The 55,995-nt window shown below is 29.5% G+C and carries 64 protein-coding genes, 1 tRNA gene and 1 other RNA gene; 40 read left to right on the top strand and 26 right to left on the bottom strand.

Annotation, left to right across the window (positions count from 1 at the left end):
- The 12 genes from L8W68_RS05495 to msrA all read left to right on the top strand — a co-directional run.
- Positions 1-263: DUF2920 family protein (locus L8W68_RS05495; RefSeq protein ID WP_263675300.1), on the top strand; the 263-nt coding region annotated here is incomplete at its 5' end.
- Positions 264-342: 79 nt separating this feature from the next.
- Positions 343-1,659, top strand: a complete 1,317-nt coding sequence (locus L8W68_RS05490; RefSeq protein WP_263675299.1) for an MATE family efflux transporter — start codon at positions 343-345, stop codon at positions 1,657-1,659.
- Positions 1,635-2,300: a M48 family metallopeptidase gene (locus tag L8W68_RS05485; RefSeq protein ID WP_263675298.1), complete on the top strand. Its 666-nt coding sequence runs from the start codon at positions 1,635-1,637 to the stop codon at positions 2,298-2,300. Before L8W68_RS05490 ends, L8W68_RS05485 begins: the two co-directional genes overlap by 25 nt.
- Positions 2,301-2,373: 73 nt before the next feature.
- Positions 2,374-3,195, top strand: a complete 822-nt coding sequence (gene pepE / locus L8W68_RS05480) for a dipeptidase PepE (protein WP_263675297.1) — start codon at positions 2,374-2,376, stop codon at positions 3,193-3,195.
- A 99-nt stretch (positions 3,196-3,294) separates the two neighbouring features.
- A complete protein-coding gene (locus tag L8W68_RS05475; protein WP_263675296.1) occupies positions 3,295-4,809 on the top strand; it encodes a hypothetical protein in 1,515 nt (504 codons plus the stop codon).
- On the top strand, positions 4,790-6,988 hold the full coding sequence (gene hypF / locus L8W68_RS05470; RefSeq protein WP_263675295.1) for a carbamoyltransferase HypF: 2,199 nt from the start codon (positions 4,790-4,792) through the stop codon (positions 6,986-6,988). Before L8W68_RS05475 ends, hypF begins: the two co-directional genes overlap by 20 nt.
- 63 nt (positions 6,989-7,051) lie before the next feature.
- Positions 7,052-7,786: a hydrogenase nickel incorporation protein HypB gene (hypB, locus tag L8W68_RS05465; protein WP_263675294.1), complete on the top strand. Its 735-nt coding sequence runs from the start codon at positions 7,052-7,054 to the stop codon at positions 7,784-7,786.
- Positions 7,786-8,067, top strand: coding sequence for a HypC/HybG/HupF family hydrogenase formation chaperone (locus tag L8W68_RS05460; protein WP_039618343.1), 282 nt, complete (start codon positions 7,786-7,788; stop codon positions 8,065-8,067). The genes hypB and L8W68_RS05460 overlap by 1 nt, the downstream gene beginning before the upstream one ends.
- Positions 8,054-9,145 carry a hydrogenase formation protein HypD gene (hypD, locus tag L8W68_RS05455; protein WP_263675293.1) on the top strand — a complete coding sequence of 364 codons (1,092 nt, stop codon included), beginning with the start codon at positions 8,054-8,056 and terminating at the stop codon, positions 9,143-9,145. The genes L8W68_RS05460 and hypD overlap by 14 nt, the downstream gene beginning before the upstream one ends.
- 1 nt (position 9,146) lies before the next feature.
- Complete coding sequence (hypE, locus tag L8W68_RS05450; RefSeq protein ID WP_263675292.1) at positions 9,147-10,118, top strand: hydrogenase expression/formation protein HypE; 972 nt, start codon at positions 9,147-9,149, stop codon at positions 10,116-10,118.
- On the top strand, positions 10,118-10,483 hold the full coding sequence (locus tag L8W68_RS05445; RefSeq protein WP_263675291.1) for a hydrogenase maturation nickel metallochaperone HypA: 366 nt from the start codon (positions 10,118-10,120) through the stop codon (positions 10,481-10,483). Before hypE ends, L8W68_RS05445 begins: the two co-directional genes overlap by 1 nt.
- Positions 10,473-10,979, top strand: coding sequence for a peptide-methionine (S)-S-oxide reductase MsrA (gene msrA / locus L8W68_RS05440; RefSeq protein WP_263675290.1), 507 nt, complete (start codon positions 10,473-10,475; stop codon positions 10,977-10,979). Before L8W68_RS05445 ends, msrA begins: the two co-directional genes overlap by 11 nt.
- On the opposite strand, the gene L8W68_RS05435 is transcribed toward msrA, so the two are convergent.
- The 7 genes from L8W68_RS05435 to L8W68_RS05405 are packed head-to-tail and all read right to left on the bottom strand — an operon-like array spanning position 10,976 to position 17,836.
- Entirely contained in the window at positions 10,976-11,176 is a 201-nt protein-coding gene (locus L8W68_RS05435; RefSeq protein ID WP_012661495.1) for a DUF2892 domain-containing protein, read from the bottom strand. The two genes, msrA and L8W68_RS05435, sit on opposite strands and share 4 nt — an antisense overlap.
- Positions 11,177-11,233: 57 nt before the next feature.
- Positions 11,234-11,839, bottom strand: a complete 606-nt coding sequence (locus L8W68_RS05430; RefSeq protein ID WP_263675289.1) for a Crp/Fnr family transcriptional regulator — start codon at positions 11,837-11,839, stop codon at positions 11,234-11,236.
- A 39-nt stretch (positions 11,840-11,878) separates the two neighbouring features.
- Positions 11,879-12,403 (bottom strand): thiol peroxidase, encoded by a 525-nt coding sequence (gene tpx, locus L8W68_RS05425; RefSeq protein ID WP_012661493.1) that lies wholly within the window; start codon positions 12,401-12,403, stop codon positions 11,879-11,881.
- Between the two features lie 54 nt (positions 12,404-12,457).
- The gene (locus L8W68_RS05420) at positions 12,458-14,485 is read right to left on the bottom strand and encodes an ATP-dependent helicase (RefSeq protein WP_263675288.1); all 2,028 of its coding nucleotides are present in this window, start codon (positions 14,483-14,485) and stop codon (positions 12,458-12,460) included.
- A gap of 7 nt (positions 14,486-14,492) precedes the next feature.
- Positions 14,493-15,734: an ArsS family sensor histidine kinase gene (locus L8W68_RS05415; protein ID WP_087700579.1), complete on the bottom strand. Its 1,242-nt coding sequence runs from the start codon at positions 15,732-15,734 to the stop codon at positions 14,493-14,495.
- Entirely contained in the window at positions 15,731-16,405 is a 675-nt protein-coding gene (locus L8W68_RS05410) for a response regulator transcription factor (protein ID WP_263675287.1), read from the bottom strand. Before L8W68_RS05410 ends, L8W68_RS05415 begins: the two co-directional genes overlap by 4 nt.
- 12 nt (positions 16,406-16,417) lie before the next feature.
- Positions 16,418-17,836 (bottom strand): DegQ family serine endoprotease, encoded by a 1,419-nt coding sequence (locus L8W68_RS05405; RefSeq protein ID WP_263675286.1) that lies wholly within the window; start codon positions 17,834-17,836, stop codon positions 16,418-16,420.
- Between the two features lie 149 nt (positions 17,837-17,985).
- Between L8W68_RS05405 and L8W68_RS05400 the strand changes: the two genes are divergently transcribed.
- From L8W68_RS05400 to L8W68_RS05320, 17 genes are all read left to right on the top strand, one after another.
- Entirely contained in the window at positions 17,986-18,858 is an 873-nt protein-coding gene (locus L8W68_RS05400) for a J domain-containing protein (protein ID WP_263675285.1), read from the top strand.
- A gap of 12 nt (positions 18,859-18,870) precedes the next feature.
- Positions 18,871-19,245, top strand: coding sequence for a heat shock protein transcriptional repressor HspR (locus L8W68_RS05395; RefSeq protein WP_039618318.1), 375 nt, complete (start codon positions 18,871-18,873; stop codon positions 19,243-19,245).
- A 21-nt stretch (positions 19,246-19,266) separates the two neighbouring features.
- Positions 19,267-20,892 carry a cation:proton antiporter gene (locus L8W68_RS05390; RefSeq protein ID WP_257904265.1) on the top strand — a complete coding sequence of 542 codons (1,626 nt, stop codon included), beginning with the start codon at positions 19,267-19,269 and terminating at the stop codon, positions 20,890-20,892.
- The gene (locus tag L8W68_RS05385) at positions 20,889-21,221 is read left to right on the top strand and encodes a hypothetical protein (RefSeq protein WP_263670817.1); all 333 of its coding nucleotides are present in this window, start codon (positions 20,889-20,891) and stop codon (positions 21,219-21,221) included. The genes L8W68_RS05390 and L8W68_RS05385 overlap by 4 nt, the downstream gene beginning before the upstream one ends.
- The gene (locus L8W68_RS05380; protein ID WP_263675284.1) at positions 21,218-21,844 is read left to right on the top strand and encodes an HAD family hydrolase; all 627 of its coding nucleotides are present in this window, start codon (positions 21,218-21,220) and stop codon (positions 21,842-21,844) included. The genes L8W68_RS05385 and L8W68_RS05380 overlap by 4 nt, the downstream gene beginning before the upstream one ends.
- 3 nt (positions 21,845-21,847) lie before the next feature.
- On the top strand, positions 21,848-22,111 hold the full coding sequence (locus L8W68_RS05375; protein WP_039618310.1) for a DUF2018 family protein: 264 nt from the start codon (positions 21,848-21,850) through the stop codon (positions 22,109-22,111).
- Positions 22,108-22,548: an exporting protein gene (locus L8W68_RS05370; RefSeq protein ID WP_373274189.1), complete on the top strand. Its 441-nt coding sequence runs from the start codon at positions 22,108-22,110 to the stop codon at positions 22,546-22,548. The genes L8W68_RS05375 and L8W68_RS05370 overlap by 4 nt, the downstream gene beginning before the upstream one ends.
- A 47-nt stretch (positions 22,549-22,595) precedes the next feature.
- Positions 22,596-23,489 carry a polyprenyl synthetase family protein gene (locus L8W68_RS05365; RefSeq protein ID WP_214127296.1) on the top strand — a complete coding sequence of 298 codons (894 nt, stop codon included), beginning with the start codon at positions 22,596-22,598 and terminating at the stop codon, positions 23,487-23,489.
- Complete coding sequence (gene hemA, locus L8W68_RS05360; protein WP_039628326.1) at positions 23,489-24,796, top strand: glutamyl-tRNA reductase; 1,308 nt, start codon at positions 23,489-23,491, stop codon at positions 24,794-24,796. The genes L8W68_RS05365 and hemA overlap by 1 nt, the downstream gene beginning before the upstream one ends.
- Positions 24,783-26,483: a proline--tRNA ligase gene (locus L8W68_RS05355; RefSeq protein ID WP_214134972.1), complete on the top strand. Its 1,701-nt coding sequence runs from the start codon at positions 24,783-24,785 to the stop codon at positions 26,481-26,483. The genes hemA and L8W68_RS05355 overlap by 14 nt, the downstream gene beginning before the upstream one ends.
- Positions 26,480-26,878: an FxsA family protein gene (locus L8W68_RS05350; protein ID WP_039626075.1), complete on the top strand. Its 399-nt coding sequence runs from the start codon at positions 26,480-26,482 to the stop codon at positions 26,876-26,878. Before L8W68_RS05355 ends, L8W68_RS05350 begins: the two co-directional genes overlap by 4 nt.
- Positions 26,869-27,795 carry a hydroxymethylbilane synthase gene (hemC, locus tag L8W68_RS05345; RefSeq protein ID WP_263675283.1) on the top strand — a complete coding sequence of 309 codons (927 nt, stop codon included), beginning with the start codon at positions 26,869-26,871 and terminating at the stop codon, positions 27,793-27,795. The genes L8W68_RS05350 and hemC overlap by 10 nt, the downstream gene beginning before the upstream one ends.
- Positions 27,796-29,589 (top strand): menaquinone biosynthesis decarboxylase, encoded by a 1,794-nt coding sequence (locus L8W68_RS05340; RefSeq protein WP_263675282.1) that lies wholly within the window; start codon positions 27,796-27,798, stop codon positions 29,587-29,589.
- A gap of 120 nt (positions 29,590-29,709) precedes the next feature.
- A complete protein-coding gene (locus tag L8W68_RS05335) occupies positions 29,710-30,057 on the top strand; it encodes a FlaG family protein (protein ID WP_263675281.1) in 348 nt (115 codons plus the stop codon).
- A 2-nt stretch (positions 30,058-30,059) separates the two neighbouring features.
- Positions 30,060-32,357, top strand: coding sequence for a flagellar filament capping protein FliD (gene fliD / locus L8W68_RS05330; RefSeq protein WP_263675280.1), 2,298 nt, complete (start codon positions 30,060-30,062; stop codon positions 32,355-32,357).
- A 17-nt stretch (positions 32,358-32,374) separates the two neighbouring features.
- On the top strand, positions 32,375-32,746 hold the full coding sequence (gene fliS / locus L8W68_RS05325; RefSeq protein ID WP_039618295.1) for a flagellar export chaperone FliS: 372 nt from the start codon (positions 32,375-32,377) through the stop codon (positions 32,744-32,746).
- Positions 32,743-32,958, top strand: a complete 216-nt coding sequence (locus L8W68_RS05320) for a hypothetical protein (protein ID WP_133318894.1) — start codon at positions 32,743-32,745, stop codon at positions 32,956-32,958. The genes fliS and L8W68_RS05320 overlap by 4 nt, the downstream gene beginning before the upstream one ends.
- On the opposite strand, the gene rnpB is transcribed toward L8W68_RS05320, so the two are convergent.
- The 8 genes from rnpB to L8W68_RS05280 all read right to left on the bottom strand — a co-directional run bounded on the left by rnpB (position 32,953) and on the right by L8W68_RS05280 (position 39,206).
- Positions 32,953-33,275: RNase P RNA component class A (rnpB, locus tag L8W68_RS05315), an RNA gene on the bottom strand. The genes L8W68_RS05320 and rnpB overlap by 6 nt on opposite strands.
- 26 nt (positions 33,276-33,301) lie before the next feature.
- Positions 33,302-33,841 carry a hypothetical protein gene (locus L8W68_RS05310; RefSeq protein ID WP_263675279.1) on the bottom strand — a complete coding sequence of 180 codons (540 nt, stop codon included), beginning with the start codon at positions 33,839-33,841 and terminating at the stop codon, positions 33,302-33,304.
- Positions 33,804-34,814, bottom strand: a complete 1,011-nt coding sequence (locus L8W68_RS05305) for a hypothetical protein (RefSeq protein WP_263675278.1) — start codon at positions 34,812-34,814, stop codon at positions 33,804-33,806. The genes L8W68_RS05310 and L8W68_RS05305 overlap by 38 nt, the downstream gene beginning before the upstream one ends.
- On the bottom strand, positions 34,804-35,676 hold the full coding sequence (gene era / locus L8W68_RS05300) for a GTPase Era (protein WP_214100655.1): 873 nt from the start codon (positions 35,674-35,676) through the stop codon (positions 34,804-34,806). Before era ends, L8W68_RS05305 begins: the two co-directional genes overlap by 11 nt.
- A complete protein-coding gene (gene hslU / locus L8W68_RS05295) occupies positions 35,673-36,992 on the bottom strand; it encodes an ATP-dependent protease ATPase subunit HslU (protein WP_263675277.1) in 1,320 nt (439 codons plus the stop codon). Before hslU ends, era begins: the two co-directional genes overlap by 4 nt.
- The gene (hslV, locus tag L8W68_RS05290) at positions 36,989-37,531 is read right to left on the bottom strand and encodes an ATP-dependent protease subunit HslV (protein ID WP_120759032.1); all 543 of its coding nucleotides are present in this window, start codon (positions 37,529-37,531) and stop codon (positions 36,989-36,991) included. Before hslV ends, hslU begins: the two co-directional genes overlap by 4 nt.
- Positions 37,531-37,974, bottom strand: coding sequence for a 50S ribosomal protein L9 (gene rplI, locus L8W68_RS05285; RefSeq protein WP_039618280.1), 444 nt, complete (start codon positions 37,972-37,974; stop codon positions 37,531-37,533). Before rplI ends, hslV begins: the two co-directional genes overlap by 1 nt.
- Before the next feature lie 11 nt (positions 37,975-37,985).
- The gene (locus tag L8W68_RS05280) at positions 37,986-39,206 is read right to left on the bottom strand and encodes an argininosuccinate synthase (protein WP_263675276.1); all 1,221 of its coding nucleotides are present in this window, start codon (positions 39,204-39,206) and stop codon (positions 37,986-37,988) included.
- A gap of 114 nt (positions 39,207-39,320) precedes the next feature.
- Between L8W68_RS05280 and L8W68_RS05275 the strand changes: the two genes are divergently transcribed.
- Genes L8W68_RS05275 through L8W68_RS05255 form a run of 5 tightly spaced genes read left to right on the top strand, consistent with a single transcriptional unit; the run spans position 39,321 to position 42,562 of the window.
- Positions 39,321-39,569, top strand: coding sequence for an RNA-binding S4 domain-containing protein (locus tag L8W68_RS05275; protein ID WP_039618276.1), 249 nt, complete (start codon positions 39,321-39,323; stop codon positions 39,567-39,569).
- Positions 39,566-39,973 (top strand): tRNA (adenosine(37)-N6)-threonylcarbamoyltransferase complex ATPase subunit type 1 TsaE, encoded by a 408-nt coding sequence (gene tsaE, locus L8W68_RS05270; protein ID WP_263675275.1) that lies wholly within the window; start codon positions 39,566-39,568, stop codon positions 39,971-39,973. The genes L8W68_RS05275 and tsaE overlap by 4 nt, the downstream gene beginning before the upstream one ends.
- Positions 39,966-40,691: an LPS export ABC transporter ATP-binding protein gene (gene lptB, locus L8W68_RS05265; RefSeq protein WP_039618272.1), complete on the top strand. Its 726-nt coding sequence runs from the start codon at positions 39,966-39,968 to the stop codon at positions 40,689-40,691. The genes tsaE and lptB overlap by 8 nt, the downstream gene beginning before the upstream one ends.
- A complete protein-coding gene (locus L8W68_RS05260; protein ID WP_263675274.1) occupies positions 40,691-41,938 on the top strand; it encodes an RNA polymerase factor sigma-54 in 1,248 nt (415 codons plus the stop codon). The genes lptB and L8W68_RS05260 overlap by 1 nt, the downstream gene beginning before the upstream one ends.
- A 6-nt stretch (positions 41,939-41,944) precedes the next feature.
- Entirely contained in the window at positions 41,945-42,562 is a 618-nt protein-coding gene (locus L8W68_RS05255; protein WP_263675273.1) for a YggS family pyridoxal phosphate-dependent enzyme, read from the top strand.
- Here the strand turns inward: L8W68_RS05255 and murG are convergent.
- From murG to L8W68_RS05210, 9 genes are all read right to left on the bottom strand, one after another.
- Complete coding sequence (murG, locus tag L8W68_RS05250; RefSeq protein ID WP_263675272.1) at positions 42,555-43,586, bottom strand: undecaprenyldiphospho-muramoylpentapeptide beta-N-acetylglucosaminyltransferase; 1,032 nt, start codon at positions 43,584-43,586, stop codon at positions 42,555-42,557. The genes L8W68_RS05255 and murG overlap by 8 nt on opposite strands.
- On the bottom strand, positions 43,583-44,188 hold the full coding sequence (cysE, locus tag L8W68_RS05245) for a serine O-acetyltransferase (RefSeq protein WP_263675271.1): 606 nt from the start codon (positions 44,186-44,188) through the stop codon (positions 43,583-43,585). Before cysE ends, murG begins: the two co-directional genes overlap by 4 nt.
- Positions 44,185-46,014, bottom strand: coding sequence for a biosynthetic arginine decarboxylase (speA, locus tag L8W68_RS05240; RefSeq protein ID WP_263675270.1), 1,830 nt, complete (start codon positions 46,012-46,014; stop codon positions 44,185-44,187). The genes cysE and speA overlap by 4 nt, the downstream gene beginning before the upstream one ends.
- Complete coding sequence (gene hisS, locus L8W68_RS05235) at positions 46,011-47,237, bottom strand: histidine--tRNA ligase (RefSeq protein WP_263675269.1); 1,227 nt, start codon at positions 47,235-47,237, stop codon at positions 46,011-46,013. Before hisS ends, speA begins: the two co-directional genes overlap by 4 nt.
- Positions 47,230-47,814, bottom strand: a complete 585-nt coding sequence (gene tmk, locus L8W68_RS05230) for a dTMP kinase (protein WP_263675268.1) — start codon at positions 47,812-47,814, stop codon at positions 47,230-47,232. Before tmk ends, hisS begins: the two co-directional genes overlap by 8 nt.
- Positions 47,805-48,284: a pantetheine-phosphate adenylyltransferase gene (gene coaD, locus L8W68_RS05225; protein WP_263675267.1), complete on the bottom strand. Its 480-nt coding sequence runs from the start codon at positions 48,282-48,284 to the stop codon at positions 47,805-47,807. Before coaD ends, tmk begins: the two co-directional genes overlap by 10 nt.
- Positions 48,284-48,862 carry a UbiX family flavin prenyltransferase gene (locus L8W68_RS05220; protein WP_263675266.1) on the bottom strand — a complete coding sequence of 193 codons (579 nt, stop codon included), beginning with the start codon at positions 48,860-48,862 and terminating at the stop codon, positions 48,284-48,286. The genes coaD and L8W68_RS05220 overlap by 1 nt, the downstream gene beginning before the upstream one ends.
- Positions 48,859-49,527, bottom strand: coding sequence for a flagellar basal body P-ring formation chaperone FlgA (gene flgA / locus L8W68_RS05215; RefSeq protein ID WP_263675265.1), 669 nt, complete (start codon positions 49,525-49,527; stop codon positions 48,859-48,861). Before flgA ends, L8W68_RS05220 begins: the two co-directional genes overlap by 4 nt.
- Before the next feature lie 71 nt (positions 49,528-49,598).
- Positions 49,599-49,673: transfer RNA gene (locus tag L8W68_RS05210), tRNA-Gly, on the bottom strand.
- Between the two features lie 109 nt (positions 49,674-49,782).
- On the opposite strand from L8W68_RS05210, the gene L8W68_RS05205 reads away from it, so the two are divergent.
- Positions 49,783-50,079: a hypothetical protein gene (locus tag L8W68_RS05205; RefSeq protein WP_263675264.1), complete on the top strand. Its 297-nt coding sequence runs from the start codon at positions 49,783-49,785 to the stop codon at positions 50,077-50,079.
- Between the two features lie 30 nt (positions 50,080-50,109).
- On the opposite strand, the gene L8W68_RS05200 is transcribed toward L8W68_RS05205, so the two are convergent.
- A complete protein-coding gene (locus L8W68_RS05200) occupies positions 50,110-51,270 on the bottom strand; it encodes a molybdopterin molybdotransferase MoeA (protein ID WP_263675263.1) in 1,161 nt (386 codons plus the stop codon).
- Positions 51,267-52,523 (bottom strand): UDP-N-acetylglucosamine 1-carboxyvinyltransferase, encoded by a 1,257-nt coding sequence (gene murA / locus L8W68_RS05195; protein WP_263675262.1) that lies wholly within the window; start codon positions 52,521-52,523, stop codon positions 51,267-51,269. Before murA ends, L8W68_RS05200 begins: the two co-directional genes overlap by 4 nt.
- 86 nt (positions 52,524-52,609) lie before the next feature.
- Between murA and L8W68_RS05190 the strand changes: the two genes are divergently transcribed.
- The 5 genes from L8W68_RS05190 to L8W68_RS05170 all read left to right on the top strand — a co-directional run.
- Positions 52,610-53,467, top strand: coding sequence for a DMT family transporter (locus L8W68_RS05190; protein WP_263675261.1), 858 nt, complete (start codon positions 52,610-52,612; stop codon positions 53,465-53,467).
- Positions 53,468-54,297: 830 nt separating this feature from the next.
- Positions 54,298-54,648 (top strand): hypothetical protein, encoded by a 351-nt coding sequence (locus L8W68_RS05185; RefSeq protein ID WP_214115625.1) that lies wholly within the window; start codon positions 54,298-54,300, stop codon positions 54,646-54,648.
- A gap of 251 nt (positions 54,649-54,899) precedes the next feature.
- Positions 54,900-55,460: an ABC-three component system protein gene (locus L8W68_RS05180; protein ID WP_214115627.1), complete on the top strand. Its 561-nt coding sequence runs from the start codon at positions 54,900-54,902 to the stop codon at positions 55,458-55,460.
- A gap of 3 nt (positions 55,461-55,463) precedes the next feature.
- Positions 55,464-55,691, top strand: a complete 228-nt coding sequence (locus L8W68_RS05175; RefSeq protein WP_214115628.1) for an ABC-three component system middle component 6 — start codon at positions 55,464-55,466, stop codon at positions 55,689-55,691.
- Positions 55,682-55,995: AAA family ATPase (locus L8W68_RS05170; RefSeq protein ID WP_263675260.1), on the top strand; the 314-nt coding region annotated here is incomplete at its 3' end. The genes L8W68_RS05175 and L8W68_RS05170, both read left to right, overlap by 10 nt.

Raw genomic sequence — 55,995 nt, 5'->3', positions numbered from 1 at the left:
TTTTAAATCAATTAGGATTTAATGCTTGCTTATATGAAATTAATTGTGAAAAACAAATAGATGGTAGATTGATTAAAAATTTAAATCACGGATTAGGAATGTCAATAAAAACTTTAGTCAAAAAACACTTACCACAAATTCTACAAGAACCTTTAAAAGATAAAACTTGTAAAAAAGAAATCTCATATAAGTGTGATGATTTAATATATACTTTTAAAGAGGAAAATGAACAGATTGTTTTAAGTATAGTAAATTCAAATTGACATTATTTATTTTATAAAAAGTAATTTTTAAGTAAAATTACTTTTTACTTTCAAAAGATTATTATCAAAAAGAGTATTTATGGCTAGCAAACAACTTTCACTTAAACATCTTAGTATGCCTATATTACTTGAAATGTTTTTAAGATATTTTTCTTTGATTATCAACACCGTGATGGTTTCGCAATATTCTAACTTTTTGGTTGGGGCAATGGGTGCGGGTAATCAAGTAGCAGATTTATTTATCATTATTTTTAGTTTTTTAAGTGTGGGTTGTAGTGTAGTGATCGCTCAAGCTTTAGGAGCTAAAGATTACACTCTAGCAAGAAAAGCAATTCATCAAAGTTTATTTTTAAATGCCTTGCTTGGCTTTGTGTGCGGAAGTTTGATTTTATGGCATGGAGAGTTTTTACTCTATCTTTTGCAAATTCCAAATGAGCTTTTAAAAGATAGTGCGATTTACTTGCACATGCTTGGAATTTGTCTGTTTTTTGACGCTATGGGTATAGTTTTGGCTGCTATTATTAGGGTATATAATATGGCTTATTGGGTTATGTTTACTACCTTATTGATGAATATTGTGATATTTATAGGAAATTTTTATGTATTACATTTTACAAAGTTAGAGCTTTTTGGGGTAGGGCTTAGTAATATACTTGGGCGTTTGGTAGCCTTTAGTATGCTTGTAGCAATACTTAGTTTTAAACTCAAAATTCATCTTAAATTTAAAGAGATGATAAGCCTTGAAAAAGTGGTATTTAAAAAGATTTTTAACATCGGTGGTTTTGCAGCAGGAGAGCATTTGATATGGTTTATACAATACACCATAGCTTTTGCTTTTGTAGCAAGTTTGGGTAAAGAAAATTTAAGCGTTCAAACGATTTATTTTCAAATTTCTTTGCTCATCATGCTAGTAGGGCAAGCTATAAGCGTAGCCAATGAAATTATCATAGGTAAATTAGTTGGCGCAAAATACTTAAATGTGGCCTATAAACATACATGGATAGCTTTATATTTTAGCGTGGTAGCAAGTGCTTTTGTAGCTTTACTTAATTATGTTTTGCAAGATTTTACTATGGGTGTGGTAAAGCTTGAAGAAAGTTTAAAAGAGCTTATGATACCACTTTTTACTCTTTCAATTTTCTTAGAAATCTCAAGAACTTTTAATATAGTCATGGTGAATTCGCTAAGAGCAAGTGGTGATGCGAGATTTCCATTTTTAAGTGGAGTGGTGTTTATGCTTGGGGTTTCTTTACCAGTTGGTTATGTGCTTTGTTTTTATGCTGGACTTGGAATTTTAGGAGTTTGGATAGGTTTTTGTGCAGATGAGTTTTTACGCGGTATTGTAAATTCATATAGATGGAAAAGTAAAAAATGGCAAGGCAAAGCACTAGTATAAAAGGAATTTTAGAATTTAAAGAATTTCGTTTTGCTTTTGAAAAGAAAAAACTTAAATATCTAAGACTTAGGATAGATAGGGATTTAAATTTCAAACTTAGCATACCGCTATATTATGAGCAAAGAGATGTTTTAAGATTTTTAGAAAAAAATGAAAGTTGGATTAGAACCAAAGAAAAAGAACTTTCTTTAAAAAGAGTAGTTTTAGCAAGTGATGAGTTGTATTTTTTAGGTAGAAAATATAAGCTAGTTTTTAATGAAAATCATAAAAAAGTTCTCATAAAAAAAGATAAAATCTTTGCAAAAAATCAAAAAGCCTTAGATCTTTTTTTAAGGCGTAGTGCTAGGGTGATTTTCGAGTATTTTATAAAAAAATGGCAATTTGTCTGCAAGAGAAGGGTGCAAAGAATTTGCATTAAAGAAATGATCTCAAGATGGGGTTCTTGTAATCATCAAAAAGCATACATAAACTTAAATTTAAAACTCATGCAAAAACCTATAAAAGCCATAGAATATGTGATTTTACATGAACTTACACATTTAATCTACCCACATCATCAAAAAGAATTTTATGATTTTTTATATAAATTTATGCCTGATTATAAAGCAAGGGAAATTTTTCTAAAAAGTCTTATTTTTTAACAAGAATTTATTCTAATTTAAAAAAATATTTATTAAAATAAATAGTTTTTAAATATCTTTTAAAGGAAAAACAATGAAAAGAAGAAATTTGTTAAAAGTAGGTGCTCTTGGTTTAGCTGCTATGCTTTTTAGTGGGGTGGCTTTAAATGCTAATGATGTGGTTAATTTCCCAAAAGATAAGCAAAAAGCTTTATTGCTCTCAAGTTCGGGCTATAAAGACACTGGGTATTTAAACCATGCTTTACCTTGGCTTAAAGAATTTGTTGAAAAAAATAACTTAAAAGGTAAAAAAGTAGCATTCATACCTTATGCAGGTGTTAGAAAAACTTATGAACAATATGAAGCACAAGTTGCTAAAGCTTTAGAAAGCTTAGGACTTCAAATAATTAGCGTACATAGAGGTAATGCTGTTGATATTGTTAAAAGTGCTGATGCGATTTTTGTAGGGGGTGGAAATACTTTTGAACTTGTAAATCAACTTTATAATAATAACCTAGTAGAACTCATTGCAAAAAGAGTAAGTGAGGGTGTGCCTTATGTTGGCTGGTCAGCAGGCTCAAACGTAGCAGGTGCAACTATGATGACAACTAATGATATGCCTATAGTTGAACCAAAATCATTCAATACTTTCAATATCTTCCCTCATCAAATCAACCCGCATTTTATCTCAGGTAAACCAGTAGGACATAATGGTGAAAGTCGTGAAGAAAGACTTGAAGAGTTTTTGATTGTTAATCCTAAAGTAGTGGTTTATGCTTTACCTGAAGGTGTTGCATTGTCACTTGATGGTAAAAAAGCAAAAGTTTTAGGTATGGACAAAAATGCTCCACTTTTAAAACTTGAAAACAAAAAAGAAATTCAAAAAATCGCTATCGGTTCTGAATTTAACTACTAAAATAACAAGCTATCTATATTTTAGATAGCTTGTTTAAGCTTTCCTTAGAATTAAAATTGTTATATTTATGCTTTAAAATTTAATTTTAAGGTTTTAAACTTGCTTTTAGAAATTACTTTTGATTATAAATCTAAAAATGATATTTTTGAGTATTTGTTAGCTTATTATGCTAAAGATTATGTGTATAATTATGAGCAAAAAGATGAAAAAATCATCATTAAAATTAAAGGCGAAAAAGATGAAATTCAAGCCTTTTGTTCTAATTTAGAAAATATCAGCCATAGTGTTTTTTTAAACAAATTTGACTTAAAAGTTATAGAAGAAGATTTTACACCTATAAAAAAAGAAAAAACCTTCACCAAAAGAAGTTTTTTAACAAGACTCAATGCAAATGCTTATACTAATGGCGAGCTTTTAGAAAATGAATGGGGTATTTTTATAGAAGAAGAATTTAAAATAGAAGAAGAATTTATAAAAATCACTAAAGAAAATTTCTACAATAATTTAAAAAAAGCATTAGAAAAATTAAAAAACAAAGAAAAAATACATTTTAAAAACTCAAAAGGAATATATGCTTTTGAAATTTTTAATGAAGCATTGGATGATTTTTTAATACCTTGTGACCCAAAACATATCAATGCATTTTTTTCTTGTAATAACGAGCAATTTAAAATCTTAGCAGGGGTTGAAAAGCCTCTAATGAAGCTTAAATTTAATGCTATTTTTAGACAAAATCATCAATTAAATCATGAATATTTTAAAATAAAAATATATGATAATCTTTTCTTGTTTGCTTTATGTTTTGAGCTTGAAAAAGAAGGAATTAAGTTTTTAAATTTTAAAAAGCTAGAACATTTTGAAGATGATTTTGAAGTAGCTTTAATCGAAAATGAACTAGTAGTTTGTAGGGGTTATGATTATATTTTACCTGAATTTAAAAATTTGATTTTTCAAAAAGAGGATAAAAATTTCGCAAGAATTTCTTGTATATTGTCTGATTTTAAAGACAAAAAGCCTTTGCTTTTAGAACTTAGTAAAAAATATGATGATATTATTTTACTTGATAAAGAAATCAATCTTTTAAAACTAAATTTACCAAAAAGCTTTGATGAGTTTTATGAAACTATAAGTCAAGATGATGTTGCTAAGAGATTATTAGCTAATTATGAAAAAGAATTTACCCTAGTGCGAAAAGAACTTAACATGGCTAATAATTTTTTTAATCTTTTTGGCATGGTAGGGATGATTTTAGAGCTTGATGAAGACGAGAAAAAAGCAGCATTAGCGCTTTTGGCCTTAGCAGATGAGAGTAAAATGGCAAAAGGTGTTAGGATAGACTTTAAGCTTAATGAGCAAAAGGAATTTGATTATACTAAGACCTTAAGAAGCGTGATGAGTTTTAAGCTTGCTGGAGTAGAAAATCAAATCATAGCCTTAGGCGTTGTTGAGAGTTTGGCGTATTTTTTAAGAGATTTATTTGATGATTTAAAGGCTAAAGAGCAAGTTGATTGTGCCGTGCTTAGTGGGAGCTTGTTTGAACATAAAAGCCTTAGTAAAAATGTATTTAAACACATACCATTTTTTAAGTTAAGCGATGTCCCACTTTGGATATGAAATTCATATTAAAGGGTTAGTGCAAGGCGTTGGCTTTCGTCCTTTTGTTTTTAATATAGCTAAAGAGCTTAATTTAAAAGGTGAAGTTTATAATAATAGCTTAGGTGTTGTTGTAATCCTTGAGTGTAGTAATGATGAATTAGAAATTTTTAAAGAAAAACTTTTTGCTAATTTACCACCTTTAGCTAGGATAGATGATTTTAATTTTTCTTATAAAAAACTTCAAAAAACTTATAATGAATTTATCATAAGTACTTCACAAGATAGTGAAAAATTTAGTCCGATTCTGAGTGATTTTGCTCTTTGTGAGGATTGCTATAATGAATTTTATGATGAGAAAAATCCACGCTTTAAATACCCTTTCATCACTTGCACAAATTGTGGGCCAAGATTTTCTATTATAAAAAAACTTCCATATGATAGAGTTAATACGACTATGGATAAGTTTAAAATGTGTTCTTTTTGTCAAAGCGAGTATGAAGATCCTATTAATCGTCGCTTTCATGCTCAACCGCTTTCATGCTCAAAATGTAAAATTACTATCTTTTTAAAAGATAAAAATCAAAATATTTTAGCTAAAGATGAAAAAGCTTTTATCTTGCTTGCAAAACTTTTAGAACAAGGTAAAATCATAGCTTTTAAAGGTATGGGTGGGTTTCATTTAATTTGTGATAGCACAAATGAAAATGCTATAAATGAACTTAGAATACGTAAAAATCGCCCTAAAAAGCCTTTTGCTATTATGGTAAAAGATCTTAAAATGGCTCGAGAATTAGCTTTTATTAATAAAGCTGAAGCAAAACTTTTAACTTCAAATTTAAAACCCATAGTTATTTTAAATAGCAAAAATATCCATAAAAGCTTAGCGCCAGATACTAATAAAATAGGTATTATGTTAGCTTATATGGGAACACATTTAATGCTTTTTGAACATTTTAAAAAACCTATCATTGCAACAAGTGCTAATCTAAGCTCACAAAGCATTATTTATGAAGAAACAAAACTTTTAGAGCAACTTAGTAATGTGTTTGATTTTTATCTTGATTATGATAGAGCAATACATAATTCAAGTGATGATAGCATTGCTCAAGTTATTGGTAAAGAAGTAATGTTTTTAAGGACTTCAAGAGGTCTTAACCCACTTTATGTTAACACAGCAGATATTTTTAATGCAAAAGAAAATATTCTAGCTCTAGGAAGTGAGTTAAAAAATGAATTTGCATGTTTTTTTAAAAATCAAATTTTCATTTCTCCTTATATAGGCGATATGAAAAGTTTAGATATACAAGAGAGATTTTTTAAAATTTTAACTTTCTTTCAAAACTCTTATAAACTAAATTTTGATCATATTTTAAGCGATAAACACCCACAATTTAACTACGTAAAAGAATTTAAAGATTATAAAAATTTTCGCGTGCAACATCACTATGCACATTTGTGCGCTTGTTTATTTGAACACAAAAATTACAAAAATGATGTTTTGGCCTTTGTTTTTGATGGAACAGGTTATGGGGATGATGAAAAAATTTGGGGCGGAGAGATTTTTAGAGCGAGTTTAAAAAGCTATGAAAGGCTAAATCATTTTAAAAATTTCAAACTAATCAATGCAGATATTAAAAATATCGCAAATTTAACTTTAGCTTTGATTTTTGATTTTAATTTAGAAAGCAAAGCTAGCGAGTTTTTAGCTAAATTTTCTCAAGTAAAATTAAATAATCTTAAAAAAATTCACACTCAAAGCTCTTTATATACGAGTTCTCTTGGTAGGATTATTGATGCTTTTGGCACTTTTGCTTTTGATATACAAAAGCTTGATTATGAAGCTCAAATTGGACTTTTGATGGAAAAATATTATGATAAAAATCTTGATTATAGTTACAAATTTGACATCCAAGAAAAAGAAATTTGCTTTAAAAATGCTTTTTTACAAGCTTTAAAAGATAAAGATAAGGTTAAAATTAGCACAGGTTTACTTAATGGCATTGCAAATTTAATTATAGAATATTCAAAAGATTTTAAAGAAGAAGTACTTTTGTGTGGCGGGGTATTTCAAAATAAAACCTTGCTTGAAATTTTAGATCGAAAAAAATTCACTTATAAAACTTCTTTACAATTTCCTTGCAATGATAGCTCTATTGCGCTTGGACAACTTGTACATTATTTATCTTTAAAAACTTAATAAAACTCATATTTTTTTAATACTTTTTTATATACAATAAAATAAAAATATAAAGGAAAGATTATGTGTAAAGATTGTGGCTGTTCTATTAATGGACATGAACATCATCATGATCACCATCATGAAAATCCAGCTTTAAAAGATGAAAAAACTATTAATGTTATTAGTAAAATTTTATCAAAAAATGATCATCAAGCAGCTCATAATAGAGAGCATTTCAATGAGTATAATACTCTTTGTATTAATCTAATGAGTTCTCCAGGAAGCGGTAAAACAACACTTTTAGAAGAAACTATAAAAACTTTAAAAGATGATTTAAAAATAGCCGTGGTTGAAGGGGATTTAGAAACTAATAATGATGCAAACCGCATTATCAAAGCAGGAGGCTTAGCTCATCAAATCACCACAGGACAAACTTGTCATTTAGATGCTTTTATGGTGCATGAAGCTTTACATCATTTTAAACTTAGCGAACTTGATATAGTTTTTGTTGAAAATGTGGGAAATTTAGTATGTCCTGCAAGTTATGATTTAGGCGAGCATTTAAATGTGGTTTTACTTTCAGTAACAGAAGGTAGTGATAAGATAGAAAAATATCCAGTGATGTTTAGAAAGGCTGATTTATTAGTCATTACTAAAGCCGATTTAGCTCAGTATTTTGACTTTGATTTCAAAGCGGCTTCTATGGCTGCTAAAAGGCTAAATCCTAAAATAGATATTATGATTTTAGATAGCAAAACAAAAACAGGGTTTGATCTTTGGATAAATTATCTAAAAATGAAAAAGGAGCTTAACTAATGTGTCTTTCTATACCTTCTAAAATTTTAGAAATTGATGAGCTAAATTCAGCCATAGTAGAAACTTTAGGGGTTAAAAGAAGAGTGAGTTTAGACTTGATAAGCGAACCTTTAAAAGTAGGTGATTATGTGCTTATACATGTGGGTTTTGCTATGGAAAAAATTGACACTCAAGCTGCACAAGAGAGTTTAAAAATTTATACAGATATAGCAGAGAAGATGCAAAATGGACAAATTGATGAAAATGAAGGCGATATGGGGCTAAAAAATGGATTTAATTAATGATTTTAGAGATAAAGAAAGAATTTTAACCCTAAAAGAACTTATTGCTTCTAAAATTACTAAGCCTATTAATATCATGGAAATTTGTGGTGGACATACGCATAGTATTATGAAATTTGGTTTACCTGATTTATTGCCAAAAGAAATTAATTTTGTTCACGGCCCAGGCTGTCCTGTATGTGTTATGCCAAGAGAGCGTATTGATGTGGCTTTAAAGCTTGCAAGTATGCCAAATACTATCTTTTGTGTATTAGGCGATATGCTTAAAGTGCCAGGAAGCTATGAAAGCTTAATTGATCTTAGAGCTAAAGGAGCTGATGTTAGAGCGCTTTATACACCTTTGGATGTGATAGATATAGCTTTAAAAAACCCTGAGAAAAATATAATCTTTTTTACCATAGGTTTTGAGACAACTACACCTATGAGTGGGGTGATTATAGAAAAAAGTATAGCCTTAAATTTAAAAAATTTATTTTTTCATATTAATCATGTATTAGTTCCACCCGCAGTAGAAGCTATCATGCAAGATGAAAATGTAAAAATTGATGCCTTTTTAGGACCTTCTCACGTAAGCGTTATCACAGGATCAAATATTTATGAACCTATTGCTAAAAAATACAAAACTCCTATAGCAGTGAGTGGTTTTGAGCCAGTTGATATAATGCTTAGTGTGTTAAATATAGTAGAGCAAATGAATGCAAATACTTTTGAAGTTTATAATGAATATCACAGAGTAGTTAGCAAAGAGGGAAATTTAAAAGCTAAGGCTTTAGTAGAAAAATACTTTAAACCTTGTGATTTTGAATTTAGAGGTCTTGGAGTGATTGTAAATGGTGGGCTTTGTTTAAAAGATGAATTTGCACACTTAGATGCTAGCAAAGTGTTTGATTGTAAAGTGCAAAGTAAAGATGAAAGCAAGGCTTGTATTTGTGGTCAAATTTTAAGAGGCTTAGTTAAGCCTTATGATTGTAAGGTGTTTGCAAAAGCTTGTACTCCAAAAAATCCCATAGGTAGCTGTATGGTTTCTAGTGAAGGAGCTTGTGCGGCTTATTATAAATACTATCAAGATAAGGCATAAAATGAAACAAATTACTCTAGCCCACGGTGGTGGTGGCGAAGAAATGAATGCTTTAATAAGTGAAATTTTTTCTATTTTTGAAAATGATGTTTTAAAAGAAGCAAATGACGCTGCTATTTTAGATGATTTGGCTTTTAGTACTGATTCTTTTGTATTAAATCCTATCTTTTTAAAAGATATAAATATAGGAAAATTAGCAGTTTGTGGTAGCGTAAATGATGTATTAATGGTAGGAGCAAAACCGCTATATTTATCACTAGCTTTGATTTTAGAAGAGGGTTTTGAGATAGAAAAGTTAAAAATTATACTAAAATCTATAAAAGAAGAATGCGATAAAGCGGGAGTAAAGCTAGTTTGCGGGGATACTAAAGTTGTTCCTAAAAATAAAGGCGATGAAATATACATTAATACTTCATGTATAGGTAAAAATATACAAAAAATCAATACCAAAGACTTAAAAAGTGATTGTAGCATCTTAGTTTCAAGGGATATTGGAGCTCATGGTTGTGCGGTTTTGGTTAAAAGAAATAATTTAGAGGCAAATATCCAAAGTGATTGCAAAAGCTTAAAAGATGAAGTTTTAGCACTTTTAAATGCAGATATTTCCATAAAAGCAATGCGTGATGCTACGCGTGGTGGACTTAGTGCGGTTTTAAATGAATGGGCTAAATTAAGTAATTTAGAGCTTTTAATATATGAAGAAAAAATCCCAGTTTGCGATGAAGTTTTAGGGGTTTGTGAGCTTTTTGGGTATGAGCCTTATGAGCTTGCAAATGAAGGAACTTTTATTGTTTGCGTAGATAAAAAAGATGAGCAAAAAGTATTAGAAATTTTAAAACAATTTAATGCTAATGCAGCCATTATAGGTGAAATCACAGCTAATGAAAAAGCAAGAGTGGTTTTAGAAAATGCTTATGGAGCAAAACGCATTTTAGAAGCTCCAAAAGGCGAACTTTTACCAAGAATTTGCTAATGCATGAGTTAAGCATTACAGAATCATTACTAGAGCTTTGTGAAGAATATGCTCAAGGAAAAGTTATTGAAGAAGTGCATGTTAAAATAGGGCGCTTAAGCGGGGTTGAACCTCCACTTTTGCAAAGAAGCTTTGAAACTTTTAAAGAAAATAGTCCTTTGTGTAAGAATGCTAAATTTATTATGCACATTCAAGAAGTAGTAGTTGAGTGTCAAAAATGCCATTTTAGCGGAGTACTTGAAAATAATATCTTTTGGTGCCCAAAATGCGAAGATAAAGATTTAAAAATCATAGACGGAGAAGAACTTTATCTTATGCAACTTGTTTTAAAAGAAAATAAGGATTTAGAAAATAATGACAAATAAAGAAATCATCTTAGGTGTGGGTTGTTTTTGGTGTACTCAAGCTGTGTTTGATGAAATTAAAGGCGTAGTTTATACAGAAGTAGGTTATAGCGGTGGTAAGCCAAATCCAAGTTATGAAAGCGTGATAAATGGCGATGGAAATATAGAAGTAGCTAAGATAATTTATGATGAAAAACAAATTTCATTAGAAAAAATCTTAGAAATTTTTCTCAAAATGCATGATCCAACAAGCTTAGATAAACAAGGTGCTGATGAGGGGATACAGTATAGATCAGTTATTTTTTATCAAACTAATGAGGAGTTAAAAATCATTAGTGATTTTTTACAAAAAGCACAAAAATATTATGCTAAAGCCATAGTTACACAAGTTTTAAAATTAGAAAAATTTTATAAGGCTGAGGATTATCATCAAAAATATTTTAAAAATAATCCCAGTCAAACTTATTGTAGATTTGTCATTACACCAAAGCTAGAAAAACTAGTAAATCATTCCTAATTTTTCTTTTTAGAAATAGGGCAAACCCCAAGTGGACAAGCTTGTTTTCCACTAAGCACTCTTATAGGACAAACAGCAAAAATACCTGTTAATAAAGGAATTAAACCCAATAATCCCCACCAAGTTGAAAAATAAACTCCTAAAGAAAATGCCACTATGGCTAAAGCTATTCTTAGCACTCTTTCTAATTTACTCATAATTTCTCCTTTTTGTTGATATTATAAATAAATTTTAAAAGTATTTCTGTGATAAAGTTACAAAGAAATTAGTATTATTTTAGATCTTTCAAGTTTGATTTTACCTTCTTTTTCTAGTTCTTTTAAAATTCTTGAAACGGCTTCTCTAGCACTTCCTAAGTGATTAGCTAAAGCTTCATGGGTAATTTTTAAAGTATTGTTACTAGTATTTTCTTTTAAAAAATCACAAATTCTAGAAGATAAAGGCATAAATAAAGCTTGTTCTAAAACTTTGATTAAGGTATTAAAACGCTTAGTGATTAAACTTAAAACATAATCATTAATTTTTGGGTATTTTTCTTTTAAAATTTGAAAAATCGATGAGGGGATGATGGTTATACTTGTATTTTGAGTACTTTGTATAAAAACATCATAAGATATACCATCCATATTGCACTCAGAGCAAATAACGCATTCATCATTTTCTTTAAGGTGAAAAAGTGTTATTTCTTTTGCATTTGGAGTTAGAATAAAAGCTCTAAGCTCGCCTTTTAAAATTTTTATAAATCCTAAACATTTATCATTGACCTTAAAGTCTTTTTCAATGTTTATTATTTGTAAGTGCTCTTGTATAAGTTTGAGATCTTGTTTTTCTATTTCAAAATGAGAAAGAAAATTTTCCATGTTTTTAAGTTTTAAAAGCCTATAAAAGGCTTTTAAATTTTAGTGGCAACCACAACCACCACATCCACAACTTTGACCAAAGAAGCTTTCTAGAGCTTGCATATTTGGAAGTTCTGTTACTTCATTTACTAATTCTTTATAAGCAACTACACCATCTTTAACTACAAACACTGCTCTAGCTAAAATTCCCTCAAGTGGACCATCAGCCATTAAAACACCATATTTTTCACCAAATTCTTTAGAAACAAAATCACTTGCAACAGTTAAATTATCTATACCTTCAGTTGAGCAAAAACGACCCATAGCAAATGGTAAGTCCATGCTAACTACGATTACTTCTACACCGCTTGCTGCTGCTTTTTTATTAAATTCTCTAGCTTCAGTTGCACATACTGGAGTATCAAGGCTTGGCACGCTGATAATAATTTGAGTTTTGCCTTTTGGAGCAATTTCAACACCTGAAAGATCTTTAGCTTTTAAGGTGATATTTGGAGCCATATCGCCAACTTGGATGTTGTTTCCTTTTAAATTTACTTTATTTCCTTTGAATAATACACTATTCATTTTTTCTCCTTGAATGATTTTTATTAATCATAATATAAAAAGATTAATAAAGTCTTATTTTTGTTCTTCTTTACACATACCTGCTTCGATTAGAAAACACGAAGGCTGATAATTGCTTTTTTTAATCTTGTCATATTTTGCATAGCTTAAGTATAAAGTATCCTTAGCTCTAGTTACAGCTACATAAAAAAGCCTTCTTTCTTCTTCTAAACTCCCACCCATGCTCATGAGTTTTTGATTAGGAAATCTTCCTTGTGCAAGATCAATTACAAATACAAGCTCAAACTCAAGTCCCTTACTAGCATGTATGCTTAAAAGATTGACCCCACTACCACTACTCATTTCACTAGCACCAAGAGTAAGAAAATTATAATATTTATAATTATCACTATAATTTTTAGCAAGTTCTTTTAATACAAACATTTTTGCATTGATTTTTTCTAAAATTTCACTTTTTTTATTTAAGTCAACATTAGAGTTTTTATTAGTTGCTCTTTTAGTTGCTAAAATATCACAAATTTCTTTAAAATAATCATTTTCTAAGATCAAATTTACAAGTTGAGTTGAAACCTTACACTCGCTTGCTTTTTTAATAAAAAGATAAATTTTTTCAAGATTTTTCGCACAAAACTCGTTAATTTTAGGAAGGCTTAAAATAGGGTGGGTATTAAATTCGCTTTCTAGGTTAAACCTTGAAGGCGAGGCTAGCTCCTCAATATCATCAAAAAGTCCTAGTTGGTAACTTTGCTTTTTGTATTTTTTTAAACTCACACTACTATCAGGATTTAAAAAACCTTTAATCAAACTAGAATGCCCCAGTTTTAATAAAGCATCAAAAATATCTTTTGCTAAAACCCCACCAACTCCTTTGGTGTATTCAAGCAAGTGTATAAAAGCCATGATATCTTTTGGATTAAGCACGATTGCAAGCATAGAGCAAAAGTTTTTAACTTCCAAGCTTTCAAAAAAGCTTCCCCCGCCTTTTCTTTTGCTTGCTATACCAAGTTCTCTTAAGGCAACTTCTACTCCATCTGCGCTAGAATTATTTCTAAAAATAACAGCAATTTCATCAAGATTAACCCCGCTTTGTAAAATTATTTTTGCTATGGTGGAGTATTGATCAAATAGTTCATTGAAAGTTAGCAAGCTTGGTGCTTTAAAATCTCCTTCTCTAGTTACAATCAATTCTTTAGGATATAATCTTTCATTGTTTAAAATAACCTTATTAGCCAGCGCAAGTATATTTTTACTAGAACGATAGTTTTTATTTAAAGTAAAAATATTTGCATCGATAAATCTATCTTTAAAACTTCCTATAATAGAAATATCAGCTCCATTAAAAGCATAAATACTTTGGTCATAATCCCCCACACAAAATAAACTTTTACTTTTAAAAGCATCAATTAATGAACCTTGTAAAGTATTAGTATCTTGGTACTCATCTACTAAAATCTCATCAAATTCAAAATGATGTGAAGCTAAAACATGTTTTAATTTAATCAACAAATCATTAAAATCCACATAATTAAAACGTGCTTTTTCTTCTTCGTATTCTTTTAAAATATCCTCATAAATTTCAGCATAAACAGCTTGTTCATCATAATTTTGACAAAACCAATTATAAAATTCATCTAAATTTGCATTAGTATTTTGAAATAAAGAATACACATCATATAAATAGCTTGGCATATAAGGTTTAGTATCACTTAGATGATGAAAAGTGCGTTTTTCAAAAATGGAACGTAAAAGAATTTTAAGCTCACTTGCAGGTTTTAAAATAATATCATGATTTAATTCTTTAAGTAGAGAATAAGCAGTGCTATGAAAGGTACCTGCTGTGATTTTTGAAGTAATGCTTTTATCAAAATACCTACTAAGTCTTTCTATCATTTCTTTACTAGCTTTGTTTGTAAAGGTTAACAGCATAATTTTTTCAGGCTTTATACCATTTTGAAGTAAAAAAGCTATTCTTGCAACTATGGTTGAAGTTTTACCTGTGCCTGCGCTTGCTATGATTAGATTGTGTCCAAAAGGAGCACTAGCAGCTTTGTATTGTTCTTCATTTAAACGCGATAAGGGCATGAGCTTCCTAGTTTAAAATTATATTTTGTATATCATTAAAATAAAAATGATTGATACCATCTTTATATTCATAATAAAGCGTAAGTTTATGAGAATCTAAAATAGTCTTAACAATATATAATCCAAGTCCAAAACTATCTTTGTTTTTCTTTCCTTGTGTAAAGGCTTGAGTGTAGTATTTCAAGTCTTTATCTAAGGCTTTTCCTTTGTTTTTAAAGCAAAGATAATCTTTAGTTATTTCTATAGTAACACAATTTTCATCAGAATATTTTGTCGCATTATCTATCATATTTTTCATCGCAGTAGTAAAAAGTTTAAAATCCACATTGACACTAAAACTTTCTTTGATACTAATTTTTACTTTTTCATCATCACTCATAGCTATATCTTTAGCTTCATCTAAAAGATCTAAGATATTGTATTTTTTTAAATTAATCAAACCAGCACCTGAAGTAATTTGTTCAATGGCTGCAAATTCATTAATCAAAATTTCCAAACGATTAAAAGCGCCTACTAATCTTTCTTTATATTTGCTATCTTCAAGCATTTCTAAAGTAATTAAACCTTTAGTAATAGGTGTTTTTAACTCATGCATAATATTTCTTAAGAAAAATTGCCTTGAAGTGTTTAGTTTTTGAATTCTCAAAATAGACTCATAAAAGGCTGTTGCTACTTGAGAAATTTCATCATTGCCTTTACTGACATTTTGAATTTCATTGAGTTTATTTTCGCCAAATTTATCTATTTGTCTTTTTAAAGCTCTAAGTGGTTTTAATTTTCTAATGATAAAAATATATAAAATCAATAAAACCATTACTACTATACTAGCAATAAGCTTAATCACAAAATAACGATAACCTTGATATTCTAAATCTTTATATAAATAAAGCTTACCATCAAAAATGATTTTTAAATACACATTATCCTCTAAAGTAATGATTTCAACCACACCTGTACTAGTTTGAGCGCGTGCTATGGTTTCAGCTTTGTAGATGATTTTTCTTATAGAAGATGGGGTTGTTAGTTCTATCATTTTGTAATTTTTTGTTTGCTCATAAAATTCTTTTTCGCTAATTACATGATTAAAATACAATAATCTTGCATTAGCTATAAAAGAATATTTCGCATTAAGCTCATTAGTGTAATTTTGCTGATCATATTTTATAAGCCATAAAAATGCCAAAATCACACTAACACTAGCAAGTAAAAAAACAAAGGTTATGGTATAAAAAATTGATGATTTATTCATTGAGTTAATTTATATCCTATACCTCTGATTGAATGAATGTATTTTGGAGTTTTAGGATCATCTCCGATTTTTTGTCTGATTCTGCTAATGATTACATCTATACTTTTGTTACTAGAATCTTCACTAATAGAGCTACAATTATACACAAGTTCTTCACGGCTCACCACTCCACCTTCTTTTTTAATTAAATAACTCAAAATATCAAATTCAGCATTAGTAAAGCTAATTTCTTGATCTTTCATAGTGATAGTATGTTTGTATTTATCATATACAAGATCTTTTTTAACTTGAGTTTGAGTGGTTTTGGTGTTTGAAATTCTTCTTAAATGACTTTTAATTCTTGCTTGAAGTTCTTGAGGATTATATGGTTTTGGCAAATAATCATCAGCACCCAAATCAAGCGCAGCAACCTTATCGCTAATATCATGTCTTGCACTTGAAATGATAATAGGTGTATCATATTTTTTACGAATTTCCTCGCATACTTCAAGTCCATCAAGTCCAGGCAAGCTTAAATCCAAAATGATTAAATCATAAGGATTTAAAGCAAGTCTTGAAAGACCTATATAAGGCTCATGAGCAATATCTACTTTCATATCAAATTGCTCTAAATATTCAGCTATAATCTCTGCTAATTCTAAATCATCTTCTATCATTAAAATATTTGTCATTTTTTTCCTTTCTTAAAAAAGTAAAGCTCTAACCATACCGCCTCTATTAATCCAAATTTTAACATATTCTTTGCCTTTATTTAATTCTAAAGCCTTAGATAATTCTTTAAAATTTGAAACTTCGTATTGATCAATACCTATGATAATATCACCTTGCTCAAAGCCTATTTTTTCTGCTTTTGATTTTGGAGTAACTTCAGTGATTAAAATACCACTAATATTTTCAGGTATGCGGTATTGTTGTTTATTTTTAGAATCAAGCTCTACTAATTTCAAACCATCAATATAACCTTTTTCATATTGTAGCGATTTTTCATCTGTTTTTAGCATAAATTTAGCTGTTTTGACTTTATTATCTCTTTCATAAGTTACTTCTATAGCTTGTTTTGGATCAATACTTCCTATATAATTTTTCAAATCCATAGGACTTTTAATCACAGTTTTGTCTACTTTTATAATCAAATCGCCTCTTTTTAATCCTGCATTATAAGCTGCTGAGTCTTTTTGAACTTCTGTTATTAAAGCACCTTCTTGATTAGTATAAGCTTTTTTAATATCTTGAGTTAAAGCGCCTATAACTACACCTAAATATCCTCTTTCTATTTTTCCATGCTCAATGAGTTTTTGCGCAATAGATTTTGCCATATTAGAAGGGATTGCAAAGCCTATACCATTGTTTCCACCACTTCTTGAAAGTATGGCTGAGTTTATCCCGACTAAAGCTCCTCTGCTATCTACTAAAGCTCCACCTGAATTTCCAGGATTAATTGAAGCATCGGTTTGAATGAAATTTTCATATTGATTTAAACCTATATTATTTTTATTTAAGGCTGAAATAATCCCACTTGTAACACTACTTCCAACACCAAAAGGATTACCCAAAGCAAATACTACATCACCTTCTAATAATTTATCCGAATCAGCAAAAACTACTGCGGGTAAATTTTTTGCTTCTATTTTTATCACCGCTAAATCTGTTTTAGGATCAGCGCCAATTAATTTAGCTTTATATTCAGTGCTTGAATCAGGCAAATTTACAGTGATTTTTTCAGCACCTTCTATAACATGATTGTTTGTTATAATATAGCCATCACTTGAGATAATTACACCAGATCCAAGTGAACTTACTACTTCTTTTTTATTCTTTTTACTTTTTGGAGCTTGTGGAAAATCAAAACCAAAAAATTGTTTAAAATAAGGATCATTGAAAAAATCATCAATCCCAAAAGAATTGCTTTGAACGGTTTTAGAAGTTGAGATATTGACAACTGAATTTTTAACTTTTTGTATAGAATCATGATAAGAAAGTATAGTATTTTGATTATCAGTTGGTAAAGATCTTTTTACATTATCATCTGCTTGTTTAAAATCAATACTAGCACCAAAAAGACTAGTTGCTAATGCCAAAGAAAGAACCATAGTTTTTTTCATGTATTATCCTTTGTAAAATCAATTTATGCAAGTATAAAATTTTATTTTTACACAATTGTAAATAAAACCTTTAGTTTTAAAACTTATAAAAGTTGATTGACTAAGACTAAAGTTTATGATATAATCTTATAAAAAATAAGGAATAATAAATGAGTAATAGTTTATATGAAACACTAGGTGTTTCGCTAAATGCTAGCGCAGATGAGATAAAAAAAGCTTATAGAAAATTAGCAAGACAATATCACCCAGATATCAATAAAGAAGCAGGTGCTGAGGAAAAATTTAAAGAAATCAACGCCGCTTATGAAATTTTAAGTGATGAGAAAAAAAGAGCTCAATATGATAGATATGGTGATTCTATGTTTGGTGGGCAAAGTTTTCATGATTTTTCAAGAAATGCAGGCGGAGCTGATATTAATGATATTTTGAATAATATTTTTGGCGGAGGTTTTGGAGGATTTGGTAGAGGTTTTAGCTCTAGTAATAATTTTAGAAGTGGTTTTGGCGGATTTGGCGGATTTGAAGAGGATTTAGACTTACAAGCAAGTGTTAAAATTCCTTTTGAAAAAGGAATTTTAGGTGGTGAGCATACCATAAATATCAATAATGAACAAGTTAAAATCAAAATTCCACATGGTATAAAAGATGGCGAAAAGCTACGCATACGAGGTAAGGGAAAAAGCTTTCAAGGACAAAAAGGAGATTTGATTTTAAAAGTAGAGCTTGAAAAAAGTGATGAATACGAAAGAGAAGATGATGATTTATACAAAAAAGTTGAAATTAGCTTAAAAACAGCACTCTTTGGAGATAAAATCAGCGTACATACCCCAAGAAAAGAAGTTAAAATCACTATACCGCCAAATTCTAAAAATAATCAAAAAATCAGACTTAAAGGCTATGGAGTACAAAATAGAAAAACAGACCTTTATGGGGATATGTATTTAATTTTAAATGTAAAAATACCTGATATTAATAGTCTTGATCCTGAATTTGTAAAAATTTTAGAAGAAAAATTACCTTAAAAGGAGTATGTAATGGAGCATAGTTATGATGAACCGGTGTATCTTATAAGTGTTGTTGCAAAGGTTTTAAGCATACACCCACAAACTCTAAGACAATACGAAAAAGAAGGCTTGGTTGAGCCAAGCAGAACTGATGGCAAAATGAGACTATATTCTCAAAAAGATATAGATAGAATCAAAATGATTTTACGCTTAACAAGAGATCTTGGAGTTAATTTGGCTGGTGTTGACGTGATTTTAAAGCTAAAAACAAAAATTGATGAGTTTGAAAATACCATTGAGGAACTAAGATTAGAACTTGATAGAAGAGATAATCCTTCAAAATCAAGAGCAGTAGTTAAGCACAGAAGTAATTTTGATTTAATTTTTTTAGAAAAAATGAAATAATAGAATAAAAAAGGCTAATTGGTGGAAGAGTTTTTAAATGTCTTTTTAGTTGCAGTTGCTTTTGCTGTAATTTTAAATGTAATTTTAAAAAAATTTGGTATTCCAACTATTATAGGCTATATAGCTACAGGTTTATTTGTGCGTGAATTTTATGGTTTTAGCACGAATGAAATCATTATCCATGTGGCTGAGTTTGGTATAGTTTTTTTAATGTTTACCATAGGGCTTGAATTTTCATTTAAACATCTTTTAGCAATGAAAAAAGAAGTGTTTTTAAATGGAAGTTTGCAAATGCTAACTTGCGGTTTGGTTTGTACTTTACTTGTAACTTATATTTTAGGTATAGCAAACCATATAGCAATGATAGCAGGTTTTGCGCTAGCTTTATCATCCACTGCTATAGTTTTAAAAATACTTAATGATAGTGGTGATATCAATGAAGAATATGGCCGAAAAGCTTTGGGAATTTTGCTTTTTCAAGATATTGCTGTAATACCACTACTATTAATGATTGATATATTTAGCTCTCAAAATGCTGATATTTCAAAGCTTTTACTTACAACCTTAGTTAGTGCTGTGATTTTACTTGTTTTGCTTTATTTTATAGGCAAGTATCTTTTTACTTATGTTTTAAAATTTATCATTAAGACTAATGCAAATGAAATTTTCATCGCTACCATACTTTTTACCGTAATAGGAGCAAGCTTTTTAGCCCATTCTTTTGGTTTTTCATATTCACTTGGGGCATTCATAGCTGGAGCTTTGATAGCTGAAACTAAATACAAACACAAAATAGAAGCAGACTTGGTTCCTTTTAGGGATTTACTTTTAGGATTTTTCTTTATTAGTGTTGGTTTGCAAATTGATTTTCATATAGTTTTTGAAAATTGGTTTTTGATTTTTGTTTTTGTAAGCTTGGTGTTATTAATAAAATTTATTATAATTTATGGACTTTTAGCTCTTTATACAAGAAAAAGAGTAGCTTTGAAAACTGCTTTAAGTATTTCTCAAATTGGAGAATTTGCACTAGCAGTGTTTTCACTAATGCAAGTTAATTCATTATTAGATGAAAAAACAGCACAAATTTTTATTATAGTTTCTATTATCACTATGGTTGCGACGCCTTTTATTTTAAATAATCTTAGAAAAATAGCCAATGTAGCTGAAGGCGAACAAAATGATATGGCTAAATTTTATCTATGCGATCAAAAAATGAAAGATCATTTTATTATTTTTGGTTATGCAAGATTAGGCCAAGAAGTGGTGCAAAAGATTAAAAAAACAGGTATTCCATATCTAGTTTTAGAAAGTGATTTAAATTTAGTTGAGCTTGGACGTAGTAGAAATGAAAATGTATTTTTTGCAAATGTAGCCCAAGTAGAAACACTAAAGGTAGCCAATATAGAAGAATGCTCAGTTGCTATTATAACCATAAGCAATGAAGCTAAACTTGATATGCTTTACCAAGTGCTTTCTAACTTTAATAAGCCCATACAAACGGTTTTAAAAACAAGTGGTACAGGTGCTAAGATTATTTTCCCACATACTGATAAACATTTACACATTGTGGATGCTGAAGCTTCAATAGCTAGAAATTTAGTACAAGAAGCATTACAATGTAGAATTAACACAAGTGCAGCAGAATGAAAAATGATGAAAAAGCTTTAAGAATTAAATACGTAAGAGCTTTAGAAAAATTTACTAATTCTGCTGTAAGTGCATTAAAAAGGGAAGATTTTGATTTAACACTTTTTAGAGAAAGAATGCAAAAAAATGCTAAAATCTTTGAAAAAGTTCAAGCAGTGTTTTTGGATTCTACCTATACTAAGGCTTTGGAGATTTTTGTAAATGAGTGTTTAGATGAAAGTTTAGATCAAAAAACCTTAGCTTCAAAAGCCAATGCCTTGTATAAGCTAAAAAATAATCAAAGTTATAAAAAAGACAAACATAAAATTAAATTTAAGGATGAATATTGATAAATGTGATTTTTGATATGGATGGCACGCTTATAGATAGTGCTAATGCTATAGTATGTGCGGTAAATGAAATAAGAGCGGATTTAAATTTAGAACCTTTGAAAAGAGAGTTTATTTTAGATACTATCAATACTCCTGGGCAAAATTATGCTAAGATTTTTTACGGGGTTGATACTTACTCACATACTAGTTTTAAAGAAGGTTATGAGAAGTATTTTATCAAGCATTATGATCAAAGCGTGGTGCTTTTTGATGGTGTGCTTGAGGTTTTGGATTTTTGTAAAAAAAATGATTGTTATCTAGCTATAGCTACTAATGCGCCTCAGGAAAGTTTAGTACCTATTTTAAAAAAACAAAACATTCTTTCATATTTTGATAAAATATTAGGTGTTAGTTATGGTATAGAAGCTAAGCCTGATCCTATGATGCTAAGATTAATCGCAGATGAAGCAAAATATGAAAAAAGTATTTTTATAGGCGATAGCTTAAAAGACAGACTTTGTGCTAAAAATGCTAAGATGGATTACATACATATTTCTTGGCAAAAAGAAATTAAAGATTTAGATGAAGCTAACGATAAAACTACTTTAATAGAAAAAATTCAAACTTACATAAAAGGTTAAAAAATGGATATTTTTGATGAAATGTTTGCAAAAAGCCCTAAAGAAAAATTTATCGAAACAATAAAATATGCAAATTTAGGTGCATTAGAAAATGTTTTAGAAAAATTATTAGCCGATCATATCGCTATGATAGAGCTTTTAGAAAAAAATAATTTAAATGAAAGCGATGTGGCTCAATTTCAAATGGAAAATTCACTCTTAATAGATGAGAGAAAAAACGATTTTTACATAGGATTAAGCGCTGAAATTTTAGGGCATGAGGGTTGATTTTGCGTTTATTTTTATCTTTATTTTTGATACTTAATTTTTTAAAGGCTGAAGTATTTTTTGATTATACTTATAAATTTACCTTAAGCAAAGATGAAAAAGCAAGTGTAAAAATAAAAGAAATTGACTATCCTGATGAGATTTATTATTTTGACTTTTCATGGACTTTATTTGATCAAACTAATATTATTGTTCATTCAAAATATAAAAAATACCCTAGACAATTTGTGATGTCTTTAAGAAGAAATTTAAACTGGGTAGATCAAACCTTAGTACCTGATTATAAAAATCCTCATATAGATAGAGCAAGATTGATACTTGAATTTAGTGATTTTAAAAAAGGTGAAGCTATTTTTACTGTGTATATAGAAGATAAAGATAAAAGATTAGAAGTAGAATTTTTAGACCCTAGAAAAGCCTCTCTTAATCAAAACTAAAGTAAAATTTAATAAAATATAATTATAAGAAAACTAAGGAAAGCATAGTGCAAAAGATCGATCAATATATGCATGAATTTTTATCTGAATTAAACTACAAGCCTATTTTAACCATGAGTTCAAAACTTCAAGGTGGTAAAAAATTACGCTCAAAACTACTTTTAAAAATAGCCGGGGAAAGTGATATTAGCTATAAAATCTGTGCTATTATAGAGTTAATTCATGCTGCAAGCTTATTGCATGATGATGTGATTGATGAGGCAAAATTAAGAAGAGGAGTAAAGTCTATCAATGCACAATTTGGAGCTAAAAACGCCATCATGCTCGGAGATATCTTATACTCAAAAGCCTTTTATGAGCTTTCTTTAATAGATTTAAAATTAGCAAAAATCATTTCTAATGCTGTTGTTATGCTTTCTGTTGGTGAATTAATGGATGTAAATTTAAGCGAAACTTTCAATACTGATAAAAACGCTTATTTACAAATGATATACAATAAAACAGCCATTTTAATCGAAGCTAGTGCAAGGTGTGGGGCTATACTTGCTGATTTAAATGAAGATGATTTCGCAGAATATGGTAAAAATTTGGGTTTAGCTTTTCAAATTGTAGATGATATTTTAGATATCAAAGGTGATGAGCAAACCTTGGGAAAACCTGCTATGAATGATTTTAAAGAAGGTAAAACCACTCTTGCTTATATGTATTTGTATGAAAAATTAAATCCACAAGATCAAGAAATACTTAAGTCTTATTACAAGAAAGATTTAAGTGTGGATGAGCTTGCTTGGATTAAAAATAAAATGCAAGGATATGAAATTTTTAATCAAGTTGGTCAAGAACTAAACACTTATGCAAATAATGCACTAAAAGCCATAGCAAAATACAATATAAAAGATTTAGAAGATATTATTAAAAGTATGATAGAAAGGGAATTTTAATGCATTATTATTGTATCAGTTTTACACATAAAAATACAGATATTGCTACTAGAGAAAAACTTTCCTTTTCTAATGAAGATAAAAAAAGAGAGTTGTTAAAGCTAATTCATACTAATAATAAAATTTTAGAAAGCTTAGTACTTAGTACTTGTAATAGGGTTGAAATTTTTCTTTTTGTTGGGGATGTTGAAAGCATTAATGAGCATATTTTAAGAACGCTTAGTTTGCTTTGTGGAGTTGATAAAGAAAATTTAAGCACTAAGGCTGATTTTTACGAAGATAGCGGAGCTATCCATCATTTATTTTCTGTGGCAAGCTCACTTGATAGCTTGGTTATTGGTGAAACACAAATTGCTGGACAATTAAAAGATGCTTATAAATTTGCTCTGCAAGAACAAAGATGTGGTGTGCATTTAACTAGAGCGGTGCATTATGCTTTTAAATGTGCAGCAAATGTTAGAAATCAAACCGAAATTTCTAAAAATCCTATTTCAGTTGCTTCAGTAGCAGTAGCAAAAGCTAAAGAACTCCTAAATTTAGAAAATAAAACTGCAGTTGTAGTAGGTGCAGGGGAAATGAGCGAACTAGCCTGTAAGCATTTATTAAATGCTAAGGCCAAAGTATTGATATTAAATAGAGATATACAAAATGCCCAAAAGCTTTGTGAGGATTTGGGTGAAAATGCAAGTTGTGAAAGTATTGCAAATTTAAAAGAAGCACTAAATCAATATGAGATATTTTTTAGCGCCACAAATGCTCCGCATGCTATTATAACTAATGATTTATTAGAAGAAAAAGATTATAAAAGATATTTTTTTGATATAGCGGTGCCTAGGGATATTGATGTAAAAGCAAATGAAAAAAATATAGTCTATGCTGTTGATGATTTAGAAGAAGTTGTAAGAAAAAATTTAACTCTAAGAGAACACCAAGCCCAAATTGCTTATTCTATAGTAGGAACTATGACAAATGAATTTTTTCAACATCTAAGCAAACTAGCAACCCTGCCTTTAGTGAAACAACTACGTTTACAAGCTGATAAAATTGCCAAAGAACAGTTACAAAAGGCCATAGATAAAGGATATTTAAAACACTCAAACCATGAAGAAGCAAGAAAGCTTATAAGACAAGTAATGAATGCCTTTTTACATCATCCTAGTGTAAATTTAAAAAAGCTAAGTGGAACTATGCAAAATGATTCAGTAGTTAATGCTATGCGTTATGTGTTTGATTTAAAAAATGAAAATATGGAAGGTTTAAACCTTTATAAATGTGAATTTAATTTGGAGAATAATCATGAAATTTAGTAAATTTTATGCCATAAGTACAAAAGAAAATCCAAAGGACGCTACTTTACCAAGTCATATATTTTTAGTTAAAGGTGCCTTTGTAGAACAAATTGGAAGTGGTTTATATAATTTTTTGCCTTTAGGAAAAAGAGTTTTAGATAAGATTAAAAATATCATCAAAGAAGAAATGGATAAAGCAGGTGCTTTAGAGGTAAATTTAAGTTTCAATACTCCAGCTGAACTTTGGAAAGAGAGTGGAAGATTTAACGTTTTTGGCAAAGAGCTTTTACGCTTTAAAGATAGAAAAGAAAATGATTTTGTCTTAGGGCCAACTCATGAAGAAGCTATGGTGGCTTTAGTAAGAAATAAAATAAATTCTTACAAACAACTTCCTTTACATTTATATCAAATAGGACTTAAATTTAGAGATGAAGCTAGACCTAGATTTGGACTTTTAAGATGTAGAGAATTTTTAATGAAAGATGGTTATAGTTTTCATGCTAATGAAGCTGATTTAGACAAAGAATTTAATCTTATGCATGAAACTTATAGTAAAATTCTTACAAGATTAGGGCTTGAATTTAGAGCTGTTGAAGCTGATAGCGGGGCTATTGGTGGAAGTGGTTCAAAAGAATTTATGGTTTTGGCTAAAAATGGCGAGGATGATATATTATTATGTGAGCATTGTGATTATGCTGCAAATATTGAAGCAGCAAAAAGAGCTAAAAAAAGTTGCGAATCTGAAAGACCAGAAGCTGACTTTGCTACACAATTTCACACTCCAAATGTAAAAACTATAGAAGAATTAGCAGATTTTTTTAAAATTAACCCTTACTATACTATTAAAGCTATTGCTAAAAAAGCTATTTATGAAAATGAAGAAAAGATTGTAGTATTTTTTATACGCGGTGATGATGAATTACAAGAAGTTAAAGCACTAAATGCGGCAAATGCACTAGAATTAGTTGATGTAAGTGAAGAAGAATTAGAAAAAGCAGGTTTAGTGCCAGGATTTATCGGCTTTGTAGGATTAAATGGAGTTGATTTTTATATTGATCATGAGCTTGAAAATGAAACAAATATGATTATTGGAGCAAATAAAAAAGACTATCATTTAGTCGGAATCAATGTTGTAAATTTAAACAAAGAACGCTTTAAAGATCTTGCGGCAGTTAAAGAGCATGATCTTTGTCCAAAATGCCAGCACAAGCTTAAGCAAAGCAAGGGTATTGAAGTAGGACATATTTTTAAACTTGGAAATAAATACTCAAAAGCAATGAATGCAAGCTATTTAGATGAAAATGGTAAAGCTCAATTTTTCACTATGGGTTGTTATGGTATGGGTGTTAGTCGTTTGGTTGCGGTTGCCATAGAAGCAAGCCATGATGAAAAAGGCTGTATTTGGAATAAAACTTTAGCTCCTTTTGTTTTAGATATCATCGTTTCTAATATAAAAGATACAAAAGCTATGGAATTTGCTGAGCAAATTTATACTCATTTTAGTGATAAAGAGATTTTATTTGATGATAGAAATGAGCGTTTTGGTGTAAAGATTAATGATTTTGAATTAATGGGCTTTCCTTATGCTTTAGTTATAGGCAAAGGCTTAGAAAATAATGAAGTAGAGTTAATCCATAGAAATACCTTAGAAAAACAAGTTTTAAAAACCCAAGAAGTAATTTCACACTTAGAGAAAATTCTATGATAGCAAGAGTAAATATAAGCGCATTTTTGATTTTAGAATTAATTGCTAGTATTTTATTTATAGCCTTTTTTGGTTTTTTAAATTTTTTTATGATAGTTTTTGCAAGTATGTTTTTAGGAGCAATGTTTTTAGCAAAGACTTGGACAAATCTCATCACTATGCAAAATACCAACACGAATTTATTTGGTATGATTAAATTATTTTCTTTAACCATAGTAGGAATTTTGCTTTTAATACCAGGAATTTTAAGTACATTTTTAGGAATTTTGCTTTTATTTTTTATGATGGCGCTAAAACTTTTTACAAAACAAAAAAGAAAATATCATCATCAAACAAATAATGAAGAAGAAATCATAGATGTAGAAATCATACAGGAGCATAAAAAATGCAATTAATCATCGCAACAAGAAAAAGCCAACTTGCGTTATGGCAAAGTGAGTTTATAAAAAATAAATTATTACAAACACATTCTGAATTAGAAATTTCTTTAGAGGGTTTTAAAACTAAAGGCGATGTTTTACTTGATTCTCCTTTGGCTAAAATAGGTGGAAAAGGACTTTTTACAAAAGAACTTGAAGAAAGTATGCTAAGAGGTGATTCGCATTTAGCTGTGCATAGCTTAAAAGATGTGCCGAGCTTCTTTCCTGATGGCTTAGTTTTAGCTGCTATTTCAAAAAGAGAAGTGGTAAATGATGCTTTTTTAAGTGAGTATTATGAGAGTTTAAATGCTCTCCCAAAAGGTGCAAAAGTAGGTACAACAAGTCTTAGAAGAAGAATGCAACTTTTAGCACTAAGACCTGATTTAAACATCATTTCTCTAAGAGGTAATATCAACTCACGCTTAGAAAAACTTAAAGCCAAAGAATTTGACGCTATTATTTTAGCTTTAGCTGGTATTAAACGCTTAGGTTTAGATAAAGAAATAAAATACATTAGAGCTTTTGAGCTTGATGAGATGATACCCGCAGCTTCTCAAGGAGCCTTAGGCATAGAAAGCATTGATGATAAACAAATTTTAAAATACCTTGAATGCTTAAATGATGAAAATGCCTTCATAGAAACCTATATAGAAAGAGATTTTATAAAAACTCTAGAAGGTGGCTGCCAAGTACCTATAGGAATTAATGCAAAAATCATTGATGAAAAAATAGAAATTCGCGCCATAGTAGGCTTACCTGATGCAAGTAAAATTCTCAAAGAAAAAAGAATGATTGATAAGCAAGATTACACTAATGCAGGCGAGCTTTTAGCTAAAGAAATGATAGCAAAAGGTGCAAAAGAAATTTTAAAAGAAGCAGAGAGTATGATATAAATGCAGAAATTCATAGAGCTTTTAGAAAAAAATAATTTATTAAAAACCATTCATGAGCCTGTTGATGTTGATCTTGAAATGGCACATTTAGCTTATATAGAAGTTAAAAAAGAAGATTCAAAAGCCTTACTTTTTACTAATGCGGTAAAAAATGGTAAAAAATACGATTATCCTGTTCTTTTAAATACTTTTTGTAATGAAGAAGCTTTAAAATTAGCATTTGAAAAAGACTATGAAGATGTGGCTAAAGAAATTAGTTCTTTGCTTAAAATGCATATACCACAAAGCTTTGGTGCAAAATTAAATTTTTTCAAAACCTTACTTAATTTAAAAAATATCCCACCAAAACGCATTAAAAAAGATGGAGAATTTAACTACAAAAGCTTAAATTCATTATATGATATGCCTATTTTAAAAACTTGGGAAAAAGACGCTGCGCCTTTTATCACCATGGGACAAGTTTATACTCAAAGCTTAGATGGAAAACAAAATAATCTTGGAATGTATCGTTTGCAAGTAGTTGATGAAAAAACCTTGCTTATGCATTGGCAAATTCACAAAGATGCGAGCCATTTTTTCCATGAGTATAAAAAAGCAAATCAAAAAATGCCAGTAAGCATAGCCATAGGTGGAGATCCTTTATATATTTGGTGTGCCCAAGCACCTTTACCAAAAGGAATTTTTGAACTTTTACTTTATGGTTTTATCAAGAAAAAACCTGCCATTTTAGCAAAATGCAAAAGCAATCATCTTTATGTGCCTTATGATAGTGATTTTGTGATTGAGGGCTTTGTAGATCCAAATGAATTTGCACCTGAGGGACCTTTTGGAGATCATACGGGCTTTTACACTCCGGTTGAGCTTTGTCCTATTTTAAAAGTAGAAAAAATCTTTGCTAAAAAAAATGCGATTTATCAAGCTACTGTTGTAGGAAAACCGCCTTTAGAAGATAAATACATGGGGCTTGGCACAGAAAGAGTTTTTTTACCTTTACTTCAGACAAATGCTCCTGATTTGATAGATTACAACATGCCTGAAAATGGAGTTTTTCATAATCTAATCTTGGCTAAAATAGAAGCAAAATACCCAGCTCATGCAAAACAAGTCATGCATACTTTTTGGGGAGTGGGGCAAATGAGTTTTGTAAAACATGCTATTTTTGTTGATGAAAATGCACCTTGTTTGAAAGATTATGACAAACTCATACCTTACATACTTAATCGCTTTGATGAAGAAAAATTACTTATTAGCGAAGGAATTTGTGATCAACTCGATCATGCTTCAAGTACTTATTGTTATGGTGGTAAAGCAGGGCTTGATGCGTGTGGTGATGAGAAAAAAGTTGAACTTAAAATTTTAAGCGATGAGGTTTTGCTTTCACTTTTTAAAGAAAAAGATCAAAGTATTTTAAAATTAAAGCAATTTTACACCCAAACCTTTGCTCCAATTTGTGTGATTTTGATTGATAAAAAAGAAAAAATTGCCCAAGTTTTTGAAAAATTACAAACTTATAAAAAGCATTTTAGAATTTTAGTTTTCTTAGATACAGATGCTATTTTAGAAAATCCTTATATGTTAATTTGGCGTGTAGTAAATAATATCGATGCAAAAAGAGATATTTTTCTCAAAAAAGATTGTGCTGCGATTGATGCGACAAATAAAGGATTGTTAGAAGATTATCATAAAGAATGGCCTTTAATGACAAATTGTTCTAAAGAGGTTATAGACAGACTTATTGCAAGAAATTTACTTCCAAATGATGAAAAATTATTCAAAAAGTTTGAAATTTTTTAATTTTAAACTTTTTGAGAACACTTTTTGCTTGTAAGAAAATATAGATTTTTAATCTAAATATTAAGTTTTTTAAAATTATGTCGATAGAGTATTTTAAAGTCTTTTAAAAAGGAGTTTAAAATGGACATTAGTAACAATATTCAAAGAGATGCAAATGTAGCTCATTTTAATACAAAAAGTGTTGAAAAAGCACCTCAAGAGAATAAGCAACAACAAGTTAATTTAAACGATCAAGATGAGAATTTAAGTGAAAAACTAAAAAACGCGACAGAAAAGCTTAATAGTCAAATGGAAACACTAGGAACAAATGTGCGTTTTGCATTTAATGACAAAATCAATGAAATGTATATAAATGTAACCGAAAAAGATACAGGAAAACTTATACGTAAAATTCCTAGTGAAGAAGTAATGAAATTAATAGAGCATTTTAAAGGTGTTATTGGTACTATTTTTGATAAGGAGAGTTAATCATGGCAGTAGGTAGTTTAGGAAGTTTAGGGATAGGTTCAGGAGTTTTAACAAGCGATACGCTTAATAAACTAAAAGAAGCAGAAATGCATGCGAATTTGAAATTTTATAATTCGCAACTTGAAACCAATGGATTAAGACAAAAAGATTTGGCAGAGCTTGAAGCTAAACTACTTGCATTTCAAACAGCTGTAAATAGTCTAGGAGATGCTTCACAGTTTAATCAAAAAAAAGTATCACCTAGTGTAAGTGGAGATAGTGCTGCTGCTAGTTTAACCGTAGGATCTTTATCTAATCTTACAAACATGAAAGTTATTGTTGATCAACTTGCTCAAAAAGATGTATATCAAAGCAATGGTTTTAAGGATAAAACTTCATCGGTACTACAAAATTTAGGTCTAAGTGGCACCAAATCTTTTACAATCACACAAGATGGAAAAGAATATAAAATAGAAATTGATCAAAGCACTACCGTAGCTCAACTTGCTGAAAAAATCAACTCTGCTACAGGCGGCAAAGTAGAAGCTAAAATAGTCAATACTGGAGATAAAGAAAACCCATATCGTTTAGTAGTACAAAGCAAAGATACTGGAACGCAAAACAATATTTCTTTTTCAGGTGATGAAGATCTCTTAAAAGGTATGGGATGGGAGCTTGATAAAAATAGTATTAGCGCTGGTGGTTTATTTGGTTTTAGACAACAAGGCAATACAGATAAAACTCAAATTAGCGGATCTCTTACTTACAAACCAAATGGAAGTGATAAATTATTAAATTCAGGAGATGGCAAAACCTCTTTAACTTTTGTAGTTAAAAATGGTGATACTTATGATAGATATACCATAGATATCGATGAAAATACTACTTATGATAGTTTAGCTGAACAAATTAGCAAAAAAACCGGTGGTAAGGTTAATTTAGAACTAACAGATACAGGAGCAACTTTCAAAACAACCAATGGAGCTGAACTTGGTATTTTTGATGGAGGCTATGCTGTAGATGAAGATGGTAATATTGATAAAGCAAATTATACTAGAGATGACAAAGCTACTTCATTATTGAAAGATAAATTTGGTATTACTTTAGATACTAGCACTCCACAAGGATATAATGTTTCTAAAGATAATAAAAATCATATCCAAAAAGGAATGGATGCTATTTTTAGTGTAGATGGTGTTCAAATGACTAGACCAACCAACACTATCACAGATATAAGCCCAGATACCACCTTAGAACTTAAACAAAAAGGTGAAATAAGCTTTAATGTGACTCAAGATACAGCTGCCATAGCTGAATCTTTAGAAAGTTTAGCAACTGCTTATAATGATTTAATGTTAAATCTTACAGCAGCTACAAAATATGATCCTGATGCAGGGACAAAAGGAAATTTTGTAGGTGTTAATGCGATCTCAAATATAAAATCTCAAATTAATAATATTTTACTTCAAACTATCACAGTTGATGGAACAATCACAGTTGGAGATAGTGAAACTTCAGAAGGGACAAAAATATCATCTAAAGTTAGTTTGTCTTTAGCTGATTATGGACTTACTATATCTAATGGAACCATGACTTTTGATTCTTCTAAATTTAATACCAAATTTAGTGAAGATCCAGAAATGGCCGAAAGATTTTTTGTAGGAAGCAATGGTTTTGAAGATATAAACTTAAGCGGAGAAAAGGTTGGAGGATTTGCAAGCAAAAACCCAAATGGTATTGATTTTAGTGATTCAGAATTTAAAATTATTTATAATGAAGAAACCATAGATTTAACTAAAACAAAAAATGGCGATCCTTTTGTGCTAACGGGAAGTACAGATGAAGAAATGGCTCAGAATTTAGTTGATCATATTAATAGCTTTGGTTTAGAAGGTTTAGAGGCTAGTTTTGAAATTATCAATCAAGGAAGTCCTGATCAAAAAATTCAATTTAAAATTAAAGGAACTTCAGGAAGCGATTTAGAAATTCAAGGTAAAGAAGAGTTTTTAAAACAATTTGGCTTAAGTCCTAAAACTATGTATTCAAATTGGAAAGAAGAAACTGGAACTTTTGGCGTGCTTAAAAACACCATGAGAGAAATGATGAGTTCAGAAGGTTCTTTTGGTGGGTATAAAGCTTCTTTAACAAAAGAATCAAAGAATTTGAATGAAACCATAGAAAATACAAAAAGCTCTATTGATACAAAATATGATACTATGTGGTCAACATGGGCAGCATATGATAGTATTATTTCTAAATTAAATAATCAAGCAAGCGTTATTGCTAATATGATTAATGCAGCAAATAATCAAAATTCTTAAAATAAGAAAGGATTTAAATGGTAAATAGTGCAGTTTATAATGCATATTCACAAAGCCAAGCAGGCGTAGAATCTCAAGAAAAACTTATAGAGATGTTATACGGAGGGATTCTACGCTTTGCAAGTAGGATAAAAATAGCTATACAAAATGAAAATATAGAAGAAAGAGTGTATTATGTAAAAAGAGCTAGTGCTATTTTTGTTGAGCTTATTAACTGTCTTGACTATGAAAAAGGTGGAGATGTAGCACATTATCTGAGTGGCTTATATACAAGAGAATTACAACTTCTTTCTTTAGCAAACATAGAAAATAATGAGGCTAGAGTAGATGAAGTAATAAATGTAGTAAAAGGCTTACTAGAAGCTTGGAGGGAAGTACATCAAAAATGAGTGAAAAAAAATGGATAGATGAGTTTAAACTAGCTGTATATACTGAAGATGTGGAAAAAATAGTTAAACTCATCGAAAAACCTGATTTTAAAGATTGTCCTAATGAAGCCTTGGCACTTACTAATGAAGCAATAGCTTTTATGAAAAAAAAGCAAGATGAAGTAGCAAAAAATTTGCAAAAACTCAAAAAAGCTTCTGCTTATATGAAGTAAAACATGGCGATAAGCCGAGTTCTGTCAAGAGCGATCATTTATCTAGACTTGTTTTTGCAAACAAGTTCAAGCGAAGGGTTATATTATAAGACAAAAACCACCCCTTCTTGCTGCAGATTGGGTTTACATAGCTAGCTTTGTTACCAAAGCTACTGGTAGGCTCTTACTCTACCGTTTCACCTTTTCCATAAAAATATGGTAGTTTTCTTTCTGTTGCACTTTCCCTTAGGTTGCCCTAGCCATCCATTAGATGGAATCCTTGTCTTATTGCAGCTCGGACTTTCCTCTTCGAAAGAAGCGATCGCTTGCCATGTTTAGATGAATTTTATCAAAAAAATCATTTTTATACTAGAGTAAAAATAAGTTTTAGTGTGATTTTTAGTTTATTTTCATATTTTGTAAGCTCTAAATTTTTAACTTTTATATAAGGATCTAGTTTTTGTAAAAATTGCATTAAAAAATAAAAATCACTAACAAAACTCAATTTTAATTCATAATAAGTAAAATATTCATCTTGACTTTTATAACTTTGGATTTGTAAAGACCTTACTTTAGAAAGATTTCTCTCAATATCTTTTAAAATGCTTTGATAGTCCTTGTCTAAACTCAAGAATGACTGCTCGTTATAAGATATATTTTCATCTTCTTTTAAATCAGAAATCATTTCTTGTTTTTGCTCGTATTTTGTTTGTAAAACATATAGTTCATCTTTTGACAACTTCATTTGTTTTTCAAAATTATCAAAAACACTCATATAAACCATGAAAAAACCAAAAACAAAAGCAACTATCAAAGCTAGTGCAAATTCACGCCCAGATAACCTAGCAAAGATATTTTCTAAATTTTTATAAAGATTTTTCAAAAACAAGAGTGATTTTTCCATTATTAACTTCTTTATTTTTTAATACAAAATGATGTTTTTTAAAATCTTCATAAAATTCATAGTCATTTTTAAGTTCTACAATAAAATCATTATTTTTAACATACAAAGCCTCTATATAAGCTTGATGAGAATTTAAAACTCTTAAAAAATCATAAAAATCTTTATAACAAAGTGCATTTGTATAAAATTTTTGCAACAAATTAATCTTTAACTCATTTTCTTCTTGTAGTTTTTTATACTCTTGATTCTGTTTTTGATTTATTTTTGCTTGCCCTAAAATACCATCTTGCTTTTTTATTAAATTTTCATATTTTGTTTTCTCATTTTCATAAAATGATTTTTGTGTATACAAATACAAAGGATAAACAAAAGCTAGTAAAACTCCACAAACAAAAGCTAGTAAAATCTTAAAACTAAAAGATTTTAAATGATTTATTTTTTCTTTGCTGGTAAAATTAACCTTGATTTTATCACAATTTTTTAACAATTTTTGATAAAAAATATTACTATTAAATTTATCAAAACTGCTAAGATTTTGAGTATCATCTATGCTTATAATGTGCTTATAAGTATTTTTTAATTTTTCATTATATATTTTATCATAAACATTTAATGGTATAACTTTACAATTTTGAAAATCACACCCCAAATACTCCACTAAAACTATATATTTTTCTTTAAATAATAATGCAAGATTTTCACTATTTACATCATTCTTAAAATACACTTCAAAAAGTAGGGGTTCTGGGATTATATAATCAATATCTAAAATATCTTCATACTTGCACAAAAATACATGAGTAAAAGATTTATCTTGAAAATACTTTAGCTTATAAGAAAAATCATCTTTAAGACCAAGCTCTTCAAAGCTCTTTTTTAAAATTTCATCTTCACTAATAGGATTTGCAAATTTAATATATAAAAGTTTTTCATAAGCAAGAAAATCTTTTTTGATGACTTTTTTACTCATCATAAAGGATTTTCTTAAGGTTTTGCTCGTTTTTGTGCCAATTTTTCTCAAGTTGAACGAATAATTTTAGCATTACCTTTTTTTGTGCTAATTTTTCTATTTTAACCCTAGCTTCTTTGCCTATACGCTTAATTGTAGCTCCATCTTTACCTAGTATCATTCCTTTGTGAGAATTACTATCTGTAATGATAATAGCATTGATATAATAAATTTGCTCTAGTTCTTTGATTTTTTCTATTTTTACTTCAGTGCTATAAGGAATTTCATCACTTAAATTTTCATATATAGCTTCTAAGATAAAATCTCTATAAATATCCTTTTCATTTGTGGTAGTAATAAACTCAGGATCAAAATAATACGGATGTTCAGGCAAATACTTAATCATCTCATCTAAAAGAATTTTTTTATAAAATTTTTGCTTAGCAGAATAGGGGATAATAGCACTAAAATGTGAGCTAAACTGAGAATACTCGCTTAATTTTTTAAGCAAAACCTCTTTTTTTACTAAATCAACCTTATTGATTAATACAATATGTGGCACTTTAGGGTTTAAACTTAAAAAATTTTCATAATCTTTAATATCATCATAAATACTAGCTACAAATAAAATCACATCACAATCCGCAATGCTTTTAATCGCCAAATCAATCATAAGCTGATTCATAGCCTTAGAGCTTACATGCAAACCTGGTGTATCTATAAAAATAAGCTGATGGTTTTCATGCATTATAATCGCATTAATCTTTCTTCTTGTAGCATTTTGCTTATGAGAAACCATAGCAACTTTTTCTTCTAATAAAGAATTAAGGATAGAACTTTTTCCCGCATTAGTTCTACCCACTATGCTTATAAAGCCACTTTTCACAAGATATACCTAGCTAAATCTTTATTTTCTATGATATCTCCAAGCTTAACTTGCACTTTAAAATCATCTATTTTATATACTTTACCTGCATATTCATCTGCTTCAAAACTAATATCTTCTAAAAGTTTTTCCACCACCGTGTGTAAGCGTCTTGCACCAATATCTTGCATTTCTTCATTAGCCTTGCTTGCTATTTTTGCTATTTCTCTAATAGCCTCATCTTCAAAAACAAGCTCTACATTTTCAGTTTTTAAAAGCTCAATATATTGTGTTAGTAATGAATTTTTAGGTCTTGTTAAAATAGCATATAAAGCATCCTCATCTAGCGAATCAAGCTCAACTCTTAAAGGAAAACGCCCTTGAAGTTCAGGGATTAAATCACTTGGCTTACTTAGATGAAAAGCACCTGCAGCAATAAATAAAATATGATCAGTTTTTAAAGGTCCAAATTTAGTTTGTATAGTACTACCTTCAACTATAGGAAGCAAATCTCTTTGCACCCCTTCTTTGCTTGGATCTTGGCGGTTTGAATTTGAGCTTGAAACTGCTACTTTATCTATCTCATCGATAAAAATAATCCCTTCATTTTCTGCTCTTCTTAAAGCCTCGCCTTTAATACTTTCCATATCAAGAATTTTCTCACTTGCTTCTTGAGCTAAAGCTATTCTTGCATCTTTTACTTTCATTTCTTTTTTAATTTTTTTACTACCCACACCAATAACTTTTACTATATCTTGCATAGCACCCATTTCAGGTGGTAAATTTGGATTAGTATCAAATACACTTTGTGAAATTTCAACTTCTATTGTGCTATCATCTAAATCACCAGCTTTTAATTTCACACGCATTTTTTCTAAAGAATTTTGATACTCTTCTTGTTTTTCTTCGCTAACACCCTTTGGTAAAGGTGGTAAAAGTTTTTCTAAAATCTTATTTTCTATAAATTCATTAATTTTGTCTTTATTTTTTTCTTTTTCTTCATTTTTTACTAAATTTAAAGCGGCATTAGCTAAATCTCTAACCATACTTTCTACATCACGCCCAACAAAACCAACTTCAGTATATTTACTTGCTTCAACTTTTACAAAAGGAAGTCCCATCATCTTAGCAAGGCGTCTTGCAATCTCTGTTTTACCAACCCCAGTTGATCCTATCATTAAAATATTTTTTGGCATGATATCATCTTGAAGTTCAGGGCTAAGCTGCATTCTTCTATAACGATTTCTTAAAGCAATTGCTATGATTTTTTTGGCATTTTTTTGCCCAATTACATAATCATCTAAAAATTTTACAATCTCTTTTGGAGTTAAATTCATTTATCATCCTCAATTACATAAGTTTTAATATTTGTATTTGTATAAATGCAAATTTCACCAGCAATTTGCAAGCTTTCTTTAACTAATTCTTCTTCATCTAAACTTGAGTGTTTAGCTAAAGCTCTTGCTGCAGAAAGTGCATAATTACCCCCACTACCAATAGCAGCTATAGCGCCATCTTCAGGCTCAACTACATCTCCAGTTCCTGAAAGTAAAAATATATGATCTCTATCTAATACTAGCATCATTGCTTCAAGTTTTCTTAGGTATTTATCCTTACGCCATTCTTTTGAAAAATCTATCGCAGCTTTTAATAAATCACCCTTAGAACTAGAAAGTAGTTTTTCAAACATATCAAAAAGATTAAAAGCATCAGCAGTGCTTCCTGCAAAACCTGCTAATACTTTTCCATTATTTAATTTTCTAATTTTAACTGCATTATTTTTTAAAACAGTGTTTCCAAAACTTACTTGTCCATCTCCACCAATTACAGATTTATTTTTACCTTTATAAGCTAAAATTGTAGTTGCGTGAAACATTATTCTCCTTTAACTTCTAGCTTAAATACAGCATGAATTGCATGGCCTAATTTTGCTGAAATTTCATGCACACCAAGTTCTTTTATAGTATCGCATTCTAAGCTTTTTTTATCAAGCTCTATGCCTTTTTGATCTTTTAATGCATGTGCGATTTCATCTTTAGTAACCCCACCAAACAAGCTTCCATTAGCTCCTACAGGCTTAGCTATACAAATAGTGATTTTAGATAATTCTTCTTTTAATTTTTCCAAATTTGCAAGCTCAAATCTTAAATTTTCTGCCTTTTTCTTTTGCTCTGCTTCATACTGTTTTAAAACTTCATGTGTAGCAGCTTTAGCAAAACCTTTGGCAATTAAAAAATTTTGTCCATATCCATCTTTTACTTCTTTAACTTCTCCTGCTTTTCCTAGGCTTTTTACATCTTTAATTAATAATACTTTCATTGTTTTCCTTTTTAAAATTTTCTTCCATTTTTACCTGCGATGATAAATCTCAAAGCATTTAATCTTATAAAGCCTGCTGCATCTTTTTGATCATACACAACATCTTCTTCAAAAGTACAATAAGCCTCACTAAATAAACTATCATTCGCACTTTCTCTGCCTATTACCATTACATTACCTTTATATAATTCAAGTTTAACTTTACCATTTACATATTTTTGCGACTCATCAATTAAGGCTTGAAGCATTAATCTTTCAGGTGAGAACCAATAGCCATTATAAATTAAACTTGCATATTTTGGCATTAATTCATCTTTTAAATGCGCTGCTTCTCTATCAAGAGTGATACTTTCTATAGCGCGGTGTGCTTTTAAAAGTATGCTTCCACCTGGGGTTTCATAACAACCTCTACTTTTCATACCCACATAGCGATTTTCGACAATATCAAGACGACCTATACCATGTTTTGCACCAAGCTCGTTAAGTTTTGCTAAAAGCTGCGCAGGAGACATTTTTTCTCCATTAATAGTACATAAATCGCCTTTACTAAACTCAAGCTCTATCACTTCGCTTTCATTTGGAGTTTCTTTTAAATCTTTCACCCAGCGCCACATATCTGCTTCAGGTTTAGCCGCAGGATCTTCAAGTACTAAACCCTCATAAGAAATATGCAATAAATTTGCATCCATAGAATAAGGTGATTTACCTGGCTTTTTAGCTATATCAATACCATGTTTTTGCGCATAAGCTAAGAGTTTTTCACGGCTATTTAAATCCCATTCTCTCCAAGGAGCAATGATGGCTAAATTTGGATTTAGTGCCAAAGCACCTAATTCAAAACGCACTTGATCATTCCCTTTACCGGTTGCTCCGTGACTAATAGCATCTGCTTTTGTTTTATTTGCTATTTCTACTAAAGCTTTTGTTATCAAAGGTCTTGCTATACTTGTACCTAGTAAATATTCTCCCTCATAAATAGCATTTGCTCTAAACATAGGAAACACATAATCTTTTACAAATTCATCTTTTAAATCTTGAATAAAAATATTTTCTTCTTTTACGCCCAAAGAAAGTGCTTTTTTTCTAGCAGGCTCAAGCTCTTCACCTTGTCCAATATCTGCTGTGAAAGTTACCACTTCACATTTATACTCATCTTGTAGCCATTTTAAAATTATACTTGTATCAAGTCCACCAGAATATGCCAAAACCACTTTTTTGATATCTTTTTTCATTGTCTTTCCTCTTTGTAAAAAATGATTGTAAAATTTAACGAATTTAGCTTAATATAATGTAAAATATTTAAACATTTTATAACATTTTCTTGTATTTTTTGATAAAATATTTTTATGAGAATAGATAAGTTTTTAAATGTAGTTAATATTACTAAGCGTCGTGCTATTTCAGAGGATATGTGCAAAAGTGGCGTAGTAAGTATAAACAATCAAGTGGTTAAGGCTAGTAAAGAAGTAAAAATTGGCGATGAAATAAGCATTAAATTTATAGAATATACTAATATCTATAAAGTTTTAGACATACCAACAACCAAAAGCATACCAAAAGCTATGCAAGAAAAATATGTGGTAAAAATTCAATGAAAGAAATGATTTTAAGCCAAAATGAGCTTTATAAGCTTTGTGAAATTTTGCCTAAAAATGGAGTTATTTTACTTCAAGGGGATTTAGCAAGCGGTAAAACCACTTTGGTGCAAAATTATGCTCAATTTCTTGGAGTAGAAAAAACACTTAATTCTCCTACATTTTCTATCATGCAAGAGTATGATTTTCAACAAGGTAAAATATATCATTATGATATTTATCAAGAAGGTTTTGATGGACTTTTAAAAAATGGTTTGATTGAAAATTTTTTTGAAGAGGGTTTGCATTTGGTAGAGTGGGGTGATGAAAAATTAAAAAAATACTTAGATAAATATCAAATTTTTAATATAATTTTACAAATCATTCCTTATGAAAATAAAAGAAAGTATATAATACATGAGTAAGCTAGAGGCTAGAAATTTAGAAAAAATCATTAAAAAAACAAAAATCATACACGATGTTTCACTAGAAGTGCAAAGCGGAGAAGTTGTAGGACTTTTAGGGCCTAATGGAGCAGGAAAAACTACGAGTTTTTATATGATATGTGGGCTTATTTTGCCAACAAGTGGGCAGGTGTTTTTAGACTCACAAGATATCACAAAAGAACCGCTTAATAAAAGAGCAAAACTTGGCATTGGGTATTTACCTCAAGAAAGTAGTGTTTTTAAAGATTTAAGTGTGGAAGAAAATTTACTTTTAGCCGCCCAAGTAATATATAAGGATAAAAATTTATTAGAACAAAAGATAGAACAAATGCTAGAATTACTTAGCATAGAACCTATTAGACACAGAAAAGGTATGAGTTTAAGTGGGGGTGAAAGAAGGCGTTGTGAGATAGCAAGATCGCTTATGTGCGATCCTAAATTTTTACTTTTAGATGAACCATTTGCTGGGGTTGATCCTATCGCAGTGAGTGAAATTCAAAGCTTGATTAATGACTTAAAAGCTATGAATATAGGTGTTTTAATCACTGATCATAATGTAAGAGAAACTTTAGCAATTTGCGATAGAGCTTATGTGATTAGAAGTGGAAGGTTGCTAGCTAGTGGCAATGCTAATGAAATTGCACATAATGAAGATGTTAAAAAATACTATCTTGGAAGTGAGTTTAGACTTGAATAATGCTTAAACAAAAAACCTCTATAACGCAAAAAGCAAAACTATCACAAACCTTAAGATCTTGGCTTCCTATATTGCAAGCTAATATTGAAGATCTAAAAGAAAGCTTAGATGAATTTGCTAAAGAAAATCCTTTTATAGAGATCAAAGAAAACTCAAGTATTACAAGCAATCAAAACAAGTATTATCAAGAATATTTTAGTAAAAATACCACCACGCAAATGATTGACGCAAAAAGCTTGGAAGTAAAAAATGTGTATGAACTTTTAAGCGAGCAAATCATACCACCATTTTTTCCTACTAAAAAATCCCAAACCATTGCTGAAAAAATCATAGAATGTTTAAATCATGAAGGTTATTTTGAGTATGATGAGGAAATTTTAGGTGAATTTGATCCTTTAGAAGTAGAAAAAATCAGGCAAAGATTTAAATATCTTGATCCCGTTGGAGTAGGGGCAAAAGATAATCAAGAAGCTTTTATTTTTGCACTAGAACATTTTGACTTAGATGATGAGCTTTATGAGTTTTGCAAAATGTTGATTTTAAATTTAGAAAATGCAAAAGATTTTATCAAAGATCCTTTGTATAAAAAGGCTATAGCGATAATTAAAAAAATCTCTATTCCGCCTTTTTTAGAATATTTTGAAGAGAGTATGGAAATCATTCCTGATATATTTATTTATCAAGAAAATGGTGAAATTAAAATTAAAATCAATGATGATTATTACCCTGAAATTGCTTTTGAAGCAGATGGCTTAGATCATGAGTTTTTAAGTGCTTATTTAAAAGATGCTAAAAATTTAATTGACGCGCTAGCCATGCGTAAAGCTACCCTTTATAAACTAGGGCTTATGATTATAGAATATCAATATGATTTTTTCATGGGCGGGGATATTAAACCTATGCAGCTTAAAGACTTAGCGCAAGATCTTGAAAGAAATGCTTCTACCATTTCAAGAGCAATTGCAAATAAATACTTAAGTTGTGACAGAGGCTTAATACCCTTAAAGTCTTTCTTTACCACTGCAGTGGATGATGGTGAAACTTCTAATGCAACTATTAAAGATTTTCTTAGTAATTTAATTAAAAAAGAAAATCCTAAAAAGCCTTTGAGTGATTTAAAAATTCTTGAACTCACTCAAAAAGAATTCCCAAGTGTACAACTAGGGCGTAGAACTATCACTAAATATCGTATGCAACTTGGCATAGGAAGCTCAAGTGAGCGTAAAAAATTATATGAATTGATGTAGGAAAAGATGAATTTAGAAAGTATTTTTGAAAAAACCATAAAACAAAATGTGCGTTTAGTAGCAGCTAGCAAGTATGTTCAAGATGAACAAATTCGAGAGCTTTTTAAGCAAGGTGTTGTAGAGTTTGGAGAAAATCAAGTCCAAGCTTTAGCTTTAAAAAAAGAAAAACTTCAAGACTTAGAAATCAAGTGGCATTTTATAGGTAATCTTCAAAGTAACAAAATCAATCTTTTAATCAAACAAAACCCGTTACTTTGGCAATCTTGCAATGGTTTAAAAAGCGCCAAAGCTGTAGATAAAAGACTTGATTATAAATTAGATACTTTATTAGAAATAAATACTGCTAATGAAAGTTCTAAAAGTGGCATAGAGCAAAATAAAGCCATAGAAGAATACTTGCAAATACAAGAAGAGTGTAAAAATTTAAACCTTATAGGCATTATGTGTATAGGTTCTATGGATGAGGAAAAAGTTCAAGAAAGTTTTGAGCAAACTTTTAAAATCTATGAAAATTTACAAAAACACGGGGCAAAAATTTGCTCTATGGGCATGAGTGGGGATTTTGAACTAGCTATAAAATGTGGCTCAAATATGGTGCGTTTGGGGAGTATTTTATTTAAATAAACCCCATTTGTTTTGCTTTTTCTATCATAAAATCTGCACCATTTTCACTTTTTAACTCTTGCAAGGCTATAGATTTTTCTTCTAGTGAGAAATTTTCTACCAAATTTAAAAATTGATGTTTCTCTTCTTGAGTTAAAATTTCACACAAATTACGCTCTTTTAAATACAAAGCATTAAAATACTGATGATTTTTAGCCGCATATGGATAAGGAATAAAAATACAAGGAAGTAAATTTGCACTAAGCTCAAAAAGACTGCTTGCACCTGATCTTGATATGGCTAAATCTGCTTTAGAAATTTTATCTATAATGTTTTTATCAAAATCAAAAAGCTCTGCATTGACATTTAAATCCTCATAAGCTTTTTTACATCTTTCATAATCATTCTTACCACATTGATGAATGATATTTATACCTTTTTCTTTAAAGTATAAAGCATTTTCTAAAGCAAGATCGTTTATAAATTTAGCCCCTTGAGAGCCACCAAGAAAAATAATATTTTTTAATTCTTTTCTCACTCTTGCTTTTTGTGAAAAAATTTCACTAATAGGATAAGGACAAAAGAAAGTATTTGCTTTATTAATTTGATCATCAAAAGCAGTAAAAAAAGCTTTAGAAAAAGGCTTTAAAAGCGAATTTAAACTTCCCATTTTTGAGTTTTGCTCATGGATTAAAAGTGGGATATTTGCCATTAAAGCACCAAAAGCACCTGGAGCACTGCTATATCCACCCACACTAAAAACTACTTTAATATTATGTTCTTTTAAAATTTGTTTTGTTTTTCTTGCAAGTTTTACAATATGCAAAAACGATTGAACCTTAGCCAAGCCTTTTTTATTAACAACGCCTTGAGAACTTAGAAAGTATTTTTTATAAAAATCATCTTCATTTTCAAACCAAAGTCTATCTTGGCCATTTTCACTTCCTATGTAAATGCATTCTATACCTTGTTTTCTTGCACTTTGTAATAAACATCTAGCTATAGCTAAATGCCCTCCTGTGCCTCCACCTGTAATTGCTATCATTTATCCTCTTTATTTAGCTTTTCTTCTAAAATAGCAAGCCTTGCTTCTAATTTAGCGATTTTTTCTTCATAATCAATCTTGCCATATTCTTTAATATAAGCAGGTATGCCAATAGCTGTTAAATTTGGTCCAACATCTTTTAATACAACTGCATTTGAGCCTATTTTTGCATTTTTACCTATGGTAATATTGCCTAAAATTTTAGCACCAGAACCTATAATCACGCCATCTTCTATAGTGGGGTGTCTTTTGGTATTTTTATCTAAACTCGTTCCACCCAAAGTAACACCTTGATAAATCAAAACATCATCACCTATAATAGAAGTCTCACCAATCACAACCCCACTTGCATGATCTATAAATATCCTTCTACCTAGCGTAGCTCCAGGATGCAAATCAACCCCTGTTAAAAACTGAGAAATTCCACTAATAATCCTTGCTATTTTTTTAAAACCATTTTGATAAAAAAAATGCGCAAAGCGATAATTTACCACAGCCCAAACACCAGGATAGTTAAAAACTAATTCCATCCAAGATCTATATGCAGGATCTTTTTGTTTTGGCATAGAAAAATCTTCTTTGATTAGTTTAAAAATACTCATTTAGAACCTATGCTTTTTAAATATCCATTATCATTTAAGAATAAATAAATTTCACCCAAAATATGCTTTTTTTGATTTTCATTAACAAGTTTTGAAGCATAAATTTTTTCATTAATATTATCCATAATTGCATGAATATCATAGTCAAGATCTTCTAAGGTATCTAAAATAGATTGAGCCTCTAGTACGCTTTCTACTTCAAAACCCTTTTCATTAATACTTATACAAGCTTCGGTTGGATGTGTAAAAAGATTATGCTTCATACCAAGGACTTCTTGATAAGCTCCCACTAAGAAAAATCCTAAAAAATAATCTTCAGCTTCTACATCAATATCATGCAAAAACAAAGGATTATCTTTAGAATAAGAAATTTCTCCATCGCTATCGCAAGTTATATCCCATATACTTGCACTTCTTGTAGGTTTTTTATTAAGTCTATCAAGTGGCATAATAGGGAAATTTTGCTCTAAACCCCAAAAATCAGGTAAAGACTGAAATACTGAAAAATTCACTAAATATTTTTCTTGTACTTCATTTTGCAAACTCGATAAATCAGCTTGATCACCCACCAAAGAAATAGCTTTTCTCATAATCAAATGCACTAAAATTTCACTATTAGAGCGATCTTGTAAATCCACATAACCCAAATCAAACAAGGTTAAAATACTCTCCATATGATCAATACTATCATGTAAATACTCAAGTGCATTAGAGGCTTTAATGTTTTTATACAAATCATAAAGTTCATCAATAAGTTTTGGATTTTTATCTTTTAATAAAAGCTTGCTTTCTGTGTATTCTTGAGAAAAAAGCTCTAAAACAGGCGCTACTAAAACAGCATGATTAGCCGCCACAAAACGCCCACTTTCTATAAAAATATCAGGCTCTAAATCTTTTTTTTGTTCTGCAATGCTTTTTAAAATAAACACAACATCGTTTGCATACTCACTTAAGGTGTAATTTCTACTTGTTTCATTTTTAAACTGAGAGTATTCTACTGCCAAACCCCCGCCAAGATTAATAGCTTTTAAATTTTTTGCACCCATTTTTCTAAGCTCAGTGTAGATATTGCCCGCTTCATTTAAAGCTTTTTTCAAAGGATGAATTTCAGTAATTTGTGAGCCTAAATGAAAATGTATCATAGTAAATTGATCTAAAAGTTTATTAGCTTTTAAAAGATTTACCGCTTCAATAAGCTCAGTAGATGTTAAACCAAATTTTGAATTTATACCACCACTTTTTGCCCAAATTCCTACCCCAGCTGAATGCAAACGCACCCTTAAGCCTATATTTGGCTTTGGCTTAAAACGATTTTTAGCAATTTCAATCATTGCTTCAAGCTCATTAAGTCCTTCCATAGTTAAAGTGATATTATAACCCATTTCACACGCTATAAAGCCCATGTTTATAAGTTCTTTATCTTTAAAACCATTAACCGTTATAGGTGCACCTTCATTATTATAAGCCATAGCTAGTAAAAGCTCAGCCTTACTTCCTGCCTCTAAGCCATAGTTATATTCTTTACCTAGATTAACTAAATTTTTTACAAAACCTGGATATTGATTGACTTTTAAAGGATATACAGCATTAAAAGAACCTTTATAATTAAATTCTTTTTTTGCTTTAGCAAATTTATCATAAATTTGCTCAATTTGCTTATGGATTAAATGAGGAAAACGAAGTAACAATGGCCCCTTATAACCATCATCACGCAAAGTATTTACTATATCTATAATGGCAGGTTTTTTACCATGATTTACACATACTTTGCCATTTTCAATGATAAAATTATTCGCACCCCAAATATTAATACCATAATCAATCATAACTCATTCTCCAAATTTGCTAATTTTATATTTTTATTTTCTTTACTATCTAAATTTTTATAAAAAATCTCTTCTTTTTGCATTTCATCTTCGCCTATACACAAAAAGATTTTAGCATTAGTATTATCTGCTTGGTTTAAATGCTTTGCAAGTTTTTTTGCTTCATAACTTATATATACTTTATGTTTTTTTCTTAAAGTATTTGCTAGTTTAAAAATAGCATCTATATAAGCTTCATCCATAGCACAAAGATAAATTCCTTCTCTTGATTTTACGCTTTGTTTTTGCTCTAAAATAGCCATAATCCTTTCTATACCCATAGCAAAACCCACGCCATAGCCACTTTTACCATCTAAGTATTCAATCAATCTATCATATCTTCCACCACCTGCTACAGCAGCTTTAGCACCGATTTCATCGCTAACAAACTCAAATGCACTTTTAGAATAATAATCAAGCCCACGCACTAATTTTTCATCACATTCAAATTCAACATCATTTTCTTTTAAAAGTTTTTGCAATTTTTCATAATCTTTCTTACAACATGGGCATAAATTTTCACTTAGTTTTGGCGCATTTTCGATTAAACTTTGACAATGATCATTTTTACAATCAAGCACTCTAATAGGGTTTAAATCTTTTCTTCTTAAACAATCCTCACAAAAACCTTCTTTAGAATTTAAAAAAGCTATGAGTTTTTCTTTATATACACCCATACATTCTTTACAGCCTAAAGAATTAATCTTCAAACTTGTATGAATTTCTAAGCGTTTAAAAATTTCATTTAGCATTAAAATAATACTCGCATCCTCATACACACTTGCTATACCAAAGCTTTCTACTCCAAATTGATGAAATTCACGTAATCTTCCTTTTTGTGGCCTTTCATAGCGAAACATAGAACCATGATAAAACCATCTTTTAACACTTTGAGCCTTATCCATTTTAGCTTCTATGTATGATCTTACCACCCCAGCTGTCCCTTCAGGCCTCAAACACACTTCATTGCCTGCTTTATCAACAAATTCATACATTTCTTTGCCAACTATATCAGAGCTTTCCCCAACGCTTCTTTTAAAAAGCTTAGTAAGTTCTAAATGCGGACAATTAATAAAAGTAAAACCATAGTTTTTAGCTACTTCTTTACAAGTTTTTACTACTTTTTCATAAAGAACAGCTTGATCATCTTGTAAATCTTTCATTCCTTTTAAAGCATTAATCATCTATAAATTCCTTAATCTTTTCATGTAAAATTTCAATACTCAAAGAAGCATCTAATTTTAAAATTTTTATATCTATTTTAGTTTTTAAAAACTCTAAAGTTTCTTCTAAAGCTTTTTGTATATTTAAAAAATACTCAATCCCTCTTTTTTCAATACTATCTAAATCTTTTTTAGAAAGTCTTTGTGCGATAAGCTCTTTAGAACCATGCAAAAACACAACCTTTTGTGGAAAAAGCCCACCTGTGGCAAAAGAATTTAACTCAAATAAAATATTTTGATCAAAATCACATCTTGCATAAGCCATATTAGAAATAAAACTACGATCTGAAATGATAAGTTTGTTTTTATTATGCGCTAAATGCATGTCGATTAAATTTGCTCTATCTGCTAAAAAAAGCAAAAGCTCAGCCTTTTTAGAAAATTGTATTTTACTTTCTAATAAAATTTTTCTCAAATGCACTCCAAGCTCACTTCCACCTGGCTCTTTAGTAAAAAATACATTATGAAAATATTTTTTTAAAAGCTCTATTTGCGTGCTTTTACCCACACAATCAACCCCTTCAAAAGCTATATACAATCTCTCTCCTTTAATAAAGGTATAATTTCTTTTGGCACAAGCTTGCTCACATCACCATTATGAGCACAAATTGATCTTACTATGGAGCTTGAAATAAAAGAATTTTTTAAATTTGGCATAAGATATATGGTTTCAAAATCTTCCCAAAGCATGTGATTTGCATAACCAAGTTGCAATTCATACTCAAAATCACTCACCGCTCTTAAGCCTCTTATAATGATATTTATTTGCAAATTTTTAGCAAGATCTACTAGTAAGTTATCAAAAGTTGTAATTTTAACATTTTTTAAGTCTTTTGTAGCAATTTTTACCATTTTTTCTCTATGTTCTAAGCTAAACATAGGCTTTTTGCTCTCACTTTTAGCTATGGCTACGACTACTTCTTTAAACATCTTGCTAGCTCGAATGATCACATCTAAATGTCCATTAGTGATAGGATCAAATGTCCCTGGGTATATACAACTAGCCATCATTGCCACCTTTGGTATAAATTATGCTCAATATTTGCTAGATCAAGCCATTTTCCTATGATAAATTCATATAGTTTTTCCAAATTATCAATCTTAGCATAACTTGCCATTACAGGAGGAGCGATGATGACTCCATAGCTAGAAAGTTTAGCCATTTGTTCTAAAATTAAAGTAGAATAGGGCATTTCCCTTACCCCAAGTATGAGTTTTTTGCGTTCTTTTAAAGCCACTCCTGCAGCTCTTGTAAGTAAAGTATCATTTATACCACAAGCAATTTTTGCTAAAGTGTTAATAGAGCAAGGTGTGATAAAAGTCGTTTCTATGCCAAAAGATCCACTTGCAACACATTGACTAATATCTTCATTATCTAAAAAATTTACATGTTCAAGTTCAAATTTATCTTTTATGTATTGCAAAAAGTCTATATTTTCTAAAAGAGAATTTTCTTTTACAAAGCTTATTTTTGCATTTTTACTTATAATGGCATAAATTTGCCCTTTTTCTTTTAAATGTTTTAATAATAAAAAACCAAGTTCACAAGAACTAGCCCCGCTAATACCTACTAAAATTTTTCTCATTTTAGCTCCACATAATTTTTACTAATAACTTTACCATGCACGACTTTTCCATCTTTATTTTTAAGGCGAATTCTTTGGTTTAAATTCCCGCTTTGCAAGGCTTTTAATTCTATTATCATGCTTAAATCCCCATCTTTGATAACCCCATAAACAGAATCATTTCTTTGTATAAGGGTTTTGGTTTTAAACATATTATATTTTAAAATCATATTTTCTCTTATATTGCTTTTGGCTATTAAATTTGCGATTTCATCTTTTTTTAATACACCTTGAGGAGCTTTATCAAAAGGAATTTTTAAAATTTTAAAACTAGCAGGACTTAAATTTTCATTGCGCACAATAGGGCGCGTGGTTTGCAAAACTTCTAATTTTGCCTTTAAAAAATACTTAAAAAATATATTTTTTTTAAACTGCTCTGGAGTTTTAAATTCAGCCTTTACAAAACCATCTGCTCTATCAAAATTATGATTACCCAGCTTTAAAAAAATGTATTGATTAAAATCAGCAGGCAAGCTTGATTGAGTGTTAAGATCTAAAGAAATGATTTCTAGTTGCGGATAATTTGTCTTAAATTCTTTAATCAAAGCTAATTTTACTTCATCAAAATTTGAAGCAAAACTAAAAGTATAGAAAAATAAAACTAGAATGATTTGCTTAAAAAACAATACAACGACCTTTTATAAAAATATATTAATCGTATAATACATTAAAAAAGTTTGATTTTAGTTAAAAGAAGTGGAGCGGGAAACGAGATTCGAACTCGCGACCCCAACCTTGGCAAGGTTGTGCTCTACCCCTGAGCTATTCCCGCGATTTAAAAGTAGAGTGTGATTTTATCAAAACTTTATTTTATTGTCAAGTTTTTAAAATTAAGGAATGTTTTTTGCTTGTAGTTATTAAATTTTAAAAAAGGAGTTCTCATGCAAGTTAATGATAAAAATAGTCCACTAGCCCTAAATAATATGACAAAAATCAAAGAAAAAAACACATCTTCAGATGAATTTCAAGCTACACTTAATGCACTTAAAGACAAAGAGGAAAAAGAGTATAAAAAAGATAGCAACAATGCTTTTAGTAATACAGATTTAAATATAGGCTCAATTTCTAAAGATTATGGCGTATATGCTTGGGAGAAATTACGCCAAAGCAAATACCAAAAAAATGAAGAAAATATCCTAAACAATCTTTTTAAAACCTTAGATAAAGCAAGAAGTTAATCATTCAAAATAGGGTAGTGTAATACCCTATTAAATTTTTAAAACTTTAACTTCTTGATCTTTTGCTAATTTTATATCATCAATTTGCGTGATTAAAATATGCGTGTTTTCACATAAAGGTTTTAGCATACCTGAGCCAAATTTAGCTTCGCTTGGTTTAAAATATCCATCGACTAATTTTCCAAAAGCAAAATCATTTCTTTGGCCTTTGAAATTTAAATCTTTAGTCAATCTTGCTTTATCAAATTCCAAAAGTTCTTTACCATAAAGTAAATTGAGTATATTTTTTGCAAAAATATGCGTTGAAACTAAAGAGGCTAAAGGATTTCCTGGTAGGGCTAGAAAAAGCATATCGCTTTTGTTAAAAAGTTTTACATGCTTACAAAGTTTAGCATTTACTTTTTCAAAAATAGGGCTAAAATCACACTCAAGCAAAGCTTGTTTGATAAAATCAGCCTCACCCACGCTAGCTCCGCCACTGCTTATAAGCATATCAAATTCTTTATTTTCTAAAAGCTTTTTATATGCATTTAAATCATCTTTTATAAGCCCTAAATACTCAACATCAGCATAATCTTGCAAAATAGCATAAATTCCAAAAGCATTTGCATTATATATACTGTATTCATCAGCATTTTCCCAAGGCTCTACAAGCTCATCTCCACTTGAAAAAATCCCAACACGCAATTTTTTAACGACTTTTAACTCATAAATTCCTTGAGCAGCAAGCATAGCTACCATGCCTGAAGTGATTTTTTGTCCCTTTTTAAACAAAAGCTCTCCAAGCTTTGCTTCCTCGCCTTTAAAACGGATGGCATTGTTTTCTTTAGCGTTTTTAGCATTGAGCTTTTCATCTTCAAGCAAAGCTTCTTCAAACATTAAAATTGTGTTTGCATTTTGAGGAATTTTAGCCCCTGTCATGATTTTATAGCATTCATTTTTTTCTATAATATAATCATTTTTATCGCCTGCTAAAATACTTCCTTTTATTTCTAGCAATTCATTCTTATGTGTATAATTTAGTGTATAACCATCTAGGGCAGAATTATCAAAAGCGGGTAGGTTTTTTTTCACAAAAACATCTTCATATAAAATACACCCCAAAGCTTGCGTCAAATTTACTTTTTGAAATTCATTTTTTGCTTTAATTTGTTCTTTTAAAAAATCTAAAGTTGCAAAAATATCTCTCATTCTTCAAGCCTTCTTATACTTGCGCCTAATTTTTTAAATTTTTCTTCTAAATTTTCATACCCTCTATCAAGATGATAAATTCTATGAATTTTACTAGTTCCTTTAGCTGCTAAAGCCGCTAAAATCAAAGCAGATGATGCACGCAAATCAGTAGCCATAACATCAGCTCCCAAAAGCTCTTTAGTGCCATTTATAGTAGCAATATGCCCGTTTAATCTTATATCAGCTCCCATTCTTAAAAGCTCACTTACATGCATAAAACGATTTTCAAATAATCTCTCATCAATAATACTTGTGCCATTTGCTTTTAAAGCTAAAGCCATAAATTGTGCTTGCATATCCGTTGGAAAACCTGGATATTCGCTAGTTAAAATTTCAACCGGTTTGATTTCTTTAGCAGGATTTATACTAATACTATCTTCATTAATATCAAAGCTAAAACCCATTTGCTCTAGCTTTGCCAAAACTGCGCTAAGATGGCTTGCATTGACTTTTTTTAGAGTGATTTTTGAGTTAGTGATAGCTCCTGCACACAGATAAGTTCCTGCTTCAATGCGATCAGGAATGATTTCAAAAGGTTTAAATTCTAAAAGCTCTCCACTTGTGCCATAAATTTCAAGCTCAGAAGATCCTATGCCTTGTATATCAAGCCCAGCTCTAGCTAAAACCTCACAAAGTTGCACCACTTCAGGCTCTTTAGCAACATTTAAAAGTCTAGTTTTACCATGAGCTAGGGCTGCTGCCATGATGATATTTTCACTACCTGTAACAGTGATTTTATCAAACATCACATCAGCGCCCCTAAGCCCTCCACTAGCTACCACATAACCTTGTTTAATCTCAATATTAGCTCCCATTTTTTCTAAAGCTAAAAGGTGTAAATCAATAGGACGTTGGCCTATAGCACAACCTCCCGGTAAAGAAACTTCGCAATTTCCAAATCTAGCTAGTAAAGGCCCCAAGGTAAGTATGGAAGCACGCATTTTACGCACGATGTCGTATTTTGCTATGGTTTTATTTAAATGTTTTGTATTTATTTTTGCAAAATTATCTTTAAAAGTATAATTTGCTCCTAAATTTTCAAGCAAAGAAAGTAGGGTGCAAATATCTGCTACATTTGGTAAATTTGAAATTTGCACTTCATTTTTAGCTAAAATACTTGAAGCTATCAAAGGAAGTGCTGCATTTTTTGCACCACTTATTATCACTTCTCCATTTAACTTTTTAACACCATCAATCTCTAAATAAGTCATTAATTTTCCTTAAAATATATACATTTAATGATATAATAATATTTTACTACAAATATTATATAAATTAATAAGATTAAAGGTGTTTTTTGGGAGTTTTTCTAGTCATACTTGGTGGGATATTTTGGGCTGTAAGTGGGGTTTTAGCTGAGTATTTGTTTAAAAATCATTATTCTGCTGAATGGGTAAGTTTTTATCGTTTGCTTTTTACTGGTGTTATTTTAATAATTTTGGGTGCAAAAAATTTCAAATTAAAATTGCTAAAGCAAAAACAAGAACTTAGCTCTCTTTTGATTTTTTCTATCTTTGGTTTATTGATAACTCAATATGGTTATTTTAAAGCTATTTATTATACCGATGCAGGAACTGCTACGATGATACAATACAACGCACCATTAATCATAATGCTTTTTATGTGTTTTAAAAATAAAATTTTACCTAAAAAAATAGAACTAATCGCTTTGTTTTTAATACTTTTTGCCTTATTTTTACTTATAACAAATGGAGATATTAACAATTTAAAACTTGATATAAGAGGTGTTATTTGGGCTTTTTTTGGAGCTCTTGGAGTGGCATTTTATTCTTTGAGTGCTAGGCTTATCATAGCAAAATATGGCTTATTTTTAATCATGGGTTTGGCTAGTTTATTTGCTTCTTTTTTGCTTTTTGTATTATTACAAGGAAATATCCCAAAACATGATTTTTCTTTAAATTCCTTTTTGGCTATGAGCGCGATTGTATTTATAGGTACAATAGGGGCTTTTTGTTTATATTTAAAAGGAGTTGAATTAATAGGAGCTTTTAAAGCTAGTATGATAGCTTGTATAGAACCTGTGGCTGCTGCTTTTATGAGTTTTTTATTTTTAGGAACTATTTATAGCGTGATTGATCTTTTTGCTTTTGCTTTGATTATTCTTAGTGTGTTTTTAAATGCTAAAAAACATTAAAGTCATTGCATAGCTTGCATGGCTTGAGATAACATTTGGGTTATTCTTGCATAAATGCTTTGCATTTGCGAATTTAAACTTTGAATTTGAGAATTGATCATCTGAGCTTTTTGTGGATCTTGGCTTGATTGTAATTTGCATTTAATTCTGTTATTTTAGCTTGTATTTTAGAAAGTTCTTTATAAAGTTTATTTAACTCATCTTCTGATTTTTCTCCATTTTGACTTTCTTTAACGCTTTTTTCAAGCTCTTTTATACCTTGAGTAAATTTAAATTCTATAAAATTCTTATTTTCTTTGCTTTCTTTTTCTTCTTTTTGAGTGTTTAAAATTATAAGGGGTATTTTAAAAAGAACATGTAACTATCTCTAAATAATTTTAGCAAAACTCCCAAATAATAGGCTTTTAAAACATATAAAAACAACTTTTTATCTTTCCAAATCTAAAGCGTAAAATATCCCAAATATCCCAAAATATCCGTTTTATCCCAAGAAAGTGATTAAATACTGTTTAAAAGGCAGATAAATGCGAAGTTTATTTTTAAATTTTAAATCCTAAAAAATGTTTTACTCTCCAAAGATAGTTACATTTTTACTTAAAATAAACTTATATTTTATTTTTAATGTAACTATCTTTATAAAACGCTATATAATCATATTTTAACCACTTTTTATATAAAAATAATATGTAACTATCTATAGCTTTAAGGTTTGAAAGATAGTTACATAGAAAGCTTAATTTTTTACTATATATCTATTAATTTTTATAGTATATTTATAATTTTTATGAAAAAATATTTTAATTTAATTCAAAAAATAAGGATGGATATTTATGGATAATGTTATAAACGAAAAAATGTTGAAACTCTCATTTAATTTAGAAGGTACTTTGAGAAATTTTTTAAAGTGTCATTATACTGATTTTGGTGTCAAAAATGAGCTACTCTTAGGACTAAACTGGACAAAACCAATAAATTTTGCATTGAAACGCAAACTCTCTCATGCTACAGATCAAAGAAAAAGTGAAATAAAAGATTTTTTAGAAAAAGAACTTAAAGGAGAGAATATGGAAGATCTTGTTAATCATAGTGAGTCTTATTGCTTAGGGGATAAGAATGGAGCACTTAAATATATTTCACAAACAATTACAAAAATACAATATTTATTGTCTGATGAAATTTGATAAATTGTGAAATTAAAGATTTGTTATTTATCTTGTTATTTAATAAATGATTATAGTAAATTTACTAATATATGACATAATAAAAGCAAAACTATAATAAGGAGTTTTTGACATGCATGAAATAATAACAAATGATTGGTTTTTATTTGCAACTGGTATATGTAGTATACTAGGATTAATGGCAAGTATCTTAATTGTTAAAAAAGTTATTGGTATAAAATCTAAGATCGATATCAATAAGCAAACCATTAATGGAAGCAATAATAACACAGCTGGTAGAGATGTTAATGCTAAATAAGCAAACCATTAATGGAAGCAATAATAACACAGCTGGTAGAGATGTTAATATTAATAATTTTTATAACTTTAATTATCCAGTAAAACATGAAATATCTATAGGAAATATTTTAAAAAACATATCCGAATTTACTATTAACCTTCAATTTGAAAAACCAGACACTGGGGAATATACAATTGAAGAAAAAATTAACTATAATAAATTAACACAATTTAAAGAATTCTTTGATGATTATATGGAAAATTATAATATTGTAAAAGAAAAAATTATGATTATTTCAGCAGAAGATATTAATTTCGAACAGCGTTTAGTTAAGTATGTAAAAAATAAATATATAAAGTTTTATGATAAAAATAATCCAAACTTAACATTAAATAGTATATTAGAAGAAATAGAAAACGATTTGAAGCAAAATACCGATTTAAGTATAGATGATATTAGCTGTACTCATTATATTATATTTTATGTATTTGCTTTGTGTAAAATATTTGAAAAACCTACAAAAGGGTTATAATTTATGATTATTACAGAAAGAAATCCGAAGCAAAGTCTTTATTTTCTAGGTGCTGCTTTGCTTGAAATTTTAAAAAATAAAAACATGGAATATTCACTTTTTGAATTATATGAACAATTTCAAAAAAAGTATAATATTGAAATAAAAAAATTTATTTTGATTTTAGATTGGTTGTATTTAGCTAGCTATATAGAGATTACCCAAGAGGGATTTATAATAAAATGCTCTTAGAATGTTTAATTATTAAAGATGTTTTTGGAACTAATATACGAAGTGTAGAATTTAATCCCAATGGTTTAAATCTTATTGTTGGAATTCCTGATGAAGATGGTTCAACAAATAATATTGGAAAAACGACACTAATAAGATGTATTGATTTTTGTTTAGGTGGAAAAATTGATCAATTATATATTGATAAAGAATTTAAAACAATCAATGATGATATTTTTTCTTTCTTGGTAGAAAAACAACCTTGTTTTGAAATCATTCTTAGTAATTCCATGCAAAATAATATAAAATATAAAATTTCAAGAAA

Source organism: Campylobacter sp. FU_497 (genome assembly GCF_025772425.1).
GTDB lineage: Bacteria > Campylobacterota > Campylobacteria > Campylobacterales > Campylobacteraceae > Campylobacter_D > Campylobacter_D lari_C.
This window is presented reverse-complemented; position numbering and strand designations above follow the sequence as displayed.

Excerpts from the sequence above, each read along its gene's own strand:
- speA (WP_263675270.1), bottom strand. The coding sequence starts at position 46,014 with ATGATTGATTATGGTATTAATATTTGGGGTGCGAATAATTTTATCATT.
- hemC (WP_263675283.1), top strand. The coding sequence starts at position 26,869 with ATGCAATTAATCATCGCAACAAGAAAAAGCCAACTTGCGTTATGGCAA.
- coaD (WP_263675267.1), bottom strand. The coding sequence starts at position 48,284 with ATGGCTAGTTGTATATACCCAGGGACATTTGATCCTATCACTAATGGA.
- hypF (WP_263675295.1), top strand. The coding sequence starts at position 4,790 with ATGTCCCACTTTGGATATGAAATTCATATTAAAGGGTTAGTGCAAGGC.
- fliD (WP_263675280.1), top strand. The coding sequence starts at position 30,060 with ATGGCAGTAGGTAGTTTAGGAAGTTTAGGGATAGGTTCAGGAGTTTTA.
- hslV (WP_120759032.1), bottom strand. The coding sequence starts at position 37,531 with ATGTTTCACGCAACTACAATTTTAGCTTATAAAGGTAAAAATAAATCT.
- L8W68_RS05430 (WP_263675289.1), bottom strand. The coding sequence starts at position 11,839 with ATGGAAAATTTTCTTTCTCATTTTGAAATAGAAAAACAAGATCTCAAA.
- L8W68_RS05415 (WP_087700579.1), bottom strand. The coding sequence starts at position 15,734 with ATGAATAAATCATCAATTTTTTATACCATAACCTTTGTTTTTTTACTT.
- hisS (WP_263675269.1), bottom strand. The coding sequence starts at position 47,237 with ATGATTAATGCTTTAAAAGGAATGAAAGATTTACAAGATGATCAAGCT.
- L8W68_RS05350 (WP_039626075.1), top strand. The coding sequence starts at position 26,480 with ATGATAGCAAGAGTAAATATAAGCGCATTTTTGATTTTAGAATTAATT.
- L8W68_RS05185 (WP_214115625.1), top strand. The coding sequence starts at position 54,298 with ATGGATAATGTTATAAACGAAAAAATGTTGAAACTCTCATTTAATTTA.
- cysE (WP_263675271.1), bottom strand. The coding sequence starts at position 44,188 with ATGAGTATTTTTAAACTAATCAAAGAAGATTTTTCTATGCCAAAACAA.
- L8W68_RS05200 (WP_263675263.1), bottom strand. The coding sequence starts at position 51,270 with ATGAGAGATATTTTTGCAACTTTAGATTTTTTAAAAGAACAAATTAAA.
- murA (WP_263675262.1), bottom strand. The coding sequence starts at position 52,523 with ATGACTTATTTAGAGATTGATGGTGTTAAAAAGTTAAATGGAGAAGTG.
- L8W68_RS05435 (WP_012661495.1), bottom strand. The coding sequence starts at position 11,176 with ATGAGTAAATTAGAAAGAGTGCTAAGAATAGCTTTAGCCATAGTGGCA.
- lptB (WP_039618272.1), top strand. The coding sequence starts at position 39,966 with ATGAGTAAGCTAGAGGCTAGAAATTTAGAAAAAATCATTAAAAAAACA.
- L8W68_RS05310 (WP_263675279.1), bottom strand. The coding sequence starts at position 33,841 with ATGGAAAAATCACTCTTGTTTTTGAAAAATCTTTATAAAAATTTAGAA.
- L8W68_RS05400 (WP_263675285.1), top strand. The coding sequence starts at position 17,986 with ATGAGTAATAGTTTATATGAAACACTAGGTGTTTCGCTAAATGCTAGC.
- L8W68_RS05375 (WP_039618310.1), top strand. The coding sequence starts at position 21,848 with ATGGATATTTTTGATGAAATGTTTGCAAAAAGCCCTAAAGAAAAATTT.
- L8W68_RS05420 (WP_263675288.1), bottom strand. The coding sequence starts at position 14,485 with ATGCCCTTATCGCGTTTAAATGAAGAACAATACAAAGCTGCTAGTGCT.
- hslU (WP_263675277.1), bottom strand. The coding sequence starts at position 36,992 with ATGAATTTAACTCCAAAAGAGATTGTAAAATTTTTAGATGATTATGTA.
- L8W68_RS05340 (WP_263675282.1), top strand. The coding sequence starts at position 27,796 with ATGCAGAAATTCATAGAGCTTTTAGAAAAAAATAATTTATTAAAAACC.
- tpx (WP_012661493.1), bottom strand. The coding sequence starts at position 12,403 with ATGAATAGTGTATTATTCAAAGGAAATAAAGTAAATTTAAAAGGAAAC.
- L8W68_RS05485 (WP_263675298.1), top strand. The coding sequence starts at position 1,635 with ATGGCAAGGCAAAGCACTAGTATAAAAGGAATTTTAGAATTTAAAGAA.
- hypB (WP_263675294.1), top strand. The coding sequence starts at position 7,052 with ATGTGTAAAGATTGTGGCTGTTCTATTAATGGACATGAACATCATCAT.
- rplI (WP_039618280.1), bottom strand. The coding sequence starts at position 37,974 with ATGAAAGTATTATTAATTAAAGATGTAAAAAGCCTAGGAAAAGCAGGA.
- L8W68_RS05335 (WP_263675281.1), top strand. The coding sequence starts at position 29,710 with ATGGACATTAGTAACAATATTCAAAGAGATGCAAATGTAGCTCATTTT.
- L8W68_RS05205 (WP_263675264.1), top strand. The coding sequence starts at position 49,783 with ATGCAAGTTAATGATAAAAATAGTCCACTAGCCCTAAATAATATGACA.
- L8W68_RS05175 (WP_214115628.1), top strand. The coding sequence starts at position 55,464 with ATGATTATTACAGAAAGAAATCCGAAGCAAAGTCTTTATTTTCTAGGT.
- L8W68_RS05410 (WP_263675287.1), bottom strand. The coding sequence starts at position 16,405 with ATGACAAATATTTTAATGATAGAAGATGATTTAGAATTAGCAGAGATT.
- L8W68_RS05180 (WP_214115627.1), top strand. The coding sequence starts at position 54,900 with ATGGAAGCAATAATAACACAGCTGGTAGAGATGTTAATGCTAAATAAG.
- L8W68_RS05445 (WP_263675291.1), top strand. The coding sequence starts at position 10,118 with ATGCATGAGTTAAGCATTACAGAATCATTACTAGAGCTTTGTGAAGAA.
- tsaE (WP_263675275.1), top strand. The coding sequence starts at position 39,566 with ATGAAAGAAATGATTTTAAGCCAAAATGAGCTTTATAAGCTTTGTGAA.
- L8W68_RS05280 (WP_263675276.1), bottom strand. The coding sequence starts at position 39,206 with ATGAAAAAAGATATCAAAAAAGTGGTTTTGGCATATTCTGGTGGACTT.
- fliS (WP_039618295.1), top strand. The coding sequence starts at position 32,375 with ATGGTAAATAGTGCAGTTTATAATGCATATTCACAAAGCCAAGCAGGC.
- hypE (WP_263675292.1), top strand. The coding sequence starts at position 9,147 with ATGAAACAAATTACTCTAGCCCACGGTGGTGGTGGCGAAGAAATGAAT.
- L8W68_RS05255 (WP_263675273.1), top strand. The coding sequence starts at position 41,945 with ATGAATTTAGAAAGTATTTTTGAAAAAACCATAAAACAAAATGTGCGT.
- hypD (WP_263675293.1), top strand. The coding sequence starts at position 8,054 with ATGGATTTAATTAATGATTTTAGAGATAAAGAAAGAATTTTAACCCTA.
- L8W68_RS05220 (WP_263675266.1), bottom strand. The coding sequence starts at position 48,862 with ATGAGAAAAATTTTAGTAGGTATTAGCGGGGCTAGTTCTTGTGAACTT.
- L8W68_RS05460 (WP_039618343.1), top strand. The coding sequence starts at position 7,786 with ATGTGTCTTTCTATACCTTCTAAAATTTTAGAAATTGATGAGCTAAAT.
- L8W68_RS05320 (WP_133318894.1), top strand. The coding sequence starts at position 32,743 with ATGAGTGAAAAAAAATGGATAGATGAGTTTAAACTAGCTGTATATACT.
- msrA (WP_263675290.1), top strand. The coding sequence starts at position 10,473 with ATGACAAATAAAGAAATCATCTTAGGTGTGGGTTGTTTTTGGTGTACT.
- L8W68_RS05395 (WP_039618318.1), top strand. The coding sequence starts at position 18,871 with ATGGAGCATAGTTATGATGAACCGGTGTATCTTATAAGTGTTGTTGCA.
- L8W68_RS05260 (WP_263675274.1), top strand. The coding sequence starts at position 40,691 with ATGCTTAAACAAAAAACCTCTATAACGCAAAAAGCAAAACTATCACAA.
- L8W68_RS05385 (WP_263670817.1), top strand. The coding sequence starts at position 20,889 with ATGAAAAATGATGAAAAAGCTTTAAGAATTAAATACGTAAGAGCTTTA.
- L8W68_RS05305 (WP_263675278.1), bottom strand. The coding sequence starts at position 34,814 with ATGATGAGTAAAAAAGTCATCAAAAAAGATTTTCTTGCTTATGAAAAA.
- L8W68_RS05275 (WP_039618276.1), top strand. The coding sequence starts at position 39,321 with ATGAGAATAGATAAGTTTTTAAATGTAGTTAATATTACTAAGCGTCGT.
- murG (WP_263675272.1), bottom strand. The coding sequence starts at position 43,586 with ATGATAGCAATTACAGGTGGAGGCACAGGAGGGCATTTAGCTATAGCT.
- pepE (WP_263675297.1), top strand. The coding sequence starts at position 2,374 with ATGAAAAGAAGAAATTTGTTAAAAGTAGGTGCTCTTGGTTTAGCTGCT.
- hemA (WP_039628326.1), top strand. The coding sequence starts at position 23,489 with ATGCATTATTATTGTATCAGTTTTACACATAAAAATACAGATATTGCT.
- L8W68_RS05405 (WP_263675286.1), bottom strand. The coding sequence starts at position 17,836 with ATGAAAAAAACTATGGTTCTTTCTTTGGCATTAGCAACTAGTCTTTTT.
- L8W68_RS05490 (WP_263675299.1), top strand. The coding sequence starts at position 343 with ATGGCTAGCAAACAACTTTCACTTAAACATCTTAGTATGCCTATATTA.